Source organism: Streptomyces sp. NPDC006140, assembly GCF_040628815.1.
Taxonomy (GTDB): Bacteria; Actinomycetota; Actinomycetes; order Streptomycetales; family Streptomycetaceae; genus Streptomyces.
Genome location: NZ_JBEXTS010000008.1, coordinates 71,045 through 127,839, shown reverse-complemented (window position 1 = coordinate 127,839; position 56,795 = coordinate 71,045). Strand labels below are relative to the sequence as shown.

Here is a 56,795-nt window from a genome sequence, read left to right as displayed (position 1 = left end):
TATCGTGGCTCCGATCACGTTTCGGTCCCGCTCTGGACGACATACCGACCGGTCGGCATCATGAGTCGGGAACAGTTCACCTGCCCGTAGGAGCGATTCATGAGCCCCGATCATCCGCCCGGACTCGATCTCGACCGGCTGTGCGGCCTGCTCGAACGCGAGCGGCCCGGCCTGGTGAGCGGCCCGCTGTCCGGCCGGCTGATCGAGGGCGGACGGTCGAACCTCACCTACGCGGTCTCCGACGGCACCTCGCAGTGGGTCGTACGGCGGCCCCCGCTCGGCCACGTCCTCGCCACCGCGCACGACATGAAGCGCGAGCACCGGGTGATCAGCGCGCTGCACCCGACCGCCGTGCCGGTGCCGAGGCCGGTGCTGCTGTGCGAGGACGAGGAGGTGCTCGGGGCGCCGTTCTACGTCATGGAGTTCGTCGAGGGCACGCCCTACCGCACGGCCGACGAGCTTCTCCCGCTCGGCCCGGAGCGGACCCGGGGCGCGGTGCTGAACCTCGTCGACACGCTGGTGGAACTGCACGCGGTCGACCCGGGCGAGGTGGGTCTGGCGGACTTCGGCCGGCCCGAGGGCTTCCTGGACCGGCAGCTGCGGCGCTGGGGCAAGCAGCTGGACGCCTCCCGCAACCGGGACCTGGACGGCATCGACGAACTGCACGCCGCACTGGGGCGCGAACTGCCCGACTCCCCCGCCCCGGCCGTGGTGCACGGCGACTACCGGCTCGACAACGTGCTGATCGGCGAGGACGACTCGATCCGGGCGATCCTCGACTGGGAGATGTCGACGCTGGGCGACCCGCTCACCGACCTCGGCCTGCTGGTCATGTACAGCATGCCGCTCGGCATGCCCGACTCCCCCGTCTCCACCACCGCCGAGGCGCCCGGGCATCCGGCGCCGTCCGAACTCATCGAGCGGTACGCCGCGCGCTCGGGGCGCGACGTCTCCGCGATCTCCTGGTACACGGCCTTCGCCTGGTTCAAGCTCGCCGTGATCCTGGAGGGCATCCACTACCGCTACACGCTCGGCCAGACGGTCGGGCGCGGCTTCGACCGCATCGGCGACCTCGTGCCCGTCTTCGTCCGGCACGGACTGACCACGCTCAACGAAGGCCTCCAGGAGGGCTGATCCGTATGGACTTCGCTTTCGACGCGCGCACCGAAGAGCTGCGCGCCAAGCTCCTCGCCTTCATGGACGAGTACGTCTACCCCGCCGAGGCGGTCGCGCACGAGCAGCGCGAGCGGCTGGCCTCGCCGTGGGAGACCGTGCCCGTGGTGGAGGAGCTGAAGGCCGAGGCCCGCAGGCAGGGCCTGTGGAACCTCTTCCTGCCGGACTCCGAGTACGGCGCCGGGCTCACCAACCTGCAGTACGCGCCGCTCGCCGAGATCATGGGCCGCTCGCCGCAGCTGGCGCCGACGGTGACGAACTGCGCGGCGCCCGACACCGGCAACATGGAGGTGCTCACCCAGTTCGGTGACGAGCAGCAGCGCAAGCAGTGGCTGGAGCCGCTGCTGGCCGGTGAGATCCGCTCGGCGTTCGCGATGACCGAGCCGGACGTGGCCTCCTCCGACGCCACGAACATCACCACCCACATCGAGCGGGACGGCGACGAGTACGTCATCACCGGCCGCAAGTGGTACATCTCCGGGGCGATGCACCCCGACTGCAAGATCTTCATCGTGATGGGCAAGACCGACCCGGACGGCGAGGACATCCGGCGCCAGCAGTCCATGGTGCTGGTGCCGCGCGACACCCCGGGCGTCACGGTCAAGCGCGCGATGCGGGTGTTCGGCTACGAGGACCACTACCACGGCGGCCACGCCGAGGTGATCTTCGACCACGCGCGCGTGCCGGTGTCGAACCTGGTCGGCGAGGAGGGCGGCGGTTTCGCGATCGCGCAGGCGCGGCTCGGGCCCGGGCGGATCCACCACTGCATGCGGCTGATCGGCATGGCCGAGCGGGCGATCGAGCTGATGTGCCGGCGGGCCGTCGCCCGGACGGCCTTCGGGAAGGCGCTGGCGCAGCAGGGCGTGGTGCACAACTGGATCGCCGACGCGCGCGTGACGGTGGAGCAGCTGCGGCTGCTGGTGCTGAAGACGGCGTGGCTGATGGACACGGTGGGCAATCGCGGGGCGCACACCGAGATCCAGGCGATCAAGATCGCGACGCCCCGGGCGGTCGTGGACATCCTCGACCGGGCGATCCAGCTGCACGGGGCGGGCGGCGTGAGCCAGGACTTCCCGCTGGCGGAGCTGTACGCGGGGGCGCGGACGCTGATGATCGCGGACGGACCGGACGAGGTGCACCAGCGGTCACTGGCCCGACGGGAGCTGAAGCGGTACGTGTGAGGCCGGGGGTTCAGGGGCAGGGCCCCTGAACCCCGGTCGGCGTGTTACGGGCGCAGGGCGCGGAGCAGCAGGTCGGCCAGGTGGTTCGCGACCTCCTGGGGGCTGAGTGGGCCGTCCGGGCGGTACCACGTGGACAGGTGGTGGACGGAGCCGAAGTGGTAGTCCACGACCAGGTCCGCCGGGGTCGCCTTGGAGAAGACGCCCGTCTGCTGGCCCTCCTCGATCAGCGCGCGGAAGCGCTCGTGGTAGCGACGGCGTTCCGCGCGCACCTGCTTGTTCTTCTCGGGGCTCAGGTGGTGCATCGACCGCCAGAAGATCATCGCGTCGTCGAGGTTGTCGATCGTCGTCACCACGACGTCCGCCGCCGCGGCCCGCAACCGCTTCTCGACCGGCTCGTCGGCGCCCGCGACGGCGTCCAGTCTCTCCTGCTGGATGCGCAGCACGCGCGCGTACACCTCGTGCAGCAGGTCGTCCTTGGAACCGAAGTAGTGGTACAGCGCGCCTTTCGTGACCCCGGCCGCCTCGACGATCTCCTGCACCGAGGTGCGGTCGTACCCCTGCTCGGCGAAGAGCCGGGTGGCGGCGGCCAGGAGCCGCTGAGGCACGGGAGTGCCGTCCGAGTCCGTCGTCCTGGGCACTGCCGCCACCTGCCTTTCCGTACTGCTGTCAGTTGCCTTGCGTCCGGGAACGCAGTTCCCGACGGAGGATCTTCCCACTGGCCGTCTTCGGCAAGTTCGGCAGGATCTCCACCTGGCGCGGGTATTTGTAGGCGGCCAGTCTCTCCTTGCAGTAGGAGGCGAGTGCATCCGGGTCCGTGTCGGCGTCCGGACGCAGGCTGATGTACGCCTTGACGGTCTCCCCGCGGTACCCGTCGGGCACGCCCACGACGGCGGCCTCGCGCACCGCCGGGTGGGTGTGGAGGACGTCCTCGACCTCGCGCGGCCACACCTTGAAGCCGGACGCGTTGATCATGTCCTTCTTGCGGTCGACGACGTACAGCCAGCCCTGCTCGTCCATGAAGCCGATGTCGCCGGTGCGCAGTTCGGCGCCGGGGAACGTCTCGGCGGTGGCGTCGGGGCGCCGCCAGTAGCCGGGCACGACCTGCGGGCCGCGCACGACGATCTCGCCCTGCTCGCCGAAGGGCACCTCGGCGCCGTTGTCGTCGACGATCCGGACGACCGTGTCGGGGCCGGGCAGGCCCACGGCGAGGGTCCCGGAGACCGGGTCGACGGGCGCCTCCAGGCCGGGCGGCACGGAGGCGCAGGGGGCGGTGCACTCGGTGAGCCCGTAGCCGTTGCGGATGTAGGGGCCGAAGCCCGCCCGGAACTTCTCCACCAGCGCGGGCGGCAGCGGGGCTCCGCCGGAGGAGATCACCCGGAAGGAGGAGAAGTGGTCCCGGGTGACGGAGGGGTGGGCGGCCAGGGCCATGAAGGCCGTGGACGGGCCGACGGTGTAGTGCGGCCGGTGCTCGGCGAACGCGTCGAGCACCACGCCCGCCTCGAAGCGGTAGGCCAGCACGAGCGTGCCCCCGCTGTTCAGGCAGGCGCCGAACTGGCAGACCATGCCGGTGATGTGGAACAGCGGCGCCAACGCGAAGTAGACGGGCCGCTCGGGCAGGCCGAGGCCGGTGCGCTGCCGTTCGGCGTTGTACATGATGTTGCCGTGCGTGTTGGTGGCGCCCTTGGGCGTGCCGCTGGTGCCCGAGGTGTAGCTGATCAGCGCGATGCCGGCCGGGTCGGGGTCCCGGCCCTCGGGCGCCCGGTGCCCGGCCCGCGCCACCGCCGCCAGGTCGTCGGCGTCCGCCGCCTGCGGCAGCCGCTCGAAGGTGAGCACACGAGCGTCGTCCCGCGTCTGGAAGTCCAGCTCGCAGCCGGTGAGCACGATCCGCACGGGCGAGTCGGCCGCCGTTTCGCGCAGGTACGACTCCCAGGCCCGGTCCGAGCAGATCAGCGCGGCGACCTCGCCGTCCCGCAGGACGTGGGCGACCTCGCCGGACTTGTACATCGGGTTGACGGGCACGACGACCGCGCCCGCCTTCCACGCTCCGAGCACGGCGAGCACGAAGTGCGGGGAGTTCTGCAGCAGCACCGCGACCCGGTCGCCGCGCTCCAGGCCGCGGGCCGCGAGGTGCCCGGCGACGGAGTCGCTGAGTTCGTCGACCTCGCGGTAGGTCAGCCGGCCGTCGAAGTAGGCCAGGAAGTCGCCGTCCGGCGTCTCGGCCGCCACCCGGCGCAGGGCGTGCACCAGGGAGCCGGCGGGGTCGATCGCGCTCTTCTGGGCGTCGCTGAGCAGGCCGAGCCAGGGCTTCGCGGCGTAACGGGACCCGGTCACCGGTTCTCCTCCCACTGCTGCTGGATGCGGTTCATGCCGGTCAGCCACCGGTCGGGGTCACCGGCCCGGGCCTGGTAGTACCCGGCGACCTCGGGGTGCGGAAGGATCAGGAAGCGGCCCTCCTCGACGCCCTTGAACAGGGCGTCCGCCACGGCCTCCGGCTCGATCGCGGTCGGCTGGAGCACCAGGTCGCCCGCGCTGCCGGTCGCGGCCAGCATGTCGGTGCGCACGCCCTGCGGGCAGATGGCGTGCACCTTCACGCCCCGGTGCCGGTAGGTCAGCGACAGCCACTCGGCGAAGGCGAGGGCGCCGTGCTTGGTGACGGCGTAGGGCGCCGCCCCGATCATGGTGAGCAGCCCGGCGGCGGACACGGTGGACACGAACCGTCCGCTGCCGCGCTCCAGCCAGTCCGGCAGCAGGGCGTGGGCCGCCCGGACATGGGCCATGACGTTCACGTCCCAGGAGGCGGCCCAGGCCGTCTCGTCCAGCGGCCCGTCGGCGCTCCCGCCCTCGAAGGCCACACCGGCGTTGGCGCAGTAGACGTCGACGGTCCCGTCGAGCGCGTCGCGGGCGTCCCCGACGATCACCGAGGCGTCCCCGGCCACGGCGATCCCCCCGATCTCGTCCGCCACGCGCTCGGCGCGCTCGGCGTCCAGGTCGTTGACGACCACCCGGGCCCCCTCGGCGGCGAACCGCCGGGCGAGCGCGGCTCCGATCCCGCCCCCGGCCCCCGTGACAACGACCCCGGCCCCCTGAAAGGCTCCCACCATCGGTCTCCTCATACGCGGCTCAGCAATGGCGCCAGACTAACCGGTCGGTATGTTTCAAGGAAGGGGGTGGCGCAGCACCTTAAGGGGCGCGGGGAACTGCGCGACCAGCCACGACGAAACCGTCACAGAACGGATCACGGAGGCCACCCCATGCGCCTTTCCAGACGGACCTTACTCACAGCGACCACTGCGGCAGCCGCATCGCTCACCCCCACCACAGCCGAGGCCCGGCGTCACCGGCGAACCGGCTTCGAGAACCTCGCCGCGTCCGGTTACGAACCCCTGCGCAGTCAGCGCATCGGCATCGTCACCAACCCCACCGGCATCACCCGCGACGCCCGCCACATCGTCGACGTCATGCACGCGGACACCCGAGTGGATCTGCGGGCCGTCTTCGGCCCCGAGCACGGCTTCCGCGGCACCGCCCAGGCCGGCGGCTCCGAGGGCCGCTACGACGACCCGGCGACCGGCCTGCCCGTCTACGACACGTACCTCAAGAGCGGCCGGCCGCTGGCCGACATCTTCACCGCGTCCGGCGTGGACACGGTCGTCTTCGACATCCAGGACGTCGGCGCCCGCTTCTACACGTACATCTGGACCCTGTACGACTGCATGGAGGCGGCCCGGCTCGCGGGCAAGCGGTTCGTCGTGCTGGACCGGCCCAACCCGGTGACCGGCCGGGCGGCCCTCGGGCCCGTCCTGCACAAGGAGTTCGCCACGTTCGTGGGGCGTCAGCCGATCGCGCAGGCCCACGGGATGACCGTCGCCGAGCTGGCGCGGATGTTCAACGGGGAGTTCCTGACCGAGCCGGTCCCGCTGGAGACCGTGACCATGTCGGGCTGGAAGCGCTCGGAGTTCTACGACGCCTCCGGACTGCCCTGGGTGCCGCCGAGCCCGAACATGCCGACGCCCGAGACGGCCCTGGTGTACTCGGGGACGTGCCTGTTCGAGGGCACCAACCTGTCGGAGGGGCGCGGCACCACCCGGCCGTTCGAGCTGCTCGGCGCGGAGGGCGTCGACCGGCGCTGGGCGGCCGCCGCGAACGAACTCGCCCTGCCCGGGGTGCGGTTCAGGGAGGCGTACTTCGCGCCCACCTTCTCCAAGTTCCAGGGGAAGACGATCGGCGGGGTGCAGCTCCATGTGCACGACCGGGCGGCCTTCGACCCCGTCCGCACCGGCATCGCCCTGCTCGTGACCGCCAAGCAGGTCTGGAGCGGTTTCGCCTGGCGCCCGGACCACTGGATCGACAAGCTCACCGGCTCCACGCGCGTGCGCACGATGATCGACGCGGGCGCGGACACCGACGAGGTGGTCGCCGGGTGGCAGGAGGACCTGGCGGCGTTCCGCAGGACGCGGCGGAAGTACCTCCTCTACCGCTGAGCGCGGCGGCCCGCCCGAATGCGCCCGTGACGTATGGCCAAGCTCCCCCGTTGGCAGGACGATGCGCCCACATCGTGGCGTCACCCGGGGGCGAGGGGGCCTGTCATGGCGGATCCGGCGATGAGCGTGACTCCCTACTGGGAGCTGACCTTCGACGCGGACGGGGACCCGGCGGGCCGTCAGCGCGACCGGCTGCTCGCCGGGGTGCGCGAACGGAAGGTGCGCGACCTGATCGTCTTCGCGCACGGCTGGAACAACGACCGCTCGGGCGCGACGCGGCTCTACGACCGCTTCTTCGCGCCCGTCCCGCGGCTGGCCCCGGCCGCCCGGATCGGGTACGCCGGGGTGCTGTGGCCCGCGATGCGGTTCTCGGACGAGCCGATCCCCGACTTCCCCCGGGCCGTGGCGGCCGACGCGCCCCGGCGCCCGGCCCTCGACAAGGACACCCGGCACGCGCTGCTGGAGGCCTTCCCGGGCCGGGCGCTCCTGGTCGACCAGATCGCCCGGCTGCTGGAGCAGCAGCCGCCGGAGGAGGCCGAGCTGGAGGAGTTCGGACGGCTGGTGCGGCTGCTGGTGGAGGTGGTGGCGCCCGGGCCGCAGGCGCTGTTCGCGGCGGACACGGTGGCGGAGGGCGTGCCGCAGAGCGAGCCGGGGATGCTCGCCGGGTCCTCGGCGGCTGCCTGCGAGGAGTTCGCGCGGGCGCTGGCGGAGTCGGAACTGTCCGGCGCGCAGCAGGGGTTCAGGATCCCGAATCCCTGGGACGGCGCCCACGAACTGCTGCGGCAGGCGACGTACTACGCGATGAAGCGGCGCGCGGGAACCGTCGGCGAGCGTGGACTCGGCGGGGTCGTCGGGCAGCTCGCCACGGCGGCGCCGGACGTGCGCGTGCACCTCGTCGGGCACAGCTTCGGCGCGCGGCTGGTGTCGTTCGCGCTGCGCGGGCTCCCCGAGGGCGTCCGCACGGTGAAGTCGGTGACGCTGCTCCAAGGGGCGTTCTCGCACTACGCGTTCGCGGCTCGGCTGCCGCACGACGCCCGGGCCACGGGGGTGCTCCAGGGGCAGCAGAACCGCGTCGACGGTCCCCTGGTGTGCTGCCACTCCCGGCACGACGCGGCCCTCGGCACGATGTACCCGCTGGCCTCCCGCATGGCGGGCGACAGCCGGTCGGTCACCGGCCTCGACCTCAGGCGGGCGCTGGGCGCCAAGTGGGGCGCGCTGGGCTACGACGGCGTACAGGCGGTGCCGGGCACGCGCGCGTACACCCTCGCGCAGGCTCTGCGGGCGAAGCTGCCCGCCTCGGGGTGCGTGAACGTGGACGCGGCGGCGGTGGTGAGACGGGGCGGGCCGCCGGCCGGGGCGCACAGCGACATCCTGCACGAGGAGCTGGCCCGGCTGGTGCTGGCGGCGGGCCGCGTCCGCTGACCCGCCGCCGGACCGTACGTCACCCGGCGCTCACCGGTGTGAGGTGAACTCCACGACCTGCTGGTAGGTCGGCCGGTTCTGCCAGCTGATCTTGCCGTGCTTGATGCCGCCGAGGGTGCGGTGGTTGATGGAGTCGGCACACCACTGGTCGCCCGCCGCGCACACGTCGTCGCCGGGGTAGACCTGGGCCGCGGTCTTGCCGGCCGCCTCCTTCAAGGTGCTGATGAGCGTGTCCCGGCAGGCGCCGAGGCTGCCGTCGCCGCAGTACTTCCGGGCCAGCGGACCCTTCACCTGCTCGCCGAGGACGGCCCGGAGGTCCTTGTCGACGTAGCTCCACCAGCCGTACTGGAAGGAGCTTCCGGCGTGCGAGCCGGTCGGGCCGTGGGAGGCCGACGGGGACTCGTCGACGGGCAGGTTGGCGGTCATGGCCTCGTACAGCTCGCTGCCCAGGCCGGGTTCGAACTCGGCCTTGACCAGCAGCGGCCACCAGGCGTCCAGGATGCGGATCGCGTCGGCGTCGGCGTACTTCTTGGAGCCGGCCGCGGTCTCGGTGCGCTTTCCGCCCGCGGCGAGCCACGCCTGGAGCTTGCCGACGGCGGCGGCCGCCGCCGGGTCGGTGACGGGCGCGCTGTTGACGACCTTGAGCAGCTTGGGCAGGACGTCCTCGGCCCGCAGGTCGGCGAGCCCCGCGTCCGCCATGGCCTTCACCAGCGAGGCGCGGGTCACCCCGCCCTGCTGGACCAGCTTCTTCACGCGGTCCTCCAGGAGGTTGCCGCGGTGCACGGACCCGTTGCCCCAGGGCGCGGTCGTGTAGTCCTTGGCCTGCTTGTTGTTCCAGGAGATGTAGTAGTCCTGGTCGATGGAGTTCGGGTGGGCGGAGGCCGGAGTGTAGTCGGCCGTGTTGGTCGCCGGGTCCCAGCCCCGCCACTCGTACGCCGGGCGCGCCCACACCGGGAACTCGGCGTCGACGCCGTTGGCGCGCACGGGGTTGTCGCCGCTGTTGTAGTACGCGGTGTGCTCGGAGTCGGCGTAGAACCAGTTGAAGGTGTAGTTGATGTGCTGCACCGCCTTCTGGAAGTCCTCCGGGCCCTTGACGTAGTCCGGGTCGTTCAGCATCTGGAAGCCGATGATGGAGTCGGCCTCGTGCAGGAAGGACGAGCGCAGGGTGGTGTAGGCGACCTTCTTGCCGCCGACCGTGGCGCGGTACTCCACCGGGCCGTACTTGGTGCGCCACACCCGCATGGTGTACGAACCGGCGGCGGTGCCGTCGGCGACGGTCGGCTTCCAGGCGTTCTTCTGCTCGACCTTCTCCATCGGGGTGCAGGTGCCGCGGTAGAGGTAGTGGTAGTCGTCCTGGCACAGTTCGACGGCGTAGGTGTCGATGATGTCCTGGCCGGAGGTGGTGGCGCTCCACGCGTAGTCCTGGCCGCGGCCGAGTTCGACGTAGAAGCTCAGGCCGGCGAAGGAGGCGCCGCGGGCGCTGATGCCCGGACCCTGGAGCTCCTGGAGCAGCAGCAGCTGCGGGGCGAAGTAGCCGGTCTGCGGGCCGAACACGGCGACCGGGTGGCCGCTGGCGGTGTGCTCGCCGCTGACCACGAGGGCGTTGGACATGCCGCGCTTGGCGGAGGACAGGGCCGTCTTCGCCGCGTCGCGGGACGCGCCGGTGGCGCTCGACGCGGCGGCGCTGCCGGTGCGGTCGTACACGAGCGGCTCCTGCCGCACCGAACCGGCGTCGGGCAGGGCCGTGCCCTGCGGGGCGTCCGGCCTGGTCGCGTACGGGAAGCTGCCGCTGTGCTGGGTGAGGACGGCCTCCGGATCGTTGCGCATCCGGAAGGACTCCCACACCTTGGTGCCCTCGGCGACGCCGTACTTCTCCTGGGCGGCCAGCAGCGAGATCGCGTTGTTGACCTCGCCGCCTCCGCCGGAGCCGAAGAGCGCGCCGATGACCGAGGCCAGGGCGACCAGGTCGGTGATCTTGAAGTGCTCTATCTTCCCGGCGTTGGTGACGGAGTCCTTGTGGCCCGTCAGGACGTACTCGCCGGGGAAGTTCCGGCCGCTGTCGGAGGCGTCGATATAGGCGTTGATGCCGTCGAGGTAGGCCTTGGCGTCGGCGAGAGCCTGCTTGCCGCGCTCGCCGTTGGTGGCGACGGCGTTGTCGATCTGCGCCTGCAGATCGGCCTCGGTGTAGGGCGCGTGCCGCCAGAACTGCTGCTCCAGGCCCTGGTTGGAGGGCGCGCCGCCGGCGAAGGAGGTCAGCTGCCCGCGTCCGACGTGCCGGAAGACGTCCATGAGCCACAGCCGGTCCTGGGCGGCGGCAAAGCCGGCGCCGAACTCGGTGCCGTATCTCGTCGTACCGGTGATGTGCGGCACCCCGGTCTTCTTGTCGCGGACGATCGTCACGTCACTGCGCCCGGCGGGCTTGACCGTGGAGGCCACCTGGTCCGCCGGGACCCCGAACGAGGCGTCGTTGAAGAAGGTGTTGATCTTGTCGTTCGTCAGTCCGGTGTAGCCCTTGGCGAGGTCGGCATAGGGCCCGAGCTGGTCCTCGGCGTGCTCGGGCTGGGTGCCGAAGGCCTGGTTGAGGAGGATCTGGGCGAGGGTGGCGTTGCCGTTCTGGCCGGGCGGGAGGATGTCCGAACACTGCTTGCCGCAATGGTCGTTCGCGGCGGCCGCGGCCTGGGCGGTCGTCGTCTCCGCGGCCGCCGCCGGGGCCAGGGGCGACAAAAGAGCGGCGATCAGGGCGCATACCGATGCGGTCTTCAGGAACCCGGGGATTCCGCGGGGAGTTCTCATTCTGTCGAGAACGGTGCGTGGGTGACGCCGTGGCATGGGAGCTCCTCCCGTGGGGGTGGGCGGGATGTTACCGCCGGTATCCCCGCGTTTGAAGATGAACAAGCGTCACTTTTGGGAGTCAGCACAACAGGCACACGGATCACGGCAGTCGACTGGCGAGCCTCTTCGGGCCGCTTATGGAGGCCATTTGAAATCGGATGGAGCCGATTCGCTTGTCGATACGTCTATTCGGCGACGTCCGTACGACGACGCCGAAGTGACCGGATGTACAGGTGCAGGTGTGACGGAGGTGCAGGACGATGGCCGGTTTCCGGAGTCTGGCGAGACAGGTCCGCGATCCGCGGTGCGATCTGGCCTTGCGGCGTTATTCGCTGCGCAAGTGCCTTGAGAGGTTCGCCCCTTACGGACACAGGGCGACCTGGGACCATTTGTGCTCCCGGGCAGGGTTCGGTCCCGAGGACCGGTCCCCCGATCCGGCGCGGCTCGTGGCCGCACTGGACGAACTGGAGGAGGCGCGGGCGGTCTGGCTCGCCTACGAGGTCGAGTTCGCCGAGCGCCGCAAGAAGGAGAAGCACGACGGACTGCGCAGGCCGGGCAGTGTGGACGACTGGCACCGGCTGACCTGGGGCGGTTTCGGCGTGGCGTGGTGCGACGATCCGGCGGTCCATCCCCGTGAACCGCTGGCCGAGGTGCTGCGCCGGCTGATCGCCGCGCTGGAGCGCGAACCGGGTTCGAACTGCCCGGTGTGCGACGGAGAACGACTCGCCTGGAAGTACGGCCTGGATCACGAACCCTCGGCGGGTCCGGTCTGCACGGACTGCGGAATCCTGGTGCCGCGTCCCGTGCTCACGCCCCAAGCCCTGGCGGACGCCAGGCGGGCGAGGTTGCTGGTGTCGGCTTGACGGATGTGGGTGCGCGGGGGGTGCGCCGGGGATGCCGCACCCCCACTGTCGGTGCCGGGTGGCACCATCGCCGACATGGTGCAGGTATGTCTGAACGGTCCGCGGACCGCCGCTGACGGTACGGCGGTGCCGCTGACTCCCGAGTCGATGGCCGACTCCGCGGCGGCCGCCGTCGCGGCCGGGGCCACGGACCTCCATGTCCATCCCAAGACGCCGTGCGGGCGGGACACGCTGTCGCCGAGGGTGCTCGCGGAGACGCTGGGGGCGATCCGGGCGCGCGTGTCGGTGCCGGTGGGGGTGACGACGGGGGCGTGGGCCGAGCCGGACCCCGCCGCCCGACTCGACCGGATCCGGAGCTGGACCGTCCTGCCCGACCACGCCTCGGTCAACTGGCATGAGCCGGGGGCGGAACAGGTGGCCGCCGAGCTGCTCGCTCTCGGGGTGGGTGTGGAGGCCGGCATCTGGTCCGGGACGGACGCGGCGGAGCGCTTCGCGGTGTCGCCGCTCGCCCCGAAGGTCCTGCGGGTGCTGGCGGAGGTGACGGACACGGACCCGTCGAGTGCGGTGGCCTCCGCGCGGGCACTGCTGTCCGACCTCGGCGCGGCGCACGGGCGGCCTGTCCTGCTGCACGGGGAGGACGGGGGCGCGTGGCCGGTGCTGCGGCTCGCGGGGCGGTTGGGGTTGGCCACGCGGGTCGGGCTGGAGGATGTGCTGCTTCAGCCCGATGGGCGGCGGGCGGGGTCCAACGCGGAGTTGGTGGCGGCGGGGTTGGTGGAGTACCGGACCGGTTAGGTACTCGGCGTTCTTGCTGAGGCCGGGTGGGTCCGCAGCCCGGCGGAGCGGGGTGCCTCCCCCAAGCTCTCGGCTTCGCTCGAGCAGGGGGGACCCCCACGCCCACCCGTGCCGCCCCTAGCGGCACGCGTGCCCGCAGCTAAGGCAGCCGGCGGGGCGACAGCCACGACGCGCCCGCAAGCCGCCGGATCACGCAAGGGGACGTGTCGGGGGGTGTCCGCCCGCAGCGGTTGGCGCGTCAACGGACAGTCAGTCGGCACGCAAGTCCATCGCGCCGTTCCGAGGACGGACACCCCCCGGCGCGGCCCCGCCCCCCCCACCACCCGGCGTCACGCGCCACGCGCACCCCCACCACCGTTGCGTTCCACCATCAGGCGCGAACCGGCCCGGCGTTCACCGAACACGTCACCCGGGTTGGACAGCACGCACGTGTCGAGGGACAGGCAGCCGCAGCCGATGCAGTCGGTGAGGTGGTCCCGCAGGCGGTTCAGCTGATTGATCCGCTCGTCCAGCTCCGAGCGCCACGCCTCCGACAGATGCGCCCAGTCCTCCCGCGTCGGCGTCCGCTCCTCGGGAAGTTCCGCCAGCGCCTCGCGGATCGTCGCCAGCGGGATGCCCACCCGCTGCGCGGCCCTGATGAACGCGACCCGGCGCAGCGTGTCCCGGGAGTAGCGCCGCTGGTTGCCGGACGTCCGGCGACTGCTGATCAGGCCCTTGGACTCGTAGAAGTGCAGGGCGGAGACGGCGGCGCCACTGCGCGCCGCGAGCTGCCCGACCGTGAGTTCATGGATCTTCTCTGAAATCTGAGGCACCCCTCGAACCCTACCGAGTCCGTTGACACAGCCTCCGCGGCCGACCATGCTAAGCAGTCGCTTAGCAATGCGACACGGAGAGGTCTGGAAGACATGGCAGAGCCGAGGATCTTCACATCCGTCGACGACCTGAAGGCGGCGATCGGCGAGCAGCTGGGACACACCGACTGGCTCGACATCGACCAGAAGCGGATCGACCTCTTCGCGGAGGCCACCGGCGACCACCAGTGGATCCACGTCGACCCGGAGAAGGCCGCCGCGGGCCCCTTCGGCACCACCATCGCGCACGGCTATCTGACCCTGTCGCTGCTCCCCCTCTTCGGACCGCAGCTGATCTCCGTCGAGGGCGTGAAGATGGGCGTCAACTACGGGACGAACAAGGTGCGTTTCCCCGCCCCCGTCCCGGTCGGCTCCCGCCTGCGCGCCACCGCGAAGATCAGCGCCGTGGACGAGGTGCCCGGCGGCGTCCAGGTGGCCGTCGCCTTCACCGTGGAACGTGAGGGCGGCGACAAGCCGGTATGCGTCGCCGAGTCCGTGGCGCGCTACTACTTCTGAGTCGCCGCCGGCCCCCCGGCCCCCACCATCCGCAGCACGAGGTCGGCGTACAGCTCGCCGACCTCCTCCGGCGTCCGGGGACCGTCGACGTTGAACCACCGGGCCACGTCGATGCAGAGCGACAGCACGGCCAGCGTCGTCCCGTGCACGTCGATCACCTCGAACTCGCCCGTCCGCACGCCCTCCTCGATGATCCCGCGCACCTCCGCGTCAACCTGGCGGCGCAGCGCGAGGATCTCGGCGCGGGCGTCGGGCCCGAGCGAGTCGAGTTCGTACTGCACGACCCGCGCGGTGGTCCGCCCGCCCGCGTGCCAGCGCACGAAGGAACTCACCGCGTCGGCGAGCCGCTCGGTGGGGCCGCCCTCGCGGCGGGACGCCGTCCGCAGGATCTCCAGGGCCTTCTCGTGCCCGATCCTGCTGATGCGGTGCAGCAGTTCTTCCTTGGTCTTGTAGTGGATGTAGAGCGCGGCCGGGCTCATCCCGGCGCGGCCCGCGATGTCACGGGTCGTCGTGGCGTGGTAGCCGCGCTCGGCGAAGGCCTCCACCGCGGCGATCAGCAGCCGCCGCGCCGCGTCGGGCGTGACCTCGCCCCACGCCTGCGCCTCGCCGCCGGCCGTCTCCTCCGCCGTACTCATCACTCGCCCCTCTCCACTGACAGGGCCACCACCATACCGCCGAAGGTGAGCGAGCGCTTAGCGTGGCGGCCCGGTGCCTGTCCCTCAGTGCTTCTCGAAGGGGGTGTACGAGGGAGCCGCCGCCCCCTCCTGCCGGTCCCGGATCACCTTGGCCAGCGTGAAGGAGGAGGTGACCAGGTACAGCACCGCGATGGCGAGGAAACCCCGCACCCAGGCGTCGGCGCTCAGCTGGTAGATACCGATCGCGGTGGCCGCCATGGCGACGGCGAAGGAGGCGACGGCCTGGCCGTAGAAGGCGGCCGTGTTCTGCGGCTTGCCCGGTGTGTCACTCATGGGGCCAGCTTCGGCGAACGCGACCCGCGCCACATCCGCTCTGCTACTCAGATCGCTCGGGTACTCGGATCGCGCGGGTACCCGACCGCACCCGACCGCTTCCTCAGAACGCCGAAACCCCGGTCAGCGCCCGCCCGATGACCAGCTTCTGGATCTGGCTCGTGCCCTCGTAGAGGGTCATCACGCGGGCGTCCCGCAGCAGCTTGCCCGCCGGGTACTCGTCGATGTAGCCGTAACCGCCGAAGACCTGCAGCGCGTTGTTCGCGGCGCGGACGGCGGCCTCCGAGGCGAACAGCTTGGCCTTCGACGACTCGACGGCGAACGGCCGCCCCCGGTCGATGAGATCGGCGACCCGCCAGGTCAGCAGCCGGGCGGCGTCGACGTCCACGGCGATGTCGCTGATCAGCTCCTGGACCAGCTGGTGGCGGGCGATGGGCTTGCCGAACTGCTCGCGTTCCCCGGCGTAGCGCACGGCCGCGTCCAGAGCCGCCTGGGCGATGCCGACGCACCCGGCAGCGACGGACATCCGCCCCTTGGCGAGGGCGGACATGGCGACGGAGAAGCCCTTGCCCTCCTCCCCCAGCATCGCGGAGGCCGGCACGCGCACGTCTTCCAGGACGAGTTCCGCGGTGGCCTGGCCGCGCAGCCCGAGCTTGCCGTGGATGGTGCGGCGGGTCAGGCCGGGCGTGTCGGTGGGGACGAGGAAGGCGGTGACGCCCTTGTGGCCGGGGGCGTCCGTGGAGCGGGCGAAGAGCAGGACGACGTCGGCCCAGGTGCCGTTGGTGATGAACATCTTGGTGCCGTTGACGACGTACTCGTCGCCGTCGCGCACCGCCCGCGTCGTGAGGTTGCCCGCGTCGGAGCCCGTGCCCGGCTCGGTCAGGCCGAAGCAACCCACCACCGCGCCGGAGGTCAGCCCCGGGAGCCAGCGCCGCTTCTGCTCCTCGCTGCCCCAGGCGGCGACGGTCTTGGCGACGAGCCCGAGGGAGACGGAGACGATGCCGCGCACGGACGAGTCGCCCCGGCCGAGTTCCTCCGTGACCAGGCAGTACGCGAGGTGGTCGCCGCCGGAGCCGCCGTACTCCTCGTCGATCGTCAGCCCCAGGAAGCCGACCTCGCCGAGCTTCTTCACGATCGCGCGGTCGACCTCCTCGGCGCGGTCCCAGGCGACGGCGTTCGGGGTGATCTCCCGCTCCACGAAGTCCCGCGCGAGCTGCCGGACCGCGCTCTGCTCCTCGCTGAGCTCCAGGTTCACCACGAGTCACCCCATCCGGACGCCGTACCGCACGTGAAAGCGTGCATTTAAATTAGCACTGCTAGTTTCCAGTCGCAGCCCTACTATGTGCGCCATGGCCCGACCGCGCAAGCCCCTGCTCAGCACCGACCGGATCGTCGAGGCGGCCCGCGCGCTCGTGGACGCGGAGGGCCTCGCGGCCGTCTCCACGCGCCGGCTCGCCGCCGAACTGGGCGTCAGCGGGCCCTCGCTCTACAACCACTTCCGCACCAAGGACGAGATCCTGGAGGCGGTCGCCGACTCGGTGAGCGGCCAGGTGGACCTGTCGATGTTCCAGGACGGCCGGGACTGGCGGACCGCGCTGCACGACTGGGCCGTCTCCTACCGGGCCGCGCTGCGCGACCACCCGAACATCGTCCCGGTGCTGGCCCGCGGCCCCGGCCGCCGCCCGGCAGCCCTGCGGCTCGCCGACGCCGTCTACGGCGCGATGGTCGAGGCTGGCTGGCCGCCGGCGCACGCCACGTCCATCGGCGCGCTGATGCGGTACTTCATCATGGGCTCGGCGCTCGGCTCGTTCGCCGGCGGCTTCGTGGACGACGCGAGCGCGTACGACCCCGCCGACTACCCGCACCTCGGGCAGGCCCACCTCCTGTCCGATCGGCAGGAGAAGATCGACGAGCGGGCCTTCGAGACCGGGCTGACGGCCCTGCTGGACGGACTGGCGCGGCAGTACGAGCAGGTGCGGCGGACGGCCTAGGACCACCGCCCCGGACACTTCGGCGGCGACCGAACGGTCCGTGTTCCATGCTGGGGACATGAAGACGAAGGACCCGCAGGCCACGGCGCTCGCGCGGCTCGCCGGGCTGATCGCGGACGAGACCCGGGCCAAGTGCCTGCTCGCGCTGCTCGACGGGCGGGCCTGGACGGCGGGCGAGCTGGCGCGGCACGCCGGTGTCGCCGCCTCGACCCTGAGCGAGCACCTGGGCCGGCTCGTCGCGGGCGGGCTGCTCGCCGAGGAGCGGCAGGGCCGGCACCGGTACGTCCGGCTGGCCGACGCACGGGTCGCGCAGCTGGTGGAGGACCTGGCCGCGCAGGTCGCGCCCCCGGGCAAGGCCGTACGGCCCCGGAACCTGCGGGAGTCGAGCGCGGGCTCGGCGATGGCCCGGGGCCGCACCTGCTACGACCACCTCGCCGGGCGGCTCGGCATCACGGTCACGGACGCGCTGACGGACCGCGGGCTGCTCCAGCAGGAGACCGGGTTCGCGCTCACCGACGCGGGGCTGGCGTGGTTCGCGGCGAGCGGCATCGGCCTCGAACGCCGGGGCCGGCGTCCGCTGGCCCGGGCGTGTCTGGACTGGACCGAACGCCGCCCCCATCTCGCGGGGGTCGCGGGCGCGGCCCTGTGCCGGCACGCCCTGGACGCCGGGTGGTGCGTGCGCATCGGCTCCGAACGGGCGGTGAAGGTGACGGCCGCCGGCGAACGGGCCCTGTTCGACCTGCTGGGCGTCGAGGCCCGCGCACTGCGCTAGGGCCCTAGGGGTGTCCGCACCGTCCTGCCCGCCCCGCCACGCCTGGCACGCACTCCCGCCGCCCGGTGCCCCGTCCGAAATCCGCGAGCCCGCGTGCCGGGTCCGGGCCTAGCCTCAGGAGCATGATGAACAACTCCCCTGCCGCACCCGCCCGTCGAGCCGAGGTGCTCGCCGCCGGCGCGGCCACCGTCACCGTCGTGCTGTGGGCGTCCGCCTTCGTCTCGATCCGCAGCGCGGGCGAGGCGTACTCGCCGGGTGCGCTGGCGCTCGGGCGGCTGCTCGCGGGGGCGCTGACGCTGGGCGTGATCTGCCTGCTGCGGCGGGAGACGTGGCCGCCGCGCTCGGCCTGGCGCGGGATCGCGATATCGGGTGTGCTGTGGTTCGGCTTCTACATGGTCGCCCTGAACTGGGGCGAGCAGCAGGTCGACGCGGGTACGGCCGCCCTGGTCGTGAACATCGGGCCGGTCCTGATCGCGCTGCTCGGGGCCCGGCTGCTCGGCGACCCGATGCCACCACGGCTGCTGGCGGGGATGGCGGTGTCGTTCGCCGGTGCGGTGACCGTGGGGCTGTCGATGTCGGGTGAGGGCGGTTCCTCGGTGCTCGGGGTGGTGCTGTGCCTGCTGGCGGCGGTCGCGTACGCCGGTGGCGTGGTGGCGCAGAAGCCCGCGCTGGGCTCGGCGAGTCCGTTGCAGGTGACGACGTTCGGCTGCCTGGTCGGCGCGGCGCTGTGTCTGCCGTTCGCGGGGCAGCTGGTGCAGGAGGCCGCGAAGGCGCCGGCCTCCGCCACGCTCAACATGGTCTACCTGGGCGTCTTCCCGACGGCCCTCGCCTTCACCACGTGGGCGTACGCGTTGTCCCGGACGACCGCGAGCCGGATGGGCGCGACGACGTACGCGGTGCCGGCCCTGGTCGTCCTGATGTCCTGGCTGTTCCTCGGCGAGGTGCCGGGGCTGCTCACGCTGGCCGGCGGCGCGCTGTGCCTGGCGGGTGTGGCGGTGTCCCGGTCGCGCTCGCGGGCGGCGGCCCGGGCCGGCGTTCCGGAAGCGGTCGCGGAACGCCGGCCCGAGCAGGCCCCGGACTCAGCTCGCTGACTCGGCCTCCGCGCGGGCCTCGGGCGCGGCCTCCGGCCGCGCCGCACGCGCCCGGTCCGCGAGGACCTTGATGGACACCAGCGCGATCACGGACAGAGCGATGATGTAGCCGGACACGGCCATCGAGGTGCCGGTCGCCTCCAGCAGCAGCACCATCACGAAGGGGGCGAGTCCGCCGCCCGCGACGGCCGCGATCTGGTAGCCGAGGGAGGCGCCGGTGTAGCGCATCTCGGGCGTGAACAACTCGGCGAACAGGGCGGCCTGAGGGCCGTACATGATGCTCAGGAAGCAGCTGGCGACGAAGGTGCCGACCGCGAGCCACAGCAGCGAGCCGGTGTCGATCAGCAGGAAGAGCGGTACGGCCCACAGGGCGATGCCGGCCGCGCCGAGGGCGTAGATCCGGATGCGGCCGACGCGGTCCGAGAGCGCGGCGGCGGCCGGGATCAGCACGAGCTGGGTCAGGCTGACGCAGAGCGAGACCAGCAGGACCGGGCCCTTCTTCATGTCCAGCTCGCGGGTCGTGTAGTCGAGGACGCCCGTGATGAGGATGTAGAAGGTCGCGGTGTTCACGGCGAAGGAGCCGCCGGCCAGGAGCACCGTGCCGAGGTGGCCGCGCAGGATGGTGCGCAGCGGGGAGCTCTGCTCGGGCTTCTCCTGCTCGGCGAGCGCGCGTTCGGCCTCGCGGAACGCGGGGGTCTCCTCGACGCGGGTGTGGATGTACCAGGCGAGGCCGAGGACCAGCAGGCCGACCAGGAACGGCACGCGCCAGCCCCAGGCGGCGAACGCCGAGTCGGTGGTGAGCGCCCCGGCGAGCAGGAACACGGTGTTGGCGGTGACCACGCCGATGGGGACGCCGAGCTGGACGACGCTGCCGTAGACGCCGCGCTTGCCCTCCGGGGCGTACTCGGTGGCGAGGAGCATCGCGCCGCCCCACTGGGCGCCGACGGCGACGCCCTGGGCGACCCGGAGCAGCACGAGCAGGATCGGAGCGGCGACGCCGATCGTGTCGTAGGTCGGGAGCAGGCCGATGCCGGTGGTGGCCACGCCCATCAGGGTGAGGGCGAGGACCAGCATCGGCTTGCGGCCGCGTTTGTCGCCGAGGTGGCCGGCGACGATGCCGCCGAGGGGGCGGGCGAGGAAGCCGACGGCGAAGGTGGCGAACGAGGCGAGGACGCCGGCGGTCGGGCTGCCGGCGGGGAAGTAGAGGTCGCCGAGGACGAGGGCGGCGGCGATGCCGAAGACGAAGTAGTCGTACCACTCGACGGCCGAGGCGAGCGCCGCCGCGGTGGCCACTCGGCGGCGGTTGCCCACGGCGGGCGTGGTGGGGGCGGGCTGAGCGGATGGTGCCGTGTCCATGCGGTGCACGCTCCGGTGGGTGCGGGGACGGAACGGGGGGTGGCTCGGGTTCCGGGAACGTACTGACCGGACGGTATGCTCGTCAACGGGTCGTGCACCAGGACTTTTGCCTGTACGTGGCATTCAGTGACGTACGGACATGCCTGCGGCCCCGGCCTCGCGGGGAGGCCGGGGTGAGGACGGAGGCGGGCTAGAAGACGACCAGAGCGCGACCGCCCTTGCCGGCCAGCATGTTCTCGAAGGCCGCCGGGATGCCGTCCAGGGAGATGCGTTCCGTCACCAGGGCGCCGAGGTCGAGGCGGCCCGCCCGCACGTGTTCGGCCAGGACCGGCAGGTCCCGCGCGGGGTCGGAGTTGCCGTAGACGCAGCCGGTCAGGGTGCGGCCCCAGTGGAAGATCTCCAGGGCGTTGAAGGTGACCTGCTGGTCCTTGCCGCCGATGCCGACGACCGTGGTGCGGCCGCCGCGGCGGGTGGAGTCCCAGGCCGTGCGGATGGTGACGGCGCGTCCGGCGCACTCGACGGCCACGTCCACGCCCTGCTTGCCGGTGAGGCCGCGGATCTCGCGGGCGGTGGTGTCGGAGGCGACGAGGTAGTCGGTGGCGCCGGCCGCCCGGGCCAGTTCCTCCTTGGCCGGGGAGACGTCCACCGCGATGATCTGCGAGGCGCCCGCGATCCGGGCCGCCTGGAGAGCGGCGAGGCCCACTCCCCCGACGCCGAAGACGGCGACGGTCTCGCCGTGGCGGACCCGGGCCGAGTGGTGGACGGCGCCGTAGCCGGTGAGGACGGCGCAGCCGAGGAGGGCCGCGTCGGTGAGCGGGACGCCGTCCGGGACGGGCAGGACGCAGCCGGCGGAGACGACCGTCTCCTCGGCGAACGCGGCGACGTTCAGCCCGGGGTGGAGGTCGGTGCCCTCGGCGGTGCGGGCGTAGACGTCGGCGGCGCCGCTCAGGGCGTTGGCGCACAGCCACACCTCCCCGAGCGAGCAGGCGTGGCAGGCGCCGCAGGACGGGGCCCAGTTGAGGACGACCCCGTCGCCGGGTGCGACGTGGGTGACGCCCTCGCCTACGGCGACGACCGTGCCGGCGCCCTCGTGGCCGAGGACGGCGGGGACGGGCACGCGCATGGTGCCGTCGGACAGGGACAGGTCGGAGTGGCAGACCCCTGCGGCGGCGAGCCGGACGCGGACCTGGCCGGGTCCGGGGTCGGGCAGGTCGATGCCGGTGATCTCCAGCGGGGAGCCCACGGCGGGCAGGACGGCGGCGCGGACAGCCATGGTGGAAGGGACTCCCTGACTAGAACTGGAGGGACTTGGTCTGGAGGTACTCGGCCAGGCCGTGCACGCCGAGTTCGCGGCCGACGCCGGACTGCTTGTAGCCGCCGAAGGGGGCGAGGGGGTTGAAGCGGCCGCCGTTGATGTCGACCTGGCCGGTCTCCATCCGGCGCGCGAAGGCCACCGCCTCGGCCTCGTCCCCGGCCCAGACCGCGCCGGCCAGGCCGTAGACCGTGCCGTTGGCGATCCGCAGGGCGTCCTCCTCGTCCTCGTACTTCAGGATCGACAGGACCGGGCCGAAGATCTCCTCCTGCGCGATGGTCATGTCCGGGGTGACGTCGGCGAAGACGGTCGGGCTGACGAAGTAGCCCTTCTCGCGCGGGGCCTCGGGCCCGCCGGCGACCAGGCGGGCGCCCTCGGCGACGCCCTTCTCGATGTAGCCGCGCACCCGGGCCTGCTGCTTGGCGTTGACGACCGGGCCGATGCGCTCGCCGTACTTGGCGGCGGCCGTCGCGGCGAGTCCGGCCGCCTCCTCGTACTGGTCGCGGTGGACGAGCATCCGGGTCCAGGCGCTGCACGTCTGCCCGGAGTTCGACATGACGTTGGCGACACCGACGTTGACGGCCTTGGCCAGGTCGGCGCTCGGCAGGATGACGTTGGCGGACTTGCCGCCGAGTTCCAGGGCGACCTTCTTGATCTGCCCGGCGGCGATCGCGGCGATCCGGCGGCCGACGGCGGTGGAGCCGGTGAAGGAGACCAGGTCGACGCCCGGGTGCTCGGCGAGGGCCTGCCCGGCGACCGGGCCGAGGCCCGTGACGAGGTTGACGACGCCCGCCGGGACCCCGGCCTCGTGCACGGCCTCGGCGAAGAGCCGGGCCACCAGCGGGGTGTCCTCGGCGGGCTTCACCACGATCGTGCAACCCGCCGCGAGGGCCGGGGCGGCCTTGGCGACGATCTGGTGCAGGGGGTAGTTCCACGGCGTGATCGCGGCCACGACACCGATCGGCTCGTGGTGCACGACCGAGTTGCCGGTCTTCTCCTCGAAGGAGTACGTCGCCGCCAGCTCGGCGTAGGAGCCGGCGACCGCGATCGGCACGGCGGCGTGGACGGCCTGGGAGAACTTCAGCGGCGAGCCGAGTTCGGCCGTGACGGTCTCGGCGATCTCGTCCGCGCGGGCCACCAGCACGTCCCGCAGGGCGGCCAGGCGCGCCGCGCGCTCGGCGGGCGGGGTCGCGGCCCAGCCGGGCAGGGCGGCGCGGGCGGCCCGTACGGCGGCGTCGACGTCCTCGGCGGTGCCCGCCGGAACCGTGCCGATGACCTGCTCGTCGACCGGGTTCACGACCTCGATCACGTCCTGGCCGGCGGCGGGGCGCCAGGCGCCCCCGATGTACATGCCGTCGTGTGCCTTCATCGCGCTTCCTCCGGGGCGGGGCGTCGTCGTCCGGCACATAAACTAGCGACGATAGTTTTCGCACGCCAGACGTTCCGGGTCCGGATCATCAGAGCACGGAGTGGGGACCTGCCGGATGTGCGGCTCCTCACTCGCCCAGGTCGGGCAGGCGTGCCGGGTGCGGGCAGATGCGGTCGCCGTGCTGATCGAAGACGAAGAGGTGGGCGAGGTCGACCAGGAGCGGCACCTGCATGCCGTGGCGCAGGGCCAGGTCCGGGGTGGTGCGGACGATCAGGTCGCCGGGCAGGCGGGGTTCGGCGGCCGGGGGGCGGGGCTCGGCGTCCCCGGGGTGCTCCAGGGCCACCACGGGCCCGGCCCGGCCGGCTCCGGTCCGCTCCCGCAGCCGGGTGAGGACCGAGCCCTCGCGGCGGCGGCGCCGGGCGGGGCGGCCGGGGCGGGGGCGCGGGGCCTCCAGCTCGGGGACGACGGCGGGGCTGGAGCCGGTGTCGAAGTGGACGAGGATCTCGTGTCCCTGGAACTCCACGTGCTCGACCAGGCCGGTGATCGGCACCTCGCCGGGGCGGGCCGCGCTGTGCTTGGCGATGCGGACGGCCTCCGAACGCAGGCCCACGATGACCTCGCGGCCCTGCTGGACGCGCAGCAGCTGGTGGTCGAGGGAGAGCGGCTCGGGCAGGCGCAGGAACTGCTTGCCCAGGCTGATGGTCATCGCCCCGTCCAGGGGCGCTCGCACCAGGCCCCTCAGCAGATTGATCCGCGGGGTGCCGATGAACGCGGCGACGAAGACGTTGCTGGGCAGGGCGTAGACGGCCCGCGGGCTGTCGACCTGCTGGAGCACACCGCCGCGCAGTACGGCGACCCGGTCGCCGAGGGACATGGCCTCGGCCTGGTCGTGGGTGACGTAGAGCGTGGTGACGCCGAGTTCCTTGGTGAGCTGGGATATCTCGGCGCGCAGATGCGTGCGGAGCTTGGCGTCGAGGTTGGACAGCGGCTCGTCCATGAGGAAGGCGGAGGGGTGGCGGGCGATGGCCCGGCCCATGGCGACGCGCTGGCGTTCGCCGCCGGAGAGCTGGCCGGGCAGGCGGTCGAGGAGGTCCTCGATGCCCAGCATCCGGGCGGTGGCGTCCACGCGTGGGCGGGGGTCCGTGCCGGGGGCCTCGATGCGCAGCGGGAAGCCGATGTTGGCCCGGCTGGTCATGTTCGGGTAGAGGGCGAAGTTCTGGAAGACCATCGCCATGTCCCGGCCGGACGGCGGCAGGTCGTTGGCGTACTCGCCGTCGAGCAGCAGCACGCCCTCGTCGATCTCCTCCAGGCCGGCGATCATCCGGAGCACGGTCGACTTGCCGCAGCCGGACGGGCCGAGCAGCACGAGGAACTCGCCGGGTGCGACGTCCAGCGACAGCCGGTCCACCACGCGGGCGCCCCGCGTGTAGGCCTTGCTCACGTCGTGCAGGGAGATGGCGCGTGTCATGAGGGGCCCCCGAGGGGTCATCAGGGCGCGAGGTGCTCCGCGGTCGGAAGCCCCGTGCGGGTCGTACGGGGCTGTGGGTCACGGAAATTAACGGAATGTGCGCGGGTGGGGGAAGAGATCGGGCGGGATCGGATGCCCCGGTCCATCTGGTGAGAAGGCGGACGGCCTGACACGGCCGGGCACGGGCCCGCCGCGGCGGTCAGCGGACGCCGGTGAGGTGGGCGAAGACCACGACGTTGCCGGAGTAGCCCTTCCGGCGGTCGTAGCTGCCGCCGCAGGTGATCAGGCGCAGCTCGGGGCGGCCCCGGGCGCCGTACACCTCCTGGCTCGGGAAGTGCGCCTTCTCGTACGACTTGATCTTGTCCACGGTGTAGACGGCGATCCGCCCGTCGGCGCGCCGGACCTTGATGATCCGGCCCCGCTTCAGCTCGGTCAGCCCCGCGAAGACGGCGGGACCGCTGTCGGTGTCGAGATGCCCGACGGCCACGGCGGTGCCCTGCTCGCCGGGCGAGGCTCCCTGCTTGTACCAGCCGACCAGTTTCGGGTCGTCCTCCGGCGGTGCGGTGAGGCGGTGCTCGCGGTCGAGGCCCAGGTCCATGACCGGGGCGTCCACCCGGAGGTAGGGGATGAGCACGCGGGTGGCACGGGAGCGGGGCAGGGGGCGGAGGGCGGCCGGGCGGCGGGGCTTCCGGGCGACGGGGGCCGGGGGGCGGGCGCGGGTGGCGGTGGAGGGGCGGGGCCGGTTGGGGGCGGCGGTGAGGGCACCGGGTCGGCCAGGGGCGGCGGCCGGCGGGTGCTGGCGGCGGGGCGCGTGGTCGCCGGTCAGGGGTTCGGGGGTGGAGGGCTTGCGGGTGGGCGCTGGGGCGCCGGGCCGGGGCCCTGGGGTGTGGGGCACGGCGGAATGGGATGCGGGCGCTGGAGGCGTGCCCGTGCCGGGCGCGGCCGACCGGGAGGAGCCGGACCGGGCGGCAGGGGTACGACTGCCGGAGCCGCCGGGCACGGCAGCCGTGGCCGTACTCCGGCCGGAGCCTTCAGGCAGACCGGCGGTGGCCGCGTCCCGGGCGGAGCCTCCGGGCAGACCGGCGGTGGCCGCGTCCCGTCCGGATCCTCCGGGCACGGCAGTGGAGGCGGGGGCGGCGGAGCCGTCCGGCAGGGCGGCCATGCCCGTACCGGAGCCGCCTCGCAGGGCGCCGGAGCCGTAGCCGGAGTCGCGCAGCGCATCAGCCGTACCGGTGCCTGAGCCGCCCCGTACGGCGGCCGACGCGACCTCGGCGGGGTCATGCGGGAGGGCCGTGACCGTGGTGCTGGGTTCCTCGCCCGGGTCCCACCAGACGCCGACCAGCAGCAACGACACGGCCAGAGCCACCGTCCGCGTCAACCGGTACGCACGCGTCCGGTACCAGGGCCTGCACGACCGCCGGGGCCACACCCCGGGAGCCGCGCCGGCCCTACGCCGCCCCACCGGGACAGCGCCCGAACCGGAACCGGCCCCACGCCGGACCACCGGGGCACCGGCCCCGCCACGCCGCCGGCCCGACGGGGCGGCAACGGCCCCGGAACCGGCCCCGGGGCGCCCCACCCGAACAGCACCCGCACCAGCCCCGGCTCTGCCCCGGCCCACCGAGGCGGCGCCACCACCGGACACCGCGGAACCGGGCCCCCGCCACCCCACCTGGGGAACCCCGGAACCAGCTCCCCGCCGCCCCACCGACGGCCCCCCGAAGCCGGACTCGCCCCACCCCACAGGCTCCGCACCACCCGGGCCGGACGCGCGACGCCCCACGGCCCCCGCACCACCACCCGGGCCGGACCCCCGACGCCCCACGGCCCCCGTACCACCGCCCGCACCGAACTCGCGCCGCCCCAGCGGAGCGGCGCGATACGCGGAACGTGGCCTACGCGGCGCCATCGGGGCGGCGACGGAGCCGGAACCAGACCGTCCCGGCGACGGCGGCCAGGCCGACGGCGGCCGCGCTGGCGACCGGTGTGAAGGCCTCGCCGCGGGCGATGCCGCCGCCGCCCGCCGGCGGGCCGCCGACCGGCGTCGTCGGCTTGGAGGTCGGGCAGTCGACCTTGAACACCTTGAACTTGCCGGCGCCGTGGGCCTGGTCGGTGAGCCACGTGAGCTTGTACTGCCCGTTGGGCAGGTCGACGGCCTCGGTGCGGCCCTTGCCGCTCCGGTCGGCGGTGAACGTGCCGGTGCGGGTAGCCCCGCCGGGCACCTCCGGCTGGGTCTGGATGGTCCAGTTGACCTTCTCGCCCGGGTCGAAGTTGAACGCGGCGAGGTAGAAGTCGCAGACCTTCGGGTCGTTGCGCTGGTCGTCGGCCCGGGTCGTGCTGGCGTGGATCTTGACGTCTCCGTTGTCCCCCGGGACAGGAGCGGCGACGGCGGGCACACCGCTCAGGGTGGTCCCTGCGAGGGTGAGAGCGGCGAGGACGGCGGTGCGGGTGCCGGCACGGCGCGCGAGGGGTACGACGGGCATGAAGATGCCTCCAAGTCAGATGATTTTCATACAAACTCCTCGTCATCTGACTCTCTGTCACGTCACCGCCGAATCGCCGGCAGCACCGCCCTACGACGTGTCAGATATCGCTCTTCCGGCGCAGCGCCACCCCGCGCCGACGCGCTCCCGGCGCCCCCTGCGCCTTCTCACCACCCGCCCCCTCCGGCTCCCTCGGCGACCGCACCGCGACCCCGGAGGACACCAGCAGCAGCACCCCCAGCATCACGAACGGCGCCGCCACACCCGCGACCCCGGCGATCAGCCCGGCCGCGGCGGGCGCGGCGACCTGGCCCAGCCGGTTGCCGGTCAGCCGCAACGCGAGGGCCGTGGAACGGGCGCCGTCGGGCGCGGCCTGGACGACCGTCGTCATGGACAGCGGCTGTCCGACGCCGAGGCAGAAGCCGAGCGCGACCAGCACCAGGGCGAGCGCCCACACCGGCACCGGCAGGGCGATGCCCGCGCACAGCACGGCCGCCAGCAGGCAGGTCACGGTCAGCAGCAGGGTCCGGCCGAGGAGCCGCAGCAGGGGCGTCAGCACGAGCCGGCAGGCGATCGTGGCCGCCGCGCGCAGGCTGAGCAGGACGCCGATCACGGACGGCGCGATGCCCCGGTGCTCACCGACCACCGGCAGGTAGGCGGTGAGGATGTCGGTCGCGGACAGCACGGCGAGGCTGATGAAGATGCCCGCGGGCACGCCCCGGGTGCGCAGGATGCCCCGGACCGGGACGCGGTCGCCCTTCTCCGGACGGGACGCGGCCGCCGTACGGCGGTGCTCGATGCGCCACAGCGAGGTGAACGCGACCGCCGCGACCCCGCCCGCCGCGATCAGGGCGAGGGCGCTGGTGCCCACCCGGTCGTCGCCGCCGATCAGCGCGCCCGCGGCGATCGGGCCGACCAGCTGGCCGAGCGCGGCGCCGATGGTGAAGTGGCCGAAGTTACGGTCCTGCTCGTGCGGCTCGGACTGCCGGGCGACGAGGGACTGGGAGCCGATGACGAAGCAGAGGTGGCCGAGTCCCATCACCCCGCTCCACAGGGCCATCGCCCACAGGGAGTCCGCCACGCCGCTGAGCGCGCAGCCGCCGGAGATGAGCACGACACCGACCGGCAGCAGGGGCGCGCAGCGGCCGTGGTCGGTGCGGCGGCCCAGGGGGACGGCGGCGAACAGCGGCAGCAGCGCGTACACACCGGCGATCACACCGACGGCCCGCTCGTCCGCGCCCAGCGCGAGGGCCCGGTAGGAGACGGCGGGCCGGGCCATCGACACCGCCCCCTGCGCGAAGCTGAAGGCGATGACGAGGCGGAGCAGCCAGCCGCGGTACCCACCGGGCCTCACGTTGTCCTCCAGGGGAGCGTCGGTCGAGCGGTCAGATGATGCCGAAGAGCATGCCCGCTCCGAGGATCACCAGGCAGGTGAGGGCGGCCCACTTCACGACGAACCTCGTGTGGTCGCCGAACTCCACCTTCGCCATGCCGACCAGGACGTAGACGGCCGGGACGAGCGGGCTGGACATGTGCAGCGGCTGGCCGACCAGGGAGGCGCGGGCCATCTCCAGCGGGGAGACGCCGTGCGCGGCACCGGCCTCGGCGAGCACGGGCAGGACGCCGAAGTAGAAGCCGTCGTTCGACATGAAGTACGTCAGCGGAAGGCTGAGGATGCCGGTGACCAGGGCCATGTGCGGGCCCATGCTGCCGGGGATGACGTCCACCATCCACTTGGCCATGTGGTCGACCATGCCGGTGCCCTGGAGGACGCCGGTGAAGACGGCGGCGGCGAAGACCATGCCGGAGACGTTCAGGACGTTGTCGGCGTGGGCGGCCAGGCGGGCCTTCTGGTCGGGGATGTGCGGGAAGTTCACGGACAGGGCGAGCGCGGCGCCGAGCAGGAACAGGACCGGGATCGGCAGCCACTCCATGATCATGGCGGTGAGCAGGGTGACCGTGAGCAGCGCGTTGAACCAGTAGAGCTTGGGGCGCAGGGTGGACCGGTTGGGGTCGAGGCCCTGGAAGCCGTCGTCGTCGGCGGAGTCCCCGGTGTCGCCGGCGCCGTCGGCGTTCCCGGCAGCGGCCGTGCCGGAGCCGCCCGTGCCGGCCGTGGCGCCCTTGCGCATGGAGACCTTGCCGTCGCCGGAGCCGCCGGCGCCCACGAGGACCGTCTCGGTCTCCTTCTCCTCCTCCAGCACCTCGTCCAGCGTCAGCACGCCCAGCCGCCTGCGCTCGCGCACACCGAGGACGTAGGAGAGGACGAAGACGAAGAGCAGGCCGACCAGGAGCGCCGGGATCATCGGGACGAAGATGTCGCTGGCGTCGAGCTTCAGCGCGGTCGCGGCGCGGGCGGTCGGGCCGCCCCAGGGCAGGGTGTTCATCACGCCGTTGGCCATGGCGGCGACACCGGTCATCACGACCAGGCTCATCTTCAGGCGCTTGTACAGCGGGTACATCGCCGAGACGGTGATCATGAAGGTGGTGGAGCCGTCGCCGTCCAGCGACACGATGGCGGCGAGCACGGCGGTGCCGACGACGATCCGCATCGGGTCGGCTTTGCAGAATTTGAGGATGCCGCGGACGATCGGGTCGAAGAGACCGACGTCGATCATCACGCCGAAGTAGACGATCGCGAACATGAGCATCGCCGCGGTGGGGGCGAGGCTGGTCACGCCGTCGATGACGTAGTCGCCGAGCTTGGCGCCCTTGCCGACGAACACGCAGAACAGCGCGGGAATCAGCACGAGCGCCGCGATCGGCGACATCTTCTTCATCATGATCAGGACCAGGAAGGTCGCGATCATGGCGAAGCCGAGGATGGTCAGCATGAGTGGATACCTAACGTTCGCCCTTGAACATCCCACCAGGGCCGGCGGTGTCCGAGACGTTAGGTCCGTTCAAGCAGTGTTAACAAGACGTTGACGCGCGAGCAATAAGCGCAAAACTGCTGGTCACAGCTTTGCTCAGGTCAGAGGCGTGAGCTTTTCGGTCAAGACCGGGGCCCTGGGGACGGCCGCGGGAGCGAGGTCGACGGGTACGCCGTTGAGGACCGCGTTGCCCGACAGCGGGTCGAGGAGGCTGCCGTCGAGGAGCTGGTTGACGTTGACGCCGGGGTCGGTGGAGGCGTGGCCGAGCCGGGTGCCGGGGCGGTCGTGGCCCCAGCCGTGCGGCAGGCTCACCACACCGCGGCGGACGGTGTCGGTGACCTCGGCGGGCGCGGTCACCTCTCCCCCGGCGCCCTTCACGCGCACGGGCGCCCCGTCCTCGACGCCCAGCCGTGCGGCGTCCTCGGGATGGATGTGCAGGGTGCAGCGGTTGGAACCGCCGGTGAGGGCGGGCACGTTGTGCATCCAGCTGTTGTTCGAGCGGAGGTGGCGGCGTCCGACCAGGACGAGTCCCGCGGGGCGTTGGGCCAGGGCCGCGCGCAGCCGGGGCAGGTCGTCGGCGATCGGGCCGGGCAGCAGCTCCACCTTGCCGCTCCTGGTCTTCAGCGGCTGCGGCAGGCGGGGCCGCAGCGGGCCGAGGTCGATGCCGTGCGGGTGCGCGAGCAGCTTCTCCAGGGTCAGTCCGTCCGGTCGTACGCCGAAGCCGTCGCCGTAGGGGCCGAGGCGGAGCATCAGGTCGAGCCGGCGCTCGGGGCCGTCGTCGCCGGTGAGCCGCGTGGCGAGCTCGCGGGGGTCGCGGCCGCGCACGGGCGAGTGGGGCTCCTTGACGGCCTTGCCGAGCGTCTGGTCGATGACCATCTGGTCGACGGCCGCGGGATCGGCCCCGTGCATGCCCGTCACCGCGAGGATCAGGCGGGCCAGGATCTCCGTCTCCGCCATGCGGTCCGGCTCCAGCGGGATCGCGGGGCGGGTGTAGCGGACCTGGTGGCGTACGGCGAGGGTGTTGAGGGCGAAGTCGTGGTGCGGGCTGCGGGAGGGCGGGGGCGGGGGCAGCAGCACGTGGGCGTGGCGCGAGGTCTCGTTCAGGTACGGGTCGACACTGACCATGAAGTCGAGGGAGTCGAGCGCCGTGTCGAGCCGGTCGCCGTCGGGCGCGGAGAGCACGGGGTTGGCGGCGACGGCGATGAGCGCGCGGATCGGCTCGCCGTCCTCGGTGGCGGTGTCGATCTCCTCGGCGAGGGCCGACAGGGGCAGCTCGCCCTTCGCCTCGGGGTGCCGGCTCACCCGGGAGTGCCAGCGCCCGAGGGCGAAGCCCCGGCCGGGCCCGGCGGGGCGCGGGGTCTTGTCGGTGGCGGCCTGCGGGAAGAGCGCGCCGCCGGGCCGGTCGAGGTTGCCGGTGAGGATGTTCAGCACGTCGACGAGCCAGCTGGCGAGGGTGCCGTGCGGGACGGTGCAGCTGCCGATGCGGCCGTACACGGCGGCCGTGGGGGCGGCGGCGAGGTCGCGGGCGAGGACGCGGATGAGGCCGGCCTCGACGTCACAGGCCTCGGCGACGGCTTCGGGGGTGAACTCCCGCAGGGCGTCGGAGAGTTCCTCGACGCCCTGGACGTGCGGGGTCGGCTCGACGAGCCCCTCGTCGAAGAGCACCCGGGCCATCGCCGCCAGCAGCAGCGCGTCTGTGCCGGGCCGTATCGCGATGTGCCGGTCGGCGAGCTTGGCGGTGCGGGTGCGCCGCGGGTCGATCACGACGAGGGTGCCGCCGCGGGCCTTGAGGGCCTTGAGTTTGCCGGGGAAGTCGGGGGCGGTGCACAGACTGCCGTTGGACTCCAGCGGGTTGGCGCCGATGAGGAGCAGATGGTCCGTGCGGTCGAGGTCGGGCACGGGGATGGCGTTGGCGTCGCCGTAGAGCAGGCCGCTGGAGACATGCTTGGGCATCTGGTCGACCGTGGAGGCGGTGAAGACGCTGCGGGTGCCGAGCCCGGCGAGCAGCACGGGTGGGTAGAGGGCGCCGGCCAGGGTGTGCACGTTGGGGTTGCCGAGGACGACACCGACCGCGTTCGGCCCGTACCGCTCCACGACGGGCCGGATGCCGGCGGCGACCGCGTCGAAGGCCTCCTCCCAGGTGGCCTCGCGCAGTTCGCCGTCCCTGCGCACCAGCGGCGTGCGCAGCCGGTCGGGGTCGGAGTCGAGGGCCCCGAAGGAGGCGCCCTTGGGGCAGATGAAGCCCCGGCTGAACACGTCGTCGCGGTCCCCGCGGGCGTGGGTGACGCGCGTCCCCTCGATGGTGAGGCTCAGGCCGCAGGTGGCCTCGCAGAGGGGACAGATACGCAGGGCGGTGCGGGACACGGGTCCTCCCGGGGCGGCGGCTACGGTGACGCACGAACGCGGCCGAGCATACCGACCGGTATGCAGGGAGGGGAGCCCTCGCGGCCGGGGAGATCAGGCGAGCGCCCGGGGCGGGCGGCCCGGGGTCGGCGGGCGAGCACCAGCGCCGGACACACCCGCGGGTGCCGGTGGAGCACCGGGCCGGATACCCCGGGAACGCCGGTCGAGCACCCGACCGGATACCCGAAACGCCGGTCGAGCACCCGATTCGGATACCCGGAACGCCGGTCGGACACCGGGCCGGGCACCCCCGGAGCGCCGGCCGGACACCCCCGGCGCGCCGGTCGAGCACCGGGTCGAGATACTCCGGCAGCGTCAGTCGAGCACCCGGGCCAGGTACCCCCGCAGCATCTCCCTCGCCTCCGTGATGATCTTTTCGTCGCCCTCCGGCGCGAGCCGGAACGCCAGGTGCACGAGGGTGTCGGCGGTCTCCACGGCGATCAGGAACACCCGGCGCAGATCCTCGTCGGGCTCGCGGTCGAGGTGACCGGCGAGGAGTTCGGTGAGGCGGTCGGCGACGCGGTGGTTGGGTTCGGCGTCCCGGGCCCCGACCGGGATCTGGTTGCCGAAGTCGACCAGGGAGAAGCCGGGCGCGGTGCGCTTCATCTCCAGGTACTCGTCGAGCACGGCGTCCATGGCCGCGCGCCAGCCCCCGTCACCGGCCTCCCCCAGGCGCTCGGTGACGCGGGCGGTGTACCGCTCCAGGTTGCGCTGGGCCAGCGCGTCGACCATCTGGCGTTTATTGCCGAAGAAGCGGTAGACCGAGCCGATGGGGACGCCGGCGCGCTGGGCGACGGCACGGGTGCTCAGGGCGTCGTAGCCGACCTCGTCGAGGAGGTCGGCGCAGGCGTCGAGGATCCTGGCCAGGCGTTCGGCACTGCGCCGCTGCACGGGCGCACGACGGAGCGATGTCGCGTGGGGCACGGGCTTCATGATGCCTTTCCGGCCCGACCCGGTGAACCTCGCCCCCCGGACTCCACGAGCGCCCCCGCCCCCTGCCGAGCAACCGCGCCCGGCAGCACGAGCACCTCCGCCCCCCGCCGAGCGGCCACACCCGACGCCATGGGCACCCCGAACCCAGGCCGGACGGCCGCGCCCGACACCACAGCCACCTCCACCCCCCGGCGAGCACCCACACCCGGCACCACAGGCACCCCCACCCCCCACCGCACGGCCCCGTTCGGCCTCACCCCCGGCCCGGGCTTCGACGCGGTGATGTCGGCGGTGCTTTCCACGGGTCTGCCGTCGACCGCCCACACCGTGCCGTCGTCGGCGTAGAGGCGGGCCGTGACGTGGTGCGTGCCGTGTCCGACGAGGCCGGGGGGCAGCCGGTGCTCGGGGGCGCGCAGCCGGGCGACGAGGCGGCCGTCGACGTAGAGGTGCGCGAGGCCTCGCCCGGCAACCGCCCGAGCCGCCGCGCCGGCCGGCGAGAAGCGGAAGTTCCGCACGGTCAGCCGTACCTCCCAGCCGCCACCCCGGTCGGGCTGCACCTCGATGCCGACGTCGGGGGCGTCCTCCGCCTCCACCTCGCGATAGGGCCGCCCCTCCTTGTCCTGGTCCTCCAGAAGCCTGCCCGCCGGGGAGGGCGACGCCTCGCCGCCCGGGGCATCACCGGAGCCGCAGCCCACGGCCCCGACCAGGAGGACTCCGACCGCGAGCACGGTGAGAGATCTGCGTGTCCACGACATATTCGGGAGCGTAGAACACCTGTCCGGGCCGGTGGATCGTCCTCAAGTCGGGTTCGAGTCATCCGTGAAGAGGAGGGCTCACGCCGGGACTCGCACCCCGCGGCTCGCGCCCCTCTTGCGCGCGGGAAATCGCAATCCTACGGTGTTGCATAGGAATCAACCGCAAGGGAGCAGCGATCATGGGCGATGGGGGTACCTCCCGCGCGAGCGGGTCCGAGCGCGAGCGGGCGCGGAAGACCGCCGAGGGGCTGACCTACCTCTCCGGCTTCGGCAACGAGCACAGCTCCGAGGCCGTCCCGGGCGCACTGCCCGAGGGCCGCAACTCACCCCAGCGGGCCCCGCTCGGGCTGTACGCGGAGCAGCTGAGCGGTACGGCCTTCACCGAGCCGCGGGCCCACAACCGCCGCTCGTGGCTGTACCGGATCCGCCCCTCGGCCGCGCACCCGGCGTTCACCCGCATCCACAACGGCTCGATCCGCACGGCACCGTTCACCCAGACCGTGCCCGACCCCAACCGGCTGCGCTGGAACCCCCTGCCCGACCCGCCGCCCGAGACCGACTTCCTGGCCGGTCTGTGGACCCTCGGCGGCAACGGCGACGCCACCCAGCGCACGGGCATCGCCGTCCACCTCTACACCGCCAACGCCTCCATGGAGCGGGTGTTCAGCGACGCGGACGGCGAGCTGCTGATCGTCCCGGAGCGCGGCGGGCTGCTGCTGCGCACGGAGTTCGGTCTGCTCCATGTGGAGCCGGGCCATGTGGCGCTGATCCCGCGTGGTGTCCGCTTCCGTGTGGAACTGCTCGACGAGTCCGCCCGCGGCTATGTGTGCGAGAACTACGGCGCGCCCTTCCGCCTCCCCGACCTCGGCCCGATCGGCGCCAACGGCCTCGCCAACCCCCGCGACTTCCGCGCCCCGGTCGCCGCCTACGAGGACGTCGAGGGCCCGGTGGAGGTGGTGAACAAGTTCTGCGGCAACCTGTGGACGGCCACCTACGACCACTCCCCGCTCGATGTCGTCGCCTGGCACGGCAACCATGTGCCGTACGCCTACGACCTGCGCCGCTTCAATGTGCTGGGCACCATCACCTACGACCACCCCGACCCGTCGATCTTCACGGTGCTGACGTCCCCGTCGGACACCCCGGGCCTGGCCGGCGTCGACTTCGTGGTGTTCGCGCCGCGCTGGCTGGTGGGCGAGGACACCTTCCGGCCGCCGTACTTCCACCGGAACGTGATGACCGAGTACATGGGCCTGATCGAGGGCGCGTACGACGCGAAAGCGGAAGGATTTGTGCCGGGCGGCGGCTCGCTGCACAACATGATGTCGGCGCACGGCCCGGACCGGGAGACGTTCGACCGGGCCAGCGCCGCCGAGCTGAAGCCGCAGAAGATCGACGACGGCCTGGCGTTCATGTTCGAGACGCGCTGGCCGATCACCCTCACCCCGCACGCGGCCCGGGCGGAACACCTGCAACAGCGCTACGACGACGTCTGGCAGGGCCTGGAGCGGCACTTCACCCCCTTGCACTGATCATTTCCTACCGGTACGGATGGCCCGTGACCTCCTTCGCCCCGGACTCGATCGTCCTGAACCGCAAGCTGCCGCTCTGGTACCAGGTGTCGCAGTCGCTGCGCGCCTCGATCCTCGGCCGCTCGCCCCAGGACCCGCTGCGCCTGCCCACCGAGGAGCAGCTGGCCGGGCACTACGGGGTGAGCGTGCTGACCATGCGGCAGGCGCTGAAGGAGCTGGAGGACGAGGGGCTGATCTCGCGCCACCGACGGCGGGGCACGTTCATCGAGCCGCACGCGCGCAGGGGGTCGCCGGTCCGTCTGCTCGGCTCGGTGGACGCGATCGTGGCCCAGCAGTCCGGCATGACGACCGAACTGCTGGACCACGGCACGGCCCCCGTGCCGGGTGAACTCGCCGAGTTCTTCCCGGACGTGGCGGAGGTGTCGACGTACCACCGGCTGCGCAGCGACGAGAAGACCGGTGAGCCGACGAACCACGCCCGCAACTACGTGCGCCCCGAACTGGCCGCGCGGATCGACCTGGACGATCTCGTGCGGTGGCCGATGACCAAGGTGCTGCGGGACGTCGTCGGGGCGGACATCAGCCGCATCACGGACACGGTGGAGGCGCGGCTGGCCGACCCGGAGACGGCCCGGCTGCTCCACGTGCCGCTGCTGAGCCCGATCCTGCACTACACGGGCATCACGTACGACGCCGAGGGGCGGCCCCTGGACGTGGCCGTCATCCACTACCGGGGGGACCGGTTCTCCTTCACGGTGACCTTGGACGCCACATGAGCGCTGCGGGCCGGTGGGGGCTGGTCGCGCCGTTCCCCGCGCCCCTACGGGGCGCTGGACACGTCGTACGATGCGGGGCGTGACGCACGACGACGCTCCGCTGCTGGCGGACCTCATGCCGTGGTCCGTCGCACCGCCCCGGCTCGGCCGGGGCTGGCCGGCGGGCCCCGACGCGGCGTCCCTGAAGGCCCGCTGGGACGCCTTGGTGAAGGCCGAGGGGCCCGACCGCGAGACGCTGTTCGAGCCGAGCCGCTCCCGCACGCTGCACACGGCGGTCGGCCAGTTGCCGGGCCGGGCCGACAGCGGTACGGAGAAGCTGGTGCGCGCCTCGGGACCGTGTCCGGAGCCGGTGCGCGTGCTGCTCGCGCCCTTCGACGAGCAGTGGCTCATCCCCGACCAGCGGCTGATCGACGCGGCCCGCCCGGAGCTGTGGCGCGTGGCGGACGAGCGGCAGGCCTTCCTGGTGGAAGCGCCCGACGCCCTCCTCGTCACCTCGCTGCTCCCGCTGCTCCGCCCCGGCCGCGTCCGCCCCCTCTTCCGGCGCCCGGGCGGCCGCGAACCGAACCTCGCCCCCGGCCTGCTGGAGCACCTGGGCGCCCGCCTGGGCAGCACGCCCGCCCCGCTGGACGTGCTCGCCTGGATCACGGCCTCGGCCCGCCCGGACCTCACCGTCCCGCTGACCGGGGACGCCGACGAGTGGGAACGGGGCCTGGAGCTGGGGCACCGGATGCTGTGGCTGATGCGCCGCGACGGCGAGCGCCCGAAGCTCCCCGGTGGCCGCCGCCCCTACGTCCGCGCCCCGCTGCCCTCCCGGCCGCTGACCCTGCGCTACGACCGGGACGAGGAGGCCCTGCTGCTGGACGAGGGCCGCATCTCCCCGGTGCCGCCGGAGGCCTGGGACTTCGAGGTGGGCGGGGTCCGGGTCCTCGAGCAGTGGTTCACCGCACGCGTCGCCGATGCCGAGCCGGGCACCCTGGCGGCGATCCGCCCGACCGTCTGGCCGCAGGCCTGGACGTCGGAACTGCTGGAGCTGGTCACGGTCCTGGCGCTCCTGGCCGAACTGCGCCCCCTGGACGACCTGGCGCTCCCCGACCCGGTCACCACCGCCGAGCTGACCGAGGCGGGCGTCCTCCCCGTACCGTCGGCAGCCCGCCGCCCGGCCTCGGTCCTGGACGGCCCCGAGGAGGGCCCGGAGGGTCAACTCGCGCTGCTCTAGGGCCTCTTGCGGAAGTCCGGGTCGAAGGCGTCCATGACCCGTTCGAGCGCCCGCCGGAACACCGCCTCCAGATCGACCGGACCGCTCTGCTCCATGAAGGCCGCGGCCAGTCGCGGATACGCGCCGGTGGCCACCTGGCTGCCCAGATAGGCCATGCGGACCGCGTTCTCCTCCGCCACGGACCACGGCATGGAGCGGGTGCGCTCGACGGTCGCGATGTCGTTCGCGGTGTAGGTCGTCACCACGCCGTTGAGCAGCGCGATCAGCTCCGTCTTCGCGCCGCCCGGGACGTCCAGCGGTTCGAGGCAGGCCAGGCAGTGCTCCAGGTACCGCAGCGTGTTGGGGCCGAAGCCGTGCACCCCCGCCATCAGGCGGGGCACCCAGGTGTGGCGGTACATGATGGCGCGCGTCTCCTCCGCGTTGCGGAGCATGTCGGCGCGCCAGTCGCCGGTGGGTTCGAACAGCTCGTGCTCGGCACCGACCGCGTCGATCATCAGCTCGTACAGGTCCTCCTTGCGGGGGACGTAGTTGTAGAGCGACATCGTGCCGCAGCCCAGTTCGGCGGCGATGTGCCGCATGGACACCCCGTCCAGGCCCCGCTCGTCCGCGATCCGCACGGCCGCCGCCGCGATGCCGGCGCGGGTGAACGCCGGTTTCGGCCCACGGCCGGTGCGCTCGGGGCGCGCCCAGATCACTTCGGGTACGGCAGCTCGGCCCGCCATCGATCATCACCTCGGCCACCATCCTAGTTACGTACACCGTACGTAGTGCGCTATGGTCATGCCATGACTTCTACGTACGCTGTACTTAGTGAGGGTCTCGAAAAGAGGTTCGGGGAGGTCCGCGCCCTGCGCGGGCTGGATCTGGCGGTCGCCGAGGGGACGGTGTGCGGGGTCCTCGGGCCGAACGGGGCGGGGAAGACCACGGCCGTGCGGCTGCTGACCACGCTGCTGCGGCCTGACGCGGGCTCCGCCCGGGTCGCCGGGCACGACCTGGTCCGCGAGGCCGCCGCCGTGCGCGGCCGGATCGGCGTCACCGGTCAGGACACCTCGATCGACGGTGACCTCACCGGCAGGCAGAACCTCCAGCTGTTCGGCCGGCTGCACCGGGTGCGCGGTCCGGCCGGCCGGACCGCCGAACTCCTCGACCGCTTCGGGCTGACGGAGGCCGCCGACCGGCCCGCCTCCACCTACTCCGGCGGCATGCGCCGCCGCCTGGACCTCGCGGCGAGCCTCATCCGCCGCCCCGACGTGCTGTTCCTGGACGAGCCGACGACCGGACTCGACCCGGCCAGCCGCAACCTCGTCTGGGACGTGGTGCGCGGCCTGACCGCCGAGGGCACGACCGTGCTGCTCACCACGCAGTACCTGGAGGAGGCCGACCGGCTCGCCGACGACATCGCCCTGGTGGACCGGGGCCGGGTCGCGCACACCGGGTCGCCGGCACAGCTCAAGGCGCTGGTCGGGGCGCACGCCGAGGTCGTCGTGCCGGATGCGGACGTGCTCACGGAGGCGGCGGCCGTGCTCGACCGGCTCACGGGCGGGCAGCCGTCGTTCGACCGGGAGCGCAACGCCGTCGCCGTGGTCAGCAAGGACCCGACGCTCACCCTCCCGCTGCTGGTACGCGCCCTGGACACGGCGGGCGTGCCGCTGCTCGACGCGAGCCTGCGGCCCCCGACCCTCGACGACGTGTTCCTGCGCCTCACCGAGAACACCGACACAGTGAAGGAGCGTGCCGCATGAGCATGCTGGCGTACGACGGGACCGCGATGCTGGGCCGCCAGCTGCTGCGGATACGGAACAACCCCGGGCTGCTGATCCTCACCCAGACGATGCCGATCAGCATGCTGCTGTTCTTCGGCTACGTCTTCGGCAGCGCGCTGGCGATGCCGGGCGAGGCCTACCGGTCGTTCCTCGTGCCGGGCCTGCTGGTGGCGACCGCGTCGGGCGGGATCATGACCGGCATGTTCCAGGCCGCCCAGGACACCCACCGGGGCGTGGCGGGCCGCCTCCGTACGCTTCCGATGAGCCGGGCGGCCGCACCGCTCGGTCAGGCCGCCGCGGACCTGGTGGTCACGGCGGCCGGGACGGTGCCGTTCCTGCTGGTGGGGCTCGCGGTGGGCTGGCGGGTCGAGGGCGGCGCGTTCGAGGCGGTGGCGGCCTTCGGGCTGTTGCTGCTGTTCCGCTTCGCGTGCACCTGGGCCGGGATCTACCTCGGCCTGCTCACCCGCAACGAGGAGGCGGCCGGTCAGCTCGGCGGGGCCACCTTCCTGCTGCCGCTGCTGTCCAGCGCGTACATCCCGACGAGCGGGCTGCCGGGATGGCTGCGGACGGTCGCCGAGTGGAATCCGATCAGCGCGGTGACGACGGCCCTGCGGGACCTCTTCGGCAACGCGCCGGTGCCGGACGGGGCGGCCTGGCCGGTGGCCCACCCCGTGGCGGGGTCACTGCTGTGGTGCGCGGTGCTGCTCGGGGTGTTCGTGCCGCTGGCGGTGCGCCAGTACGCGCACGGGGAGCGGTGAACGGGCGGTTCGGGCACCGGGGCCGCGCGGAGCCCCCGGTCACTGCCGGGCGGGGATGAGGCAGCCGACAGGGGGCGTACCGCGCTCGGGAACACACCTGGCGCCGCTGCGTGCCGCGGGGATGACGGACGACGAGTGCGCAGCGTGCGCCGGGGGCGGTGCGACCGCCCGAGCGCGGGCCCCTACCTGCCGCCGAACAGCGAGCGGCGCAGTCGGCGCAGCGGTGCGAAGAGCGAGACGCGGCGCACGCGCGCTCCCCTGCCGCTGCGGTCCTGCGGCCGGCGCGCGGTCAGTTCGCGCATCAGCGAGGTCGCCTCGACCGTCTCCCGCTGCGGGACGGCAGGGCCCGCCAGCACCGAGAGGTGGCGGTCGAGGCGCGAACTGGTCGCGCTGCTCCCGCAGGTGATCGCAGGGACCCTGGCCCTGCTGCGCACTGTTATCTGTTCCATGTCACTCCCCACCCGTACGAGTCCACCCGGCCCGGGCAGGTTAACCCTATCGCCCCGTCCGAGCACACGTGTATCGCGGTCACAGGATTCACCTTCCCCATAAGGGGGTTGACGATGTATCTCCGATCACTCTCCGAATCCAACAGATTTCAGGGCGAGTTGGACGATCGGCTGCGTAGTGGGCTGCGGCGATCCGCCCGCGGGCTCGACGGTCACGGCCAGTGACGTCGCGGAGGTGCCGAGACCGGTCGCGACCAGCGGCGTGTCGCCCTCGAAGAGGCCCAGGGAGCGTGGTTGCGCGCCCGGGCGCATGAGCCACAACTGGTGCACGCGGCCGCCCGGCGGGGCACCGTATCCGCCGAGGGTGACCACCGCGCTCCCCTCCGTGGCGGAAGCGATCACTCCGATGGTGCGGCCCCGCCCGTCCCGGCCGCTGCTCGCGCGGGCGTCCGGAGCTGAAAGAACGTGGGCGATCTCACGTGACCGGTCGCGTTCGGCGGCCAGTTCGTCCTGGGTGCGGTTCGCCTGCACGGCGAACAGGGAGGCGACGACGAGGGCCGCGGCTGCGGTGGCCGTGGCGAAGGGCACGAACAGCGGGATCCGGCGCCGCTGCCGCTGCCGGGGCGGCGGCTGGGTGCCCCACACGTGCGGCGGCAGCTGCGTCGCACGCGCGCGTGCCGGCGCCCGAGCGGTGTCCTGGGGCGCGGGGTCCTGCGGGGTCGTCCGTACGGCGGCCATGACCCGGTCGCGCAGGGCGGCCGGGGCCGGGGCGGCGGCCGACCAGGCGAGCCGGACGGCGTCCTCGGACAGGGCGCGCACCTCGGCGGCGCAGCGTTCGCAGCCCTTCAGGTGCTTCTCGAAGCGGACCCGTTCCAGGGGGTCGAGGGCGTCGAGCGCGTAGGGCGCGGCGAGCGAGTGGAGGTCCTCGCGTCGGAAGAGGCTCATGCCACACCTCCGAGGCAGTCGCGCATCCGGGTCAGCCCGTCGCGCATCCGCGTCTTGACGGTGCCCAGCGGCAGGGAGAGCCGCTCGGCCACCTCACGGTACGTGTAGCCCTCGTAGTAGGCGAGCGTGACCGACTGGCGCTGCAGGACCGTGAGCCGGTCCAGGCAGCGGCGCACCAGTTCGCGTTCCAGACCGGCCTCGACCTCCTCGGTGACCTGGTCGAAGGCCGGCTGGTTCGCGCGGAGCGCCTCGCGCTGCTCGCGCTCCCCGGCCGCGCGGGCGCTGCGCACCCGGTCGACGGCGCGGCGGTGGGCGAGGGTGAGGATCCAGGACATCGCGCTGCCGCGCCCCGGGTCGAACTTCGCGGCGGACCGCCACAGTTCGAGCAGCACCTCCTGAGCCACCTCCTCCGACTGGGCGGGGTCGCGCACCACACGCCGTACGAGCCCGAACACCGGGCCGGACACCAGCCCGTACAAATCCTCGAACGCCCTCTGGTCCCCGCTCGCCACGAGCAGCAGCAGTTCGTCCGCCTCCACTCGGTCCCCCTCTCCGAGGCCGCACCGGGCCTGTCCCCTCACGCGAGGCATTCGCAACGCACACACCTCCGGCAGGGGTTACGGATCAGCGCGCCGAAAATGCGGGTCGCCGGAGATGAAACAACCTTTCAAACGCGCCGTAAGAACGTTTGAGATTCGACCAATCCGCTTCGCCGACCGCTCCGAAGGGTGTGTGTCAGGCAAGTTGGCACGGAGGACGGACGGCATGACACCTATCTCCAGGACCGGTGCGGGACGCGGGAGCATCGCGACCGCGATCTGTGGTGCGCTGGCCGCCGGCGGGCTCGCGGCCGCCGGTGTGACCGCGCTGGAACCTGAGGCGGCCTCCGCCTCGAGTCACCGGGAGGCCCCGCTGATCTCGGGGACCCCGCAGTACGACAACACGGACGTGTACGCGTTCGTCAGCCCGGACAAGCCGGACACGACGACCATCATCGCGAACTGGATCCCGTTCGAGGAGCCGGCGGGCGGGCCGAACTTCTTCACGTTCGCCGAGGACGCCCAGTACGACCTGCGCATCGACAGCAACGGTGACGCGAAGGAAGACCTGCTGTTCCGGTACACCTTCAAGACGCACACGAAGAACGACAAGACGTTCCTGTACAACACGGGTCCCGTCGAGAGCCTCGACGACCCCGACCTCAACATCACGCAGACGTACGACCTCGAACTGATCAAGCTGCGCGACCTCAAGGCGGTGTCGAAGACCAAGGTCGCCGACGACGTGCCGGTGGCGCCGTCGAACGTCGGCAAGGCGTCGATGCCGGACTACGACACCCTGCGCAAGCAGGCGATCCACAAGCTCGCCGGCGGCGCCCAGACGTTCGCCGGGCAGGCCGACGACCCGTTCTTCCTGGACCTGCGCGTCTTCGACCTGCTGTACGGCGGGAACCTCTCCGAGGTCGGCAACGACACGCTCAAGGGCTACAACGTCAACACGATCGCCCTGCAGGTCCCCAACAGCTTCCTCACCGAGTCGCACGAGCAGCCGGTCGTCGGCATCTGGTCGACGACGCAGCGCAAGAACGCCCAGGGCTACTTCGCGCAGGTCTCGCGCCTCGGCAACCCGCTGGTCAACGAGGTCGTCAACCCGCTGAAGGACAAGGACACGTTCAACGCGTCCGCGCCCCGGGACGACGCCCAGTTCCTGAAGAACGTCACCAACCCGGAGCTGCCGAAGCTCATCGAGGCGATCTACAAGATCCCGGCGCCGGACGAGCCGCGCAACGACCTGGTCGACGTCTTCCTCAAGGGTGTCAAGGACCTCAACCAGCCGCCGCACGTCACGCCGTCGGAGCAGCTGCGCCTCAACACCTCCATCAAGCCGGCCGCGAAGCCCAAGCGGCTCGGTGTCCTCGACGGCGACAACGCCGGTTTCCCGAACGGCCGCCGGCTCACCGACGACGTGATCGACGCCTCCCTCCAGGTCGTCGAGGGTGAGCTGCTGGGCGCGAAGAACGACCTGGGCGACGCGGTCGACAAGAACGACAAGGACTTCGAGAAGGCCTTCCCGTACGTCGCGCTGCCGACGGAGGGTTCGCGCGGGCCGCTCGCCAAGGGCGTGGACGACGGCAACGACGTCCGCAGCCAGCTGGGCGACGCGCTCCAGCCGGCGAACGCGCAGGGCTCGGACGACATGCGGCTGATCGCCGCGTCCGCCGGGGCCGGGGCGGGCGGCATCGTTCTGATCGGCGCGGCCCTGATGTGGTGGCGCCGCATGCGGAACCGGGCGTACTGACCCGTTCCGCTCCCCTGGCCGGCGCGGCCCGTTCCCACCCATCCCCCACGGCACGGGCCGCGCCTTCCCCTCCCGCACCAGCACCCCCGACCGAGGAGAGGTCATGCCTCCGCGTACGACCGACAGCACACCGGAGAGGCGCGACGACCGCCCGCAGCCGACGGAACCGGAGGGCGGGGCCCTTACGGAGGGCGAGTCGCGTGCGGCGGAGACGGTCGAAGGTGGCGACTCCGGCGCCGGGAGCGAGCCGCACGGCGGCATCGACCCCACCGACGCCGATGCCGCCGACGTCGACCGGCGCGTGGCCGCGATGCGGCGGGCCGCCGACGGGGGGCGGCGTTGGCGGGCGGCTCATCTGGCCGGGTGTGCCGCGCTGCTGGCGGTCGCGCTGACCGGCGGTGCCGTCGCCTTCGGGGGTGCGGGGGACGGCGGTGCGGGCGCCGGTGCCCAGGCCGTGTCCGCCGCCGGGGCGCTGTCGCCCGGCGATCTCGCCCGGGGCGATCTCGCCGCCGGGATCGCGTCCCTCCAGCGGCACCTGCGTGTCCAGCCGAGGGATCACGGCAGTTGGGCCACCCTCGGGGTCGCCTACGTGGAGCAGGCCCGTACGAACGGCGACCCCTCGCGCTACCCGCAGGCCGAGCGCGCGCTGCGGCGGTCCCTTTCCCTGAAGCCCGGCAACGACCAGGCCCTCGCCGGCCGTGCCGCCCTGGCCGCCGCACGGCACGACTTCCCGGGCGCCCTGGAGTACGCCGACCGGGCCCTGAAGCAGAACCCCTACAACGAACGCGCCCTGTGCACCCGTATCGACGCCCTCGTCGAACTCGGCCGGTACGACGACGCCGCCCAAGCCGCCGACACCGCGGACGACCGGCGCCCCGGCGTGCCCGTCTTCACGCGGTACGCGTACGTGCGCGAACTGCGCGGCGACGTCCGCACGGCACGCGAGGTGCTGGAGCGCGCCCTGGACTCCGCCCACGCGCCCGCCGACATCGCGTACGTCGCCACCGCCCTCGGCCAACTCGCCTGGAACCAGGGCGAGTACAGGACGGCCCTCGACCACTACGCCCGCGCCCTCGCCGCCGACGACGGCTACCTGCCCGCCCTGGAGGGCCGCGCCCGCGCCCAGGCCGCGAGCGGCGACCGGGCGGCGGCCGTCAAGGGGCTGGAGCAGGTCGTCGCCCGCTCTCCGCTGCCCGGCCCGCTCGTCGCGCTCGGCGAGCTGTACGAGGACCGCGGCGCCGACGGCGACCGGGCCAAGGCCGGCGACCAGTACGCCCTGGTGGACGCCTGGACGTCCCTCGCCCGCGCGGGCGGGGTCAACGCCGACCTGGACACGGCGATGGCCGCCGCCGACCACGGCGACAGGAAGGCGGCCCTGCGCGCCGCCCGCGCCGAGTGGGAGCGCCGGCACAGCGTGCACACCGCCGACGCCCTCGCCTGGGCGCTGCACGTCAACGGCCGCGACGCGGAAGCCCTGCCGTACGCCCGCCGGGCCACGGCCACCGGCTACCGCAACGCCGCCTTCCTCTACCACCGCGGCATCATCGAACGCGCCGCCGGCGACGAGCGCGCCGCCCGCGACCACCTCAAGGCCGCGCTGGACCTGAATCCCGGCTTCTCGCCCCTCGGCGCGCGCGAGGCCCGTACCGCACTCGAGGACCTGGAGGGGAACCGGTGACCCTGCGCCGGCTGTTCGCGTCCGGCGCCGCCGTCCTCACGGCCGCCTGCGCGCTCACCCTGCTGCCCGCCGCCACGGCGAGCGCCCACCCGCTGGGCAACTTCACCGTCAACCGCTACGACGGACTGGTCGCCGCCCCCGGCGAACTCCGCGTCCACCACGTCGAGGACCTCGCCGAGATCCCGGCGACCCAGGCGAAACCGGAGATCGAGCGGCTGGGCATCGCCCTGTGGGCCCGCGAGCGGTGCGCCGCGGCCGCCCAGGACAGCCGGGTCACCGTCGACGGCCGGGCCGCCCGCCTCACCGCCGAGCGCAGCCACGCGCGCGTGCGGCCCGGGCAGGCGGGGCTGGACACCCTCCGCGTGGAATGCGAACTGACCGCTCCGCTCCCGGCGGACCGGGAGAGCGTGTCCCTCGGTTTCCGCGGCGCGGGCGCCTCCTCCGGCCCGGGCTGGCGGGAGATCACGGCGCGGGGCGACCGTATGACGCTGACCGCGTCGGACGTACCGCGGAAGTCGGTATCCGGCGAACTGACCGCGTACCCGGAGGAGTTGCTGTCCTCCCCCGCCGACACGGCGTCCGCCGCGCTGCGCGTGCGCCCCGGCGGGCCGGCCCTGGCCGACGAGGAGTCGGACGCCCCCGCCGCCTCGGTGCTGCCGCGCGGTGCCGATCGCTGGACACGGGCCCTGGACGAGCTGGTCGCCCGGCACGACCTCACGGCCGGTTTCGCCGCGCTGGCCCTGCTCATCGCCGTCGTCCTCGGCGCGATGCACGCGCTCGCCCCGGGCCACGGCAAGACCATCATGGCCGCGACGGCGGCGGCCCGGGGCGGCCAGGCCCGGATGAAGGACGTCCTGCCCATGGCCGCCTCGGTGACGGTCACCCACACCCTGGGCGTGGTCGCCCTCGGCCTGCTGGTCACGGCCGGTTCGGCGGCGGCCCCCTCGGTGATCGCCTGGCTCGGCGTCGCCAGCGGGATCCTGGTGACCCTGGCCGGCGCGAGCCTGCTGCGCCGCGCCCTGCGCAACCGCACGCACCCCCACCGGCACGGTCATACGCACGACCACGACCACCACCACAGCCATGACCACGACCACGGGCATGACCATGATCATGAACACGGGCATGATCACGACCACGCGCACGGGCACGGGCACGGGCACGGGCACACCCACCCGCACGACCACAGCCACCCCCACTCCCACCCCCACACCATCGAGCACACCCATGGCGGGTTCACCCACTCCCACCCCGTCGCCCCCACCCTGCGCGGCACGATCCTCATGGGATTCGCGGGCGGGCTCGTGCCCAGCCCGTCCGCCGTGGTGGTGCTCGTCGGTGCCGCCGCCCTCGGGCAGGCCTGGTTCGGTCTGCTGCTCGTCGTCGCGTACGGCGTCGGGCTGGCGCTCACCCTCACGGCCGCCGGGTACGCCGTCGTCAAGGCGGGCAGCGGCATGACCCGGCTCCTGGACCGGCGCCCCCGCTGGACGGCGGGGCCGATGGCGGCCCTGGTGCGCCGGACCGCCCCGCTCGGCTCGGCCTTCGCCGTCGTCGTCCTCGGGGCCGGACTCGTGTTCAAGGGGGCGGCATCCGCACTGGGCTGAGTTACGTTCGTGAGGAAATCCGACGTCCTGGGGAAAACAGACCTCATGGAGATTCCGCCCGGCTGCGAATGGGGGCGCCGTGTCCGAAGAACCGGGCCATGAGCGGGTGATCGCGGGCCGCTACCGGCTCCTGGCACCGCTCGGCGAGGGCGGCATGGGGACGGTGTGGCGCGCCCGCGACGAGCTGCTGCACCGCGAGGTCGCCGTCAAGGAGGTGCGCGCCCCGGCCGGGCTGGGAGGCGACGACGTGCGGCGGATGTACGCCCGGCTGGAGCGGGAGGCGTGGGCCGCGGCCCGGGTCGCCAACCGCAACGTGGTCACGGTCTACGACGTGGCGACGGACGAGGGCCGGCCGTGGATCGTCATGGAGCTGGTCCGCGGCCTGTCCCTGGCCGAGGTCCTGGACGCCGAGGGACCGATGGCACCGCAGCGGGCCGCGCACATCGGCGCGGAGGTGCTGGCCGCGCTGCGGGCGGCGCACGAGGCCGGGGTGCTGCACCGGGACGTGAAGCCCGCCAACGTACTGATCGCGAACGACGGCCGGATCGTGCTCACCGACTTCGGGATCGCCATGGTCGAGGGCAGCTCCGCGCTGACCATGACCGGGGAGGTCATCGGCTCGCCCGAGTTCCTCGCCCCGGAGCGGGCGCTCGGCCGCACGCCCGGCCCGGAGTCGGACCTGTGGTCGCTCGGGGTGCTGCTCTACGCGGCGGTGGAGGGCCACTCCCCGTTCCGGCACGACACCCCGCTGAGCACACTGCGCGCGATCGTCGACGAGGAGCTGCCGCCGCCGTACCGGGCCGGTCCGCTCGCCCCGGTCATCGAGGGGCTGCTGCGCAAGGACCCCGAGCAGCGGCTGCCGGCCGAGCGGGCCGAGCAGGAGCTGCGGATCATCGGCGCGGGCGGCTCGCCGCGCGCGGACACCGTACGGGCGGTCCCGTATCCGCCGACCGTGGCGGCTCACCCCGAGCCCTCTCGCACGCCCCCGATGCCCTTCCCGGGGCAGCCGGCCGCGTCCGGCTCGGGGGCTGCGACGGCCACCGGTCAGCACCGCGACCGCCGGGCCGGCCGGGTGCTGGTCGCGGGCGTGGCCGCGCTGGCGCTGGCGGTGGCCGGGCTGACGTACGCGCTGCTGAACAACGGGGGCGGCGACGGCAACGGCGACCGGGGCGCCGGGGTGGGCACGCCCACCGAGACGAAAAGCCCGCCGCGGAACACCGGGAACGGGAAGTCGAGCCCCTCCCCGACGCCGAGCGAGAGCGAGAGTGAGGCAAGCAGTCCGCCGCCGCAGTCGGTGCGGGTGGCCCTGGACGGCACGCGCACGGACTACTCGGGCCCGTGCCCGCCGCAGAACGCGCGGGCGCCGAGGTTCACGGCCACGTTCACGGTGGGGCGGCTGCCGGCCGAGGTGCGCTACCGCTGGGTGACGCAGGACGGCTCGGTGCTCGACGGCGGCTGGAAGACGCTGTCGTTCCCGGAGGGCGGCGGCCGGACGAAGCAGGACGCGGTGACCGTGACGACGGACGCGGAGAGCGGGACGTTCGAGAACGAGATCGGCGTCGAGGTGCGGGAGCCGGTGCGCACGACGTCCGACTCGGTGCCGTTCTCGATCACCTGTGAGACGGAGACCCCGACGGGCGGGGCCTCCCCTTCTGCTTCGGACGCGGAGTCGGACCCGGGTTCGGATCCGGGTTCGGACACCGAGTCGGACCAGGACTCCGGCTGAACGGTCAGTCGTTGGCGTTGAGCACGGGCAGGTAGCCGCCCGACTGGCCGGGCGCCTTCGGGTGGTAGGACTCGCCGATGTTGAGCCAGTTGACGCTGTGCAGCCAGGAGTCGCCGGAGCAGATCTCGTGGCCGGTGAAGGCGCCGCGTACGTCGCCGAAGGTGAAGCCGTGGTTCGCGGCGCGCTTGGCGATGGCGGTGTTGAGGTGGTCGGAGGCGTCGTTGATGGCCTTGCGCTTGGTCTCGGAGAGGCCGAGGCAGGTGGTGCCGAGCTGGTAGAAGCGGGGGTAGCCGAGCACGACGACGCGGGCGGCCGGCGCCTTGGAGCGGATCGCCGAGTACACGCTGTCGAGCTTGCCGGGCAGGGTGGAGTCGACGTACGCCCGGGCGGTGTTGATGCGGGAGACGCAGGCGCTGTCGGACTGGGTCACACAGGTCGTCATGACGTCGGCGAACCCGGCGTCGTTGCCTCCGACGCTGACGGAGACGAGGGCGGTGGCGGCGCTGAGCGGGGCGAGCTGTCCGGACAGAACATCACCCGTTCGGGCGCCGGAGCAGGCCGTGAAGTCGAAGGTCGAGGGTGAGTGGGCGGCGGCCCAGAGGTAGGGGTAGGCCTTCGTGCTGCGCTTGCAGTCGCCGCTGGAGCTGATGTAGCTGCCGGCGCCCACTCCGGAGGAGTAGGAGTCACCGAGCGCCACATAGCCGCCAGTTGCGGCGAGTGAGGACGCCTGCGCCGTGGCTGCCCCGGTGAGGGCGGTGCCGGCGGCGAGGAGGAGTGAGCTCACGAGGACGACAAATCGGGAACGTCTCATGGAACCTCCCTTTAGCAGGATCTCTGCCATAACCGTCGTAGCAGCTACGCGTGTTGACAGGAAGTGTCCATGCCAAGCCTTTTCGGCCCTTTCCGGGATGCTCACGGCGCGTTCACCGCACGTCGTGTTACGCGTTCGGGACTCGTTGTTACGCGGACATGACAGATTTGTTGACTAGTGCTCAACTCTCTTGTTCTACGCCGGTAGATGGCCGACGCTTTACTCCGGCCGCGAGCGGAACGCGACGCTCCCGGTCCGTGTGCGCGAGCACGCGCACACCCCCCACATGACGCGCGCCCCACCCAGGCGCGCGCCGCCTAGAGGAGGACTCCCTCGTAATGGCACAACTGCGTAGCAAGAGACTCGGGTTCGCCGCGGTCACCCTGTCGGCGACCGCCGCCCTCGTGGGCGGTCTCACCGCCCTCCCCGCCCAGGCCGCCCCCGCCGAGGGCCGGGTGCTCGCCGCGGACTCCCCGGCCGCCGTCAAGGACAGCTACATCGTCACGCTCAAGAAGAGCGCGGGCCTGAAGGCGTCCTCGGCCGCGGGCAAGGATCTCGTGGAGGAGTACGGCGGCACGGTCAAGAGGACGTTCGGCAAGGCGCTGAACGGCTACTCCGCCGCCCTCTCCGCCACCGAGGCCCGGCGGCTCGCCGCCGACCCCGCGGTGGCCTCCGTCGAGCAGGACCAGCGCGTCACGCTCGCCGCCACCCAGACCAACGCCCCCTGGGGCCTGGATCGCATCGACCAGGCCTCGCTCCCGCTCTCCGGCACCTACACCTACCCGGACAGCGCGGGCAGTGGTGTCACGGTCTATGTGATCGACACCGGTGTGCGCATCACCCACCAGCAGATCAGCGGTCGGGCCGCGCACGGCTACGACGCCGTCGACGGCGACACCAACGCCTCCGACGGCAACGGCCACGGCACCCATGTGGCCACCACCATCGCGGGCTCGACCTACGGCGTCGCCAAGAAGGCGAAGATCGTGGGCGTGCGGGTGCTGAACAACAGCGGCTCCGGCACCACGGCGGGCGTGATCGCGGGCGTCGACTGGGTGACGAAGAACCACTCGGGCCCCTCGGTCGCCAACATGTCGCTCGGCGGCGGCGCCTCCGCCGCCCTGGACACGGCGGTCCGCAACTCCATAGCCAGCGGCGTCACCTACGCCGTCGCCGCGGGCAACAGCAGCACCAGTGCCTCCTCGTCCTCTCCGGCCCGGGTCGCCGAGGCGATCACGGTGGGCGCCACCACCAGCACGGACGCCAAGGCGAGCTACTCCAACTACGGCTCGGCCCTGGACATCTTCGCGCCCGGCTCCTCCATCACGGCCGGCTGGCACACCAGCGACACCGCCACCAACACCATCTCCGGCACCTCGATGGCGACCCCGCACGTCGCGGGCGCCGCGGCGGTCTACCTGGCGGGCCACACCTCCTCCTCCCCGGCCCAGGTCGCCTCGGCCCTGGTCGGCGGCGCCATCACCGGCAAGGTCACGAGCGCGGGTTCGGGTTCGCCGAACCGGCTGCTGCAGCTCGTGCCGTAAGCACGAACATCTGAACGGCCGTTCCCCGGCAGGCGTGACGCGCCTGCCGGGGAACGGCGTTTATGTGACGGGAACCTTTCAACTTGCGCCCCACAAAGCACCTCCCGCAACGACCAAACCAACAAAAACGTGAGGGGCCGTTCCAGGTCTTGCCATACGGGTTCAATCGTCAATACCGTCATACATCTCACCCGCATCGGTCCGTCAGTACGCGGCTCTAGGGGAGGGCTCAAGGACCGCGACGTACCGGCGCGGGGCGCGGTAGGGGGGTGCCGTGCTCGGTGACCGCAACTGTCTCCGGGCCGTGCCGCGCGGTCGGCTGCCGTTTTCCGGGGCCGGCCAGCTTTGCCAGCTCACCCGGCGTGCCCGAAGCTCCATCTCGGCGTGCCACGGGTGAGAACCCCCCTTTCGAACCGGACTGGATCCGGACTGCCCTGGGGGGGCGGTCCACCGGACGAGAGGGCCCCGACTCATGAGCTCAGTTCTGCAGCCGGCCGTGACGGACGAACGTCCGCCGACCGCGGCGAAGTACCGGCCCGTCTCCTCTCACCTGGCGATAGCGCCGCCGGTGAGCGTGGTCATCCCGGCCATGAACGAGGCGGAGAACCTTCCGTACGTCTTCAAGACCCTGCCCGACTGGATCCACGAAGTGGTCCTGGTCGACGGCAACTCCACCGACGACACCGTCCAGGTGGCCCGCGAGCTGTGGCCCGGGGTCAAGGTCGTCGAGCAGCGCGGCAAGGGCAAGGGCGACGCCCTGATCACCGGCTTCCAGGCCTGCACCGGCGACATCATCGTGATGGTCGACGCGGACGGCTCGGCCGACGGCAACGAGATCGTGTCGTACGTCTCCGCGCTGGTCTCCGGCGCGGACTTCGCCAAGGGCTCCCGCTTCGCCAACGGCGGCGGCACCGACGACATGACCTTCATCCGCAAGATGGGCAACTGGGCGCTGTGCACGGTCGTCAACCGCAAGTTCGGCGCCCGCTACACCGACCTGTGCTACGGCTACAACGCCTTCTGGCGGCACTGCCTCGACAAGATCGACCTGGACTGCACGGGCTTCGAGGTCGAGACGCTGATGAACATCCGGGTCGTCAAGGCCGGGCTGAAGGTGCAGGAGATCCCGAGCCACGAGTACCTGCGCATCCACGGCACGAGCAACCTGCGGGCCGTGCGGGACGGGCTGCGCGTGCTGCGGGTGATCCTCCAGGAGCGCTCCAACCGCCGTGCGCTGCGCCGCCGTCCGGAGCGGTCGCCGATGCTCGACGCCGTCCGGGGAGAGGTGCGTTGAGCGGTCCCGACGTCTCCGTCGTGATCTGCGCCTACACCGAGGACCGCTGGGAGGACATCCTCGCGGCGGTCTCCTCGGTGCGGGCGCAGTCCCGGCCGGCCCTGGAGACGCTGCTGGTCGTCGACCACAACCAGGCCCTGCTGGACCGTCTCGGCAAGGAGTACAAGGAAGCCGGCGACGTGCGGGTGCTCGCCAACGCGGGCCCCCGCGGCCTGTCCGCCGGCCGCAACACCGGCATCGCCGCCGCGCGCGGCGAGGTCGTGGCGTTCCTCGACGACGACGCCGTGGCCGAGCGCGACTGGCTGCGGCACTTCGCCGAGGCGTACGAGGACCCGCGGGTGCTGGCGGTCGGCGGGCGCACGGTGCCGGTCTGGGCGTCGGGGCGGCGGCCCGACTGGTTCCCGGAGGAGTTCGACTGGGTGGTGGGCTGCACCTACCGGGGCCTGCCGCGCGGCCGGGTCCGGGTGCGCAACGTGCTCGGCGGCAACGCCTCGTTCCGGCGCAGCGCCTTCGACGCGGCGGGCGGCTTCGCCACCGGCATCGGCCGGGACGGCGACAAACGCCCGCTGGGCTGCGAGGAGACGGAACTGTGCATCCGCCTCAGCCGCGCCCGGCCCGACGCGGTGCTGCTCATCGACGACCGCGCGGTCATCCACCACCGGGTGCCCGAGGTCCGCGAGCACTTCCGCTACTTCCGCACGCGCGCGTACGCCGAGGGCCTCTCCAAGGCCCTGGTGGCCCGGAGCGTCGGCGCCGACAAGGGCCTGGAGTCCGAGCGCCGGTACGCGACCCGGGTGCTGCCGGCCGGGGTGGCCCGGGGGCTGCGGGACGCCGTGCTGGCCCGGCCCGGGGGCGCGGGCCGGGCGGGCGCGATCGTGGCCGGGGTGCTGACGGCGGCGGGCGGATACGTCGTCGGCAGCGTCCGGGCCCGCCGGGGCGGGACGACGTTCCAGGTGCCCGCGGTGGAGGTGACGGCCCGTGAGTGACGACACCCGCGTACCGATCCTGATGTACCACGCGGTCGCGACCGACCCGAACGAGGCGACCCGGGCGCTGTCCGTGACCCCGGAGGCGTTCGCCGGGCAGATGGCGGTGCTCGCGGACCGGGGCATGACCCCGCTCACCACGGCCGATCTCGCGGCCCGCTGGCGCTCGGGCCGCCCGCTGCCCGACCGGCCGGTGCTCATCACCTTCGACGACGGCTACGAGGGCGTGCACCGGCACGCCCTGCCCGCCCTCGCCAAGCACGGCTTCCCGGCCACCCTGTTCGTCTCGACGGGGTGGCTGAGGGGCCCGTACGACACCGGGGGCGGCCTGGACACCATGCTGGACTGGGACCAAGTGCGCGAACTCGCGGCGGCGGGCGTCGAGATCGGCGGGCACAGCCACAGCCACCCGCAGCTCGACCAGGTCTCCGAGGCCACCCTGCGGTTCGAGCTGATCCACTGCAAGGAGATCGTCGCGGACCAACTGGGCACCGTACCGGCCTCGTTCGCCTACCCGTACGGCTACTCCAGCCGCCGGGTCCGGCAGGCGGTGCGCGAGACGGGGTACGCCCAGGCCCTCGCCGTCGGTAACGCCCTCGCGCGCCGGACGCAGGGGCCGTACGCCCTGCGGCGCGTGACGGTGCGCCGCAGCACGGGCACCGATGAGTTCGAGCGGCTGGTCGAAGGCCGCGCGATCGCCCGTACGTTCGCCAGGGACCGCGCCCTGACCAAGGGGTACGCCGTGGTCCGCAGGACACGCCAGGCACGCCGGCTGGTGTCCCGCCTCGGGGCTTGACCCGCACCTGCGAAAACGCCGCGTGCGCACCGGGAAACCGGGTGCACGCGGCGCCCGCGTGCCGGATCATGGCGGCATGTCTGGGAACCCGCACGAGGCGCTGCCGATCCGGCTCAACGTCGACGACTCCGACTCCCCGTCCGACGTCGTCGACGCGCTGTTCCTCGGCCGCTTCGCCACGGGCGAGCAGCCGTACTCCCACGCGGCCAACATCGACCGCGTCCGCTCCGGCGCGACGCTGATGCCGCCCGGCGCCCGCGTACTGCGCGTCGCCCGGGACGACGACCGCAGCGCCACGCTCGCGGAGGGCGACGGCTGGACGCTGCTGATCTCCCGCTGGAACCGGGGCGCCGACGTGACGGTGACGGCGACCAGCGCGGAGCTGGCGAAGAAGGTCCTCGACCAGGCCACGGACGGCGCGGCGGACGAGCCCGAACCGCAGCCGGAGAACGTCACGATGGGCTTCTGGTACGTCTCCCCGCGCCGCGGCCCGCACCGCACGACACGCCAGATCGCGGCGGGCACCTGGGACGAGGTGCGGCCCAACTACACGGCGCCGGTGGCGGACGCCATGGACCGCCTGATGAAGACGACACCGGAGGACATCGCGGGCCGTCTCCTGCTGCTGCACGGCCCGCCTGGCACCGGCAAGACCTCGGCGCTGCGGACCCTGGCCCGCTCCTGGCGCGACTGGTGCCAGGTGGACTGCGTGCTGGACCCCGAGCGGCTGTTCTCCGACGTCGGCTACCTCATGGACATCGCCATCGGCGAGGAGGACGCGACGGGCAAGGGCCGCTGGCGGCTGCTGCTCCTGGAGGACTGCGACGAGCTGATCCGCGGGGAGGCCAAGCACACGGCGGGCCAGGCGCTGTCACGGCTGCTGAACCTGACGGACGGACTGCTCGGCCAGGGCCGCAACGTCCTCGTCGGCGTCACCACCAACGAGGACCTGGAGCGCCTCCACCCGGCCGTCGTGCGCCCCGGCCGCTGCCTCGCCCGCATCGAGGTGGGTCCGCTGACCCGCCGGGAGGCGGTGGGCTGGCTCGGCACGGAGGAGGGCATCGGCCGCGAGGGCGCCACCCTGGCCGAGCTGTACGCGCTGCGCCGGGGCACGTCCCCGACGGCCCTGCCGGAGCCGCGCGAGGGCACGGACGCGGGGCTGTACCTGTAGCCCTGGGCGGACACAACTGCCTCTCACCTTCCTGTTACCCGGGCGTGCCAGGGTGTGCGCGGCGGCGGCACCGCGCTGCGCCGGGACTGAGGAGGGCCTGATGGCACATACGGCACCCACCGTGTTCAGCGAACCCGCCCACCGCCTCGCGCGGTGGGTCCTGCCCGTCGCCCTCGGTCTCGTCTACGGCAACTGGGTGGCGGTGAACCGGCGCCACGGCGGTCCGATCACCGGGTCGGATCTGGCGTGGGGGGTGTGGAGTGCGCTCGCCTTCGTGGCCGTCTGCGTCGCCGTGGTGCAGGTGACCCGGCGCCTGCGGCGCGACCTGCACGCCCTGCACGCCCTGCTCCGGGCCGTCTTCGCCGGTGTCGCGCTGGGCTTCCTCTACAGCCAGACCGGCGACGACCTCCGCCCGGTGGTCATCACGTCGGTGCTGGTCACGGCAGGCGTCTTCCTGCTGCTGTTCTACCGCTTCCACACGCGCGCCGACGCGTAGCGGCCCGGAGGACCGGATCGCCACCGCCCCCTCCGTGGCATCCGGTGCTTTGATGGAGGTATGACCCTGTACGTCGGTACGTCCGGGTGGCAGTACAAGGACTGGCGGGACGTCCTGTACCCGTCCGGGCTGCCGATGCGGCTCTGGCTGGAGGAGTACGCGGGGCACTTCGCCACCGTCGAGATCAACAACGCCTTCTACCGGCTTCCGGCCCGGGAGACCTTCGAGGACTGGCGGGGGCGGGTGCCCGGGGACTTCGTCGTCGCGGTCAAGGCGAGCCGCTATCTGACCCACATCAAGCGGCTGAAGGACCCCGAGGAGCCGGTGCACCGCCTGATGAGCCACGCGGCCGGTCTGGGCGACCGGCTCGGGCCGGTCCTCCTCCAGCTCCCGCCCAACCTGCGCGCCGACCCGGGTCTGCTGGACGCCTGCCTGGCCTGCTTCCCGGCCTCGACCCGGGTCACGGTCGAGCCCCGCCACGACTCCTGGTGGACGCCGGAGGTCCGCTCCGTCCTGGAGTCCCGGCGCGCCGCCCTGTGCTGGGCCGACGTCCTGGCCCGCCCGGCGACTCCGCTGTGGCGCACGACCGACTGGGGTTACGTCCGCTTCCACCAGGGCCGCGCCCACCCCTGGCCCCGCTACGGCCGCCGCTCCCTCGCCACCTGGCTCGACCGCGTCGCCACGACCTGGACCGGCGGCGAGGACGTCTACGCGTACTTCAACAACGACCCGGGCGGCGCGGCGGTGGCGGACGCGAGGGCGTTCGCGAGGCTGGCCAGGTCGGCGGGTCTGGACATCACACGGACACCGGAACACCTGGCCCGCACGTGAGTCCCGCCGCGACGGTGCTCGCCCTTCCCCCGCGACGCCACGCCTCTCTTCTCCGCCGCGACGCCGCTCGGCCTTCCCCCGCGACGCCACGCCTCTCTTCTCCGCCGCGACGCCGCTCGGCCTTCCCCCGCGACGCCACCCCTCTCTTCTCCGCCGCGACGCCGCTCGGCCTTCCCCCGCGACGCCACCCCTCTCTTCTCCGCCGCGACGCCGCTCGGCCTTCCCCCGCGACGCCACGC

At 72.8% G+C, this 56,795-nt stretch carries 50 protein-coding genes; 26 read left to right on the top strand and 24 right to left on the bottom strand.

Going from position 1 to position 56,795, the window contains the following annotated elements:
* The first annotated feature begins 99 nt into the window (after positions 1–99).
* Together ABZ386_RS21665 and ABZ386_RS21660 are read left to right on the top strand one after the other, a co-directional pair.
* Entirely contained in the window at positions 100–1,134 is a 1,035-nt protein-coding gene (locus ABZ386_RS21665) for a phosphotransferase family protein (protein WP_358965581.1), read from the top strand.
* Positions 1,135–1,139: 5 nt separating this feature from the next.
* On the top strand, positions 1,140–2,354 hold the full coding sequence (locus ABZ386_RS21660) for an acyl-CoA dehydrogenase (RefSeq protein ID WP_351342806.1): 1,215 nt from the start codon (positions 1,140–1,142) through the stop codon (positions 2,352–2,354).
* 44 nt (positions 2,355–2,398) lie between these two features.
* Here ABZ386_RS21660 and ABZ386_RS21655 read toward each other — a convergent pair whose 3' ends face one another.
* Genes ABZ386_RS21655 through ABZ386_RS21645 form a run of 3 tightly spaced genes read right to left on the bottom strand, consistent with a single transcriptional unit; the run spans position 2,399 to position 5,455 of the window.
* On the bottom strand, positions 2,399–2,992 hold the full coding sequence (locus ABZ386_RS21655) for a TetR/AcrR family transcriptional regulator (RefSeq protein WP_351342808.1): 594 nt from the start codon (positions 2,990–2,992) through the stop codon (positions 2,399–2,401).
* Between the two features lie 28 nt (positions 2,993–3,020).
* On the bottom strand, positions 3,021–4,685 hold the full coding sequence (locus ABZ386_RS21650; protein WP_358965579.1) for an AMP-binding protein: 1,665 nt from the start codon (positions 4,683–4,685) through the stop codon (positions 3,021–3,023).
* Positions 4,682–5,455, bottom strand: coding sequence for an SDR family NAD(P)-dependent oxidoreductase (locus tag ABZ386_RS21645; protein WP_358965578.1), 774 nt, complete (start codon positions 5,453–5,455; stop codon positions 4,682–4,684). The genes ABZ386_RS21650 and ABZ386_RS21645 overlap by 4 nt, the downstream gene beginning before the upstream one ends.
* Before the next feature lie 150 nt (positions 5,456–5,605).
* On the opposite strand from ABZ386_RS21645, the gene ABZ386_RS21640 reads away from it, so the two are divergent.
* On the top strand, positions 5,606–6,835 hold the full coding sequence (locus tag ABZ386_RS21640) for a DUF1343 domain-containing protein (protein WP_356617485.1): 1,230 nt from the start codon (positions 5,606–5,608) through the stop codon (positions 6,833–6,835).
* Positions 6,836–6,940: 105 nt separating this feature from the next.
* Positions 6,941–8,257, top strand: a complete 1,317-nt coding sequence (locus tag ABZ386_RS21635; protein WP_358965576.1) for a serine-threonine protein kinase — start codon at positions 6,941–6,943, stop codon at positions 8,255–8,257.
* A 30-nt stretch (positions 8,258–8,287) separates the two neighbouring features.
* Here ABZ386_RS21635 and ABZ386_RS21630 read toward each other — a convergent pair whose 3' ends face one another.
* Complete coding sequence (locus ABZ386_RS21630) at positions 8,288–11,086, bottom strand: penicillin acylase family protein (RefSeq protein ID WP_358965575.1); 2,799 nt, start codon at positions 11,084–11,086, stop codon at positions 8,288–8,290.
* A 263-nt stretch (positions 11,087–11,349) separates the two neighbouring features.
* Here ABZ386_RS21630 and ABZ386_RS21625 point away from each other — a divergent pair, with 263 nt between their 5' ends.
* Positions 11,350–11,952, top strand: coding sequence for a hypothetical protein (locus ABZ386_RS21625; protein ID WP_351342820.1), 603 nt, complete (start codon positions 11,350–11,352; stop codon positions 11,950–11,952).
* Between the two features lie 75 nt (positions 11,953–12,027).
* Positions 12,028–12,744 (top strand): 3-keto-5-aminohexanoate cleavage protein, encoded by a 717-nt coding sequence (locus tag ABZ386_RS21620; RefSeq protein WP_358965574.1) that lies wholly within the window; start codon positions 12,028–12,030, stop codon positions 12,742–12,744.
* Between the two features lie 329 nt (positions 12,745–13,073).
* Here ABZ386_RS21620 and soxR read toward each other — a convergent pair whose 3' ends face one another.
* Positions 13,074–13,556 carry a redox-sensitive transcriptional activator SoxR gene (soxR, locus tag ABZ386_RS21615; RefSeq protein WP_351342824.1) on the bottom strand — a complete coding sequence of 161 codons (483 nt, stop codon included), beginning with the start codon at positions 13,554–13,556 and terminating at the stop codon, positions 13,074–13,076.
* A 93-nt stretch (positions 13,557–13,649) separates the two neighbouring features.
* On the opposite strand from soxR, the gene ABZ386_RS21610 reads away from it, so the two are divergent.
* Entirely contained in the window at positions 13,650–14,111 is a 462-nt protein-coding gene (locus tag ABZ386_RS21610; RefSeq protein WP_356502297.1) for a MaoC family dehydratase, read from the top strand.
* Here ABZ386_RS21610 and ABZ386_RS21605 read toward each other — a convergent pair.
* From ABZ386_RS21605 to ABZ386_RS21595, 3 genes are all read right to left on the bottom strand, one after another.
* Positions 14,102–14,746, bottom strand: a complete 645-nt coding sequence (locus tag ABZ386_RS21605) for a TetR/AcrR family transcriptional regulator (protein WP_351342828.1) — start codon at positions 14,744–14,746, stop codon at positions 14,102–14,104. The genes ABZ386_RS21610 and ABZ386_RS21605 overlap by 10 nt on opposite strands.
* An 84-nt stretch (positions 14,747–14,830) precedes the next feature.
* Positions 14,831–15,079 carry a YiaA/YiaB family inner membrane protein gene (locus ABZ386_RS21600; protein WP_351342830.1) on the bottom strand — a complete coding sequence of 83 codons (249 nt, stop codon included), beginning with the start codon at positions 15,077–15,079 and terminating at the stop codon, positions 14,831–14,833.
* Positions 15,080–15,182: 103 nt separating this feature from the next.
* Positions 15,183–16,334 (bottom strand): acyl-CoA dehydrogenase family protein, encoded by a 1,152-nt coding sequence (locus ABZ386_RS21595; protein ID WP_351343008.1) that lies wholly within the window; start codon positions 16,332–16,334, stop codon positions 15,183–15,185.
* A gap of 94 nt (positions 16,335–16,428) precedes the next feature.
* Between ABZ386_RS21595 and ABZ386_RS21590 the strand changes: the two genes are divergently transcribed.
* The 3 genes from ABZ386_RS21590 to ABZ386_RS21580 all read left to right on the top strand — a co-directional run bounded on the left by ABZ386_RS21590 (position 16,429) and on the right by ABZ386_RS21580 (position 18,933).
* Complete coding sequence (locus tag ABZ386_RS21590; RefSeq protein WP_351342832.1) at positions 16,429–17,070, top strand: TetR/AcrR family transcriptional regulator; 642 nt, start codon at positions 16,429–16,431, stop codon at positions 17,068–17,070.
* A 58-nt stretch (positions 17,071–17,128) separates the two neighbouring features.
* Entirely contained in the window at positions 17,129–17,842 is a 714-nt protein-coding gene (locus ABZ386_RS21585) for a winged helix-turn-helix domain-containing protein (protein ID WP_358965573.1), read from the top strand.
* Positions 17,843–17,964: 122 nt separating this feature from the next.
* Positions 17,965–18,933, top strand: coding sequence for a DMT family transporter (locus ABZ386_RS21580; protein WP_356502303.1), 969 nt, complete (start codon positions 17,965–17,967; stop codon positions 18,931–18,933).
* Here the strand turns inward: ABZ386_RS21580 and ABZ386_RS21575 are convergent.
* The 11 genes from ABZ386_RS21575 to ABZ386_RS21525 all read right to left on the bottom strand — a co-directional run bounded on the left by ABZ386_RS21575 (position 18,922) and on the right by ABZ386_RS21525 (position 33,882).
* Positions 18,922–20,289 (bottom strand): MFS transporter, encoded by a 1,368-nt coding sequence (locus ABZ386_RS21575; protein WP_358965571.1) that lies wholly within the window; start codon positions 20,287–20,289, stop codon positions 18,922–18,924. The genes ABZ386_RS21580 and ABZ386_RS21575 overlap by 12 nt on opposite strands.
* 190 nt (positions 20,290–20,479) lie before the next feature.
* Positions 20,480–21,562 (bottom strand): Zn-dependent alcohol dehydrogenase, encoded by a 1,083-nt coding sequence (locus ABZ386_RS21570; protein WP_351342840.1) that lies wholly within the window; start codon positions 21,560–21,562, stop codon positions 20,480–20,482.
* Between the two features lie 19 nt (positions 21,563–21,581).
* Positions 21,582–22,970, bottom strand: coding sequence for an aldehyde dehydrogenase family protein (locus ABZ386_RS21565; protein ID WP_358965570.1), 1,389 nt, complete (start codon positions 22,968–22,970; stop codon positions 21,582–21,584).
* Between the two features lie 127 nt (positions 22,971–23,097).
* On the bottom strand, positions 23,098–24,438 hold the full coding sequence (locus ABZ386_RS21560; protein ID WP_356673027.1) for an ABC transporter ATP-binding protein: 1,341 nt from the start codon (positions 24,436–24,438) through the stop codon (positions 23,098–23,100).
* A 199-nt stretch (positions 24,439–24,637) separates the two neighbouring features.
* The gene (locus tag ABZ386_RS21555; protein ID WP_358965568.1) at positions 24,638–25,792 is read right to left on the bottom strand and encodes a class F sortase; all 1,155 of its coding nucleotides are present in this window, start codon (positions 25,790–25,792) and stop codon (positions 24,638–24,640) included.
* Between the two features lie 541 nt (positions 25,793–26,333).
* Entirely contained in the window at positions 26,334–26,921 is a 588-nt protein-coding gene (locus ABZ386_RS21550; RefSeq protein WP_358965567.1) for a hypothetical protein, read from the bottom strand.
* 100 nt (positions 26,922–27,021) lie between these two features.
* Entirely contained in the window at positions 27,022–28,275 is a 1,254-nt protein-coding gene (locus ABZ386_RS21545; protein ID WP_356617493.1) for an MFS transporter, read from the bottom strand.
* 31 nt (positions 28,276–28,306) lie between these two features.
* On the bottom strand, positions 28,307–29,788 hold the full coding sequence (locus ABZ386_RS21540; protein WP_358965566.1) for a citrate:proton symporter: 1,482 nt from the start codon (positions 29,786–29,788) through the stop codon (positions 28,307–28,309).
* Between the two features lie 99 nt (positions 29,789–29,887).
* On the bottom strand, positions 29,888–32,155 hold the full coding sequence (locus tag ABZ386_RS21535; protein WP_355719595.1) for a molybdopterin oxidoreductase family protein: 2,268 nt from the start codon (positions 32,153–32,155) through the stop codon (positions 29,888–29,890).
* A 354-nt stretch (positions 32,156–32,509) separates the two neighbouring features.
* A complete protein-coding gene (locus ABZ386_RS21530) occupies positions 32,510–33,127 on the bottom strand; it encodes a TetR/AcrR family transcriptional regulator (protein WP_351342856.1) in 618 nt (205 codons plus the stop codon).
* The gene (locus ABZ386_RS21525; protein ID WP_358965565.1) at positions 33,124–33,882 is read right to left on the bottom strand and encodes a nuclear transport factor 2 family protein; all 759 of its coding nucleotides are present in this window, start codon (positions 33,880–33,882) and stop codon (positions 33,124–33,126) included. Before ABZ386_RS21525 ends, ABZ386_RS21530 begins: the two co-directional genes overlap by 4 nt.
* A gap of 179 nt (positions 33,883–34,061) precedes the next feature.
* On the opposite strand from ABZ386_RS21525, the gene hmgA reads away from it, so the two are divergent.
* The 3 genes from hmgA (at position 34,062) to ABZ386_RS21510 (ending at position 37,406) form a co-directional block, all read left to right on the top strand.
* A complete protein-coding gene (hmgA, locus tag ABZ386_RS21520) occupies positions 34,062–35,414 on the top strand; it encodes a homogentisate 1,2-dioxygenase (protein ID WP_358965563.1) in 1,353 nt (450 codons plus the stop codon).
* A 26-nt stretch (positions 35,415–35,440) separates the two neighbouring features.
* Positions 35,441–36,190: a GntR family transcriptional regulator gene (locus tag ABZ386_RS21515; RefSeq protein ID WP_356524917.1), complete on the top strand. Its 750-nt coding sequence runs from the start codon at positions 35,441–35,443 to the stop codon at positions 36,188–36,190.
* Positions 36,191–36,260: 70 nt separating this feature from the next.
* Entirely contained in the window at positions 36,261–37,406 is a 1,146-nt protein-coding gene (locus tag ABZ386_RS21510) for a type ISP restriction/modification enzyme (RefSeq protein WP_351342864.1), read from the top strand.
* Here ABZ386_RS21510 and ABZ386_RS21505 read toward each other — a convergent pair.
* On the bottom strand, positions 37,403–38,128 hold the full coding sequence (locus ABZ386_RS21505) for a TetR/AcrR family transcriptional regulator (RefSeq protein WP_356502321.1): 726 nt from the start codon (positions 38,126–38,128) through the stop codon (positions 37,403–37,405). The genes ABZ386_RS21510 and ABZ386_RS21505 overlap by 4 nt on opposite strands.
* 63 nt (positions 38,129–38,191) lie before the next feature.
* Here ABZ386_RS21505 and ABZ386_RS21500 point away from each other — a divergent pair, with 63 nt between their 5' ends.
* Together ABZ386_RS21500 and ABZ386_RS21495 are read left to right on the top strand one after the other, a co-directional pair.
* Positions 38,192–39,148: an ATP-binding cassette domain-containing protein gene (locus ABZ386_RS21500; RefSeq protein ID WP_351342869.1), complete on the top strand. Its 957-nt coding sequence runs from the start codon at positions 38,192–38,194 to the stop codon at positions 39,146–39,148.
* On the top strand, positions 39,145–39,927 hold the full coding sequence (locus ABZ386_RS21495) for an ABC transporter permease (RefSeq protein ID WP_351342871.1): 783 nt from the start codon (positions 39,145–39,147) through the stop codon (positions 39,925–39,927). The genes ABZ386_RS21500 and ABZ386_RS21495 overlap by 4 nt, the downstream gene beginning before the upstream one ends.
* A 182-nt stretch (positions 39,928–40,109) precedes the next feature.
* Here the strand turns inward: ABZ386_RS21495 and ABZ386_RS21490 are convergent, their stop codons facing one another.
* The 3 genes from ABZ386_RS21490 to ABZ386_RS21480 form a co-directional block, all read right to left on the bottom strand.
* On the bottom strand, positions 40,110–40,376 hold the full coding sequence (locus ABZ386_RS21490; RefSeq protein WP_351342873.1) for a hypothetical protein: 267 nt from the start codon (positions 40,374–40,376) through the stop codon (positions 40,110–40,112).
* A gap of 126 nt (positions 40,377–40,502) precedes the next feature.
* Positions 40,503–41,321 (bottom strand): anti-sigma factor, encoded by an 819-nt coding sequence (locus ABZ386_RS21485; protein WP_355719615.1) that lies wholly within the window; start codon positions 41,319–41,321, stop codon positions 40,503–40,505.
* Positions 41,318–41,860, bottom strand: coding sequence for a sigma-70 family RNA polymerase sigma factor (locus ABZ386_RS21480; RefSeq protein WP_114251141.1), 543 nt, complete (start codon positions 41,858–41,860; stop codon positions 41,318–41,320). The genes ABZ386_RS21485 and ABZ386_RS21480 overlap by 4 nt, the downstream gene beginning before the upstream one ends.
* Before the next feature lie 226 nt (positions 41,861–42,086).
* Here ABZ386_RS21480 and ABZ386_RS21475 point away from each other — a divergent pair, with 226 nt between their 5' ends.
* The 4 genes from ABZ386_RS21475 to ABZ386_RS21460 all read left to right on the top strand — a co-directional run bounded on the left by ABZ386_RS21475 (position 42,087) and on the right by ABZ386_RS21460 (position 48,627).
* A complete protein-coding gene (locus ABZ386_RS21475) occupies positions 42,087–43,619 on the top strand; it encodes a DUF4331 domain-containing protein (RefSeq protein WP_358965560.1) in 1,533 nt (510 codons plus the stop codon).
* A 103-nt stretch (positions 43,620–43,722) separates the two neighbouring features.
* Positions 43,723–45,297: a tetratricopeptide repeat protein gene (locus tag ABZ386_RS21470; protein WP_358965558.1), complete on the top strand. Its 1,575-nt coding sequence runs from the start codon at positions 43,723–43,725 to the stop codon at positions 45,295–45,297.
* Positions 45,294–46,901 carry a nickel transporter gene (locus ABZ386_RS21465; RefSeq protein ID WP_358965556.1) on the top strand — a complete coding sequence of 536 codons (1,608 nt, stop codon included), beginning with the start codon at positions 45,294–45,296 and terminating at the stop codon, positions 46,899–46,901. The genes ABZ386_RS21470 and ABZ386_RS21465 overlap by 4 nt, the downstream gene beginning before the upstream one ends.
* A 79-nt stretch (positions 46,902–46,980) precedes the next feature.
* The gene (locus tag ABZ386_RS21460) at positions 46,981–48,627 is read left to right on the top strand and encodes a protein kinase (RefSeq protein ID WP_351342884.1); all 1,647 of its coding nucleotides are present in this window, start codon (positions 46,981–46,983) and stop codon (positions 48,625–48,627) included.
* Positions 48,628–48,631: 4 nt separating this feature from the next.
* Here ABZ386_RS21460 and ABZ386_RS21455 read toward each other — a convergent pair whose 3' ends face one another.
* Positions 48,632–49,438 carry an SGNH/GDSL hydrolase family protein gene (locus ABZ386_RS21455; protein ID WP_351342887.1) on the bottom strand — a complete coding sequence of 269 codons (807 nt, stop codon included), beginning with the start codon at positions 49,436–49,438 and terminating at the stop codon, positions 48,632–48,634.
* A gap of 338 nt (positions 49,439–49,776) precedes the next feature.
* On the opposite strand from ABZ386_RS21455, the gene ABZ386_RS21450 reads away from it, so the two are divergent.
* The 7 genes from ABZ386_RS21450 (at position 49,777) to ABZ386_RS21420 (ending at position 56,556) form a co-directional block, all read left to right on the top strand.
* Positions 49,777–50,982, top strand: a complete 1,206-nt coding sequence (locus ABZ386_RS21450) for a S8 family peptidase (protein ID WP_358965554.1) — start codon at positions 49,777–49,779, stop codon at positions 50,980–50,982.
* Positions 50,983–51,454: 472 nt separating this feature from the next.
* Positions 51,455–52,276, top strand: a complete 822-nt coding sequence (locus tag ABZ386_RS21445) for a glycosyltransferase family 2 protein (protein WP_356524896.1) — start codon at positions 51,455–51,457, stop codon at positions 52,274–52,276.
* Positions 52,273–53,262, top strand: coding sequence for a glycosyltransferase family 2 protein (locus ABZ386_RS21440; protein WP_351342890.1), 990 nt, complete (start codon positions 52,273–52,275; stop codon positions 53,260–53,262). The genes ABZ386_RS21445 and ABZ386_RS21440 overlap by 4 nt, the downstream gene beginning before the upstream one ends.
* A gap of 22 nt (positions 53,263–53,284) precedes the next feature.
* Positions 53,285–54,058 carry a polysaccharide deacetylase family protein gene (locus ABZ386_RS21435; RefSeq protein WP_356673665.1) on the top strand — a complete coding sequence of 258 codons (774 nt, stop codon included), beginning with the start codon at positions 53,285–53,287 and terminating at the stop codon, positions 54,056–54,058.
* A 76-nt stretch (positions 54,059–54,134) separates the two neighbouring features.
* Positions 54,135–55,229: a DUF5925 domain-containing protein gene (locus ABZ386_RS21430; protein ID WP_351342892.1), complete on the top strand. Its 1,095-nt coding sequence runs from the start codon at positions 54,135–54,137 to the stop codon at positions 55,227–55,229.
* Between the two features lie 100 nt (positions 55,230–55,329).
* Entirely contained in the window at positions 55,330–55,725 is a 396-nt protein-coding gene (locus ABZ386_RS21425; RefSeq protein ID WP_351342894.1) for a hypothetical protein, read from the top strand.
* Positions 55,726–55,785: 60 nt separating this feature from the next.
* Positions 55,786–56,556 carry a DUF72 domain-containing protein gene (locus tag ABZ386_RS21420; protein ID WP_358965552.1) on the top strand — a complete coding sequence of 257 codons (771 nt, stop codon included), beginning with the start codon at positions 55,786–55,788 and terminating at the stop codon, positions 56,554–56,556.
* The last annotated feature ends 239 nt before the right edge of the window (positions 56,557–56,795 follow it).

Coding starts and splice junctions, on each gene's coding strand:
- ABZ386_RS21665 (WP_358965581.1), top strand. CDS start 100: ATGAGCCCCGATCATCCGCCCGGACTCGATCTCGACCGGCTGTGCGGC.
- ABZ386_RS21660 (WP_351342806.1), top strand. CDS start 1,140: ATGGACTTCGCTTTCGACGCGCGCACCGAAGAGCTGCGCGCCAAGCTC.
- ABZ386_RS21645 (WP_358965578.1), bottom strand. CDS start 5,455: ATGGTGGGAGCCTTTCAGGGGGCCGGGGTCGTTGTCACGGGGGCCGGG.
- ABZ386_RS21640 (WP_356617485.1), top strand. CDS start 5,606: ATGCGCCTTTCCAGACGGACCTTACTCACAGCGACCACTGCGGCAGCC.
- ABZ386_RS21635 (WP_358965576.1), top strand. CDS start 6,941: ATGGCGGATCCGGCGATGAGCGTGACTCCCTACTGGGAGCTGACCTTC.
- ABZ386_RS21630 (WP_358965575.1), bottom strand. CDS start 11,086: ATGCCACGGCGTCACCCACGCACCGTTCTCGACAGAATGAGAACTCCC.
- ABZ386_RS21625 (WP_351342820.1), top strand. CDS start 11,350: ATGGCCGGTTTCCGGAGTCTGGCGAGACAGGTCCGCGATCCGCGGTGC.
- ABZ386_RS21620 (WP_358965574.1), top strand. CDS start 12,028: ATGGTGCAGGTATGTCTGAACGGTCCGCGGACCGCCGCTGACGGTACG.
- ABZ386_RS21610 (WP_356502297.1), top strand. CDS start 13,650: ATGGCAGAGCCGAGGATCTTCACATCCGTCGACGACCTGAAGGCGGCG.
- ABZ386_RS21605 (WP_351342828.1), bottom strand. CDS start 14,746: ATGAGTACGGCGGAGGAGACGGCCGGCGGCGAGGCGCAGGCGTGGGGC.
- ABZ386_RS21600 (WP_351342830.1), bottom strand. CDS start 15,079: ATGAGTGACACACCGGGCAAGCCGCAGAACACGGCCGCCTTCTACGGC.
- ABZ386_RS21590 (WP_351342832.1), top strand. CDS start 16,429: ATGGCCCGACCGCGCAAGCCCCTGCTCAGCACCGACCGGATCGTCGAG.
- ABZ386_RS21585 (WP_358965573.1), top strand. CDS start 17,129: ATGAAGACGAAGGACCCGCAGGCCACGGCGCTCGCGCGGCTCGCCGGG.
- ABZ386_RS21580 (WP_356502303.1), top strand. CDS start 17,965: ATGATGAACAACTCCCCTGCCGCACCCGCCCGTCGAGCCGAGGTGCTC.
- ABZ386_RS21575 (WP_358965571.1), bottom strand. CDS start 20,289: ATGGACACGGCACCATCCGCTCAGCCCGCCCCCACCACGCCCGCCGTG.
- ABZ386_RS21570 (WP_351342840.1), bottom strand. CDS start 21,562: ATGGCTGTCCGCGCCGCCGTCCTGCCCGCCGTGGGCTCCCCGCTGGAG.
- ABZ386_RS21565 (WP_358965570.1), bottom strand. CDS start 22,970: ATGAAGGCACACGACGGCATGTACATCGGGGGCGCCTGGCGCCCCGCC.
- ABZ386_RS21560 (WP_356673027.1), bottom strand. CDS start 24,438: ATGACACGCGCCATCTCCCTGCACGACGTGAGCAAGGCCTACACGCGG.
- ABZ386_RS21550 (WP_358965567.1), bottom strand. CDS start 26,921: ATGCCCGTCGTACCCCTCGCGCGCCGTGCCGGCACCCGCACCGCCGTC.
- ABZ386_RS21530 (WP_351342856.1), bottom strand. CDS start 33,127: ATGAAGCCCGTGCCCCACGCGACATCGCTCCGTCGTGCGCCCGTGCAG.
- ABZ386_RS21525 (WP_358965565.1), bottom strand. CDS start 33,882: ATGTCGTGGACACGCAGATCTCTCACCGTGCTCGCGGTCGGAGTCCTC.
- hmgA (WP_358965563.1), top strand. CDS start 34,062: ATGGGCGATGGGGGTACCTCCCGCGCGAGCGGGTCCGAGCGCGAGCGG.
- ABZ386_RS21510 (WP_351342864.1), top strand. CDS start 36,261: ATGCGGGGCGTGACGCACGACGACGCTCCGCTGCTGGCGGACCTCATG.
- ABZ386_RS21505 (WP_356502321.1), bottom strand. CDS start 38,128: ATGGCGGGCCGAGCTGCCGTACCCGAAGTGATCTGGGCGCGCCCCGAG.
- ABZ386_RS21500 (WP_351342869.1), top strand. CDS start 38,192: ATGACTTCTACGTACGCTGTACTTAGTGAGGGTCTCGAAAAGAGGTTC.
- ABZ386_RS21495 (WP_351342871.1), top strand. CDS start 39,145: ATGAGCATGCTGGCGTACGACGGGACCGCGATGCTGGGCCGCCAGCTG.
- ABZ386_RS21490 (WP_351342873.1), bottom strand. CDS start 40,376: ATGGAACAGATAACAGTGCGCAGCAGGGCCAGGGTCCCTGCGATCACC.
- ABZ386_RS21485 (WP_355719615.1), bottom strand. CDS start 41,321: ATGAGCCTCTTCCGACGCGAGGACCTCCACTCGCTCGCCGCGCCCTAC.
- ABZ386_RS21475 (WP_358965560.1), top strand. CDS start 42,087: ATGACACCTATCTCCAGGACCGGTGCGGGACGCGGGAGCATCGCGACC.
- ABZ386_RS21470 (WP_358965558.1), top strand. CDS start 43,723: ATGCCTCCGCGTACGACCGACAGCACACCGGAGAGGCGCGACGACCGC.
- ABZ386_RS21455 (WP_351342887.1), bottom strand. CDS start 49,438: ATGAGACGTTCCCGATTTGTCGTCCTCGTGAGCTCACTCCTCCTCGCC.
- ABZ386_RS21450 (WP_358965554.1), top strand. CDS start 49,777: ATGGCACAACTGCGTAGCAAGAGACTCGGGTTCGCCGCGGTCACCCTG.
- ABZ386_RS21445 (WP_356524896.1), top strand. CDS start 51,455: ATGAGCTCAGTTCTGCAGCCGGCCGTGACGGACGAACGTCCGCCGACC.
- ABZ386_RS21435 (WP_356673665.1), top strand. CDS start 53,285: ATGTACCACGCGGTCGCGACCGACCCGAACGAGGCGACCCGGGCGCTG.
- ABZ386_RS21430 (WP_351342892.1), top strand. CDS start 54,135: ATGTCTGGGAACCCGCACGAGGCGCTGCCGATCCGGCTCAACGTCGAC.
- ABZ386_RS21425 (WP_351342894.1), top strand. CDS start 55,330: ATGGCACATACGGCACCCACCGTGTTCAGCGAACCCGCCCACCGCCTC.
- ABZ386_RS21420 (WP_358965552.1), top strand. CDS start 55,786: ATGACCCTGTACGTCGGTACGTCCGGGTGGCAGTACAAGGACTGGCGG.